The organism is Geodermatophilus sp. URMC 61 (genome assembly GCF_052931555.1).
This window is the reverse complement of sequence record NZ_JBRFHZ010000002.1, coordinates 1541412-1599082: the sequence shown is the minus strand read 5'-3', so window position 1 is coordinate 1599082 and position 57671 is coordinate 1541412. Positions and strand designations below refer to the sequence as shown.

The 57671-nt window shown below is 73.4% G+C and carries 48 protein-coding genes, 1 tRNA gene and 2 pseudogenes (1 of these 51 only partly in view); 24 read left to right on the top strand and 27 right to left on the bottom strand.

Translation table 11 applies throughout. From position 1 onward, the window contains the following. Positions 1-74 precede the first annotated feature (74 nt). From ACU610_RS07455 to dacB, 4 genes are all read right to left on the bottom strand, one after another. Positions 75-995, bottom strand: coding sequence for a phosphotransferase (locus ACU610_RS07455; protein WP_446767068.1), 921 nt, complete (start codon positions 993-995; stop codon positions 75-77). Positions 996-1816: 821 nt separating this feature from the next. Beyond that, positions 1817-2998: a serine hydrolase domain-containing protein gene (locus ACU610_RS07450; RefSeq protein WP_446767067.1), complete on the bottom strand. Its 1182-nt coding sequence runs from the start codon at positions 2996-2998 to the stop codon at positions 1817-1819. A gap of 87 nt (positions 2999-3085) precedes the next feature. Next, the gene (locus ACU610_RS07445) at positions 3086-4336 is read right to left on the bottom strand and encodes a serine hydrolase domain-containing protein (RefSeq protein ID WP_446767066.1); all 1251 of its coding nucleotides are present in this window, start codon (positions 4334-4336) and stop codon (positions 3086-3088) included. 83 nt (positions 4337-4419) lie between these two features. Beyond that, complete coding sequence (gene dacB, locus ACU610_RS07440; protein WP_446767065.1) at positions 4420-6024, bottom strand: D-alanyl-D-alanine carboxypeptidase/D-alanyl-D-alanine endopeptidase; 1605 nt, start codon at positions 6022-6024, stop codon at positions 4420-4422. 142 nt (positions 6025-6166) lie between these two features. Between dacB and ACU610_RS07435 the strand changes: the two genes are divergently transcribed. Beyond that, complete coding sequence (locus ACU610_RS07435) at positions 6167-7924, top strand: sensor histidine kinase (RefSeq protein ID WP_446767064.1); 1758 nt, start codon at positions 6167-6169, stop codon at positions 7922-7924. Beyond that, entirely contained in the window at positions 7912-8559 is a 648-nt protein-coding gene (locus ACU610_RS07430; RefSeq protein WP_446767063.1) for a response regulator transcription factor, read from the top strand. The genes ACU610_RS07435 and ACU610_RS07430 overlap by 13 nt, the downstream gene beginning before the upstream one ends. 119 nt (positions 8560-8678) lie before the next feature. Here the strand turns inward: ACU610_RS07430 and ACU610_RS07425 are convergent, their stop codons facing one another. Beyond that, a complete protein-coding gene (locus ACU610_RS07425) occupies positions 8679-10007 on the bottom strand; it encodes a class I SAM-dependent methyltransferase (RefSeq protein ID WP_446767062.1) in 1329 nt (442 codons plus the stop codon). A 300-nt stretch (positions 10008-10307) separates the two neighbouring features. Then, a complete protein-coding gene (locus ACU610_RS07420) occupies positions 10308-11105 on the bottom strand; it encodes a MerR family transcriptional regulator (RefSeq protein ID WP_446767061.1) in 798 nt (265 codons plus the stop codon). 78 nt (positions 11106-11183) lie between these two features. Between ACU610_RS07420 and ACU610_RS07415 the strand changes: the two genes are divergently transcribed. From ACU610_RS07415 to ACU610_RS07400, 4 genes are all read left to right on the top strand, one after another. Continuing rightward, positions 11184-11540 carry a nuclear transport factor 2 family protein gene (locus tag ACU610_RS07415; protein ID WP_446767060.1) on the top strand — a complete coding sequence of 119 codons (357 nt, stop codon included), beginning with the start codon at positions 11184-11186 and terminating at the stop codon, positions 11538-11540. A gap of 627 nt (positions 11541-12167) precedes the next feature. After that, a complete protein-coding gene (locus ACU610_RS07410) occupies positions 12168-12668 on the top strand; it encodes an alpha/beta fold hydrolase (protein ID WP_446767059.1) in 501 nt (166 codons plus the stop codon). Between the two features lie 88 nt (positions 12669-12756). Then, positions 12757-13665 (top strand): NAD-dependent epimerase/dehydratase family protein, encoded by a 909-nt coding sequence (locus tag ACU610_RS07405; protein WP_446767058.1) that lies wholly within the window; start codon positions 12757-12759, stop codon positions 13663-13665. A gap of 409 nt (positions 13666-14074) precedes the next feature. Further along, positions 14075-15304 carry an alpha/beta hydrolase family protein gene (locus ACU610_RS07400; RefSeq protein ID WP_446767057.1) on the top strand — a complete coding sequence of 410 codons (1230 nt, stop codon included), beginning with the start codon at positions 14075-14077 and terminating at the stop codon, positions 15302-15304. A gap of 324 nt (positions 15305-15628) precedes the next feature. Here ACU610_RS07400 and ACU610_RS07395 read toward each other — a convergent pair whose 3' ends face one another. The 3 genes from ACU610_RS07395 to ACU610_RS07385 form a co-directional block, all read right to left on the bottom strand. Then, a complete protein-coding gene (locus tag ACU610_RS07395; RefSeq protein ID WP_446767056.1) occupies positions 15629-16663 on the bottom strand; it encodes a serine hydrolase domain-containing protein in 1035 nt (344 codons plus the stop codon). A 312-nt stretch (positions 16664-16975) separates the two neighbouring features. Next, positions 16976-17392 (bottom strand): hypothetical protein, encoded by a 417-nt coding sequence (locus ACU610_RS07390; RefSeq protein WP_446767055.1) that lies wholly within the window; start codon positions 17390-17392, stop codon positions 16976-16978. 95 nt (positions 17393-17487) lie between these two features. Further along, complete coding sequence (locus ACU610_RS07385) at positions 17488-18744, bottom strand: alpha/beta fold hydrolase (RefSeq protein WP_446767054.1); 1257 nt, start codon at positions 18742-18744, stop codon at positions 17488-17490. A 221-nt stretch (positions 18745-18965) separates the two neighbouring features. On the opposite strand from ACU610_RS07385, the gene ACU610_RS07380 reads away from it, so the two are divergent. Next, complete coding sequence (locus ACU610_RS07380; RefSeq protein ID WP_446767053.1) at positions 18966-19934, top strand: GlxA family transcriptional regulator; 969 nt, start codon at positions 18966-18968, stop codon at positions 19932-19934. A gap of 527 nt (positions 19935-20461) precedes the next feature. Here the strand turns inward: ACU610_RS07380 and ACU610_RS07375 are convergent. The 5 genes and pseudogenes from ACU610_RS07375 to mmsB form a co-directional block, all read right to left on the bottom strand. Next, positions 20462-21859 (bottom strand): MFS transporter, encoded by a 1398-nt coding sequence (locus tag ACU610_RS07375; RefSeq protein ID WP_446767052.1) that lies wholly within the window; start codon positions 21857-21859, stop codon positions 20462-20464. Next, the gene (locus ACU610_RS07370; protein ID WP_446770769.1) at positions 21859-22017 is read right to left on the bottom strand and encodes a hypothetical protein; all 159 of its coding nucleotides are present in this window, start codon (positions 22015-22017) and stop codon (positions 21859-21861) included. Before ACU610_RS07370 ends, ACU610_RS07375 begins: the two co-directional genes overlap by 1 nt. Before the next feature lie 299 nt (positions 22018-22316). Further along, positions 22317-22526, bottom strand: a pseudogene (locus ACU610_RS07365) (NAD(P)-binding domain-containing protein); the annotation flags it as partial. A gap of 100 nt (positions 22527-22626) precedes the next feature. Then, positions 22627-23613, bottom strand: a complete 987-nt coding sequence (locus tag ACU610_RS07360; RefSeq protein WP_446767051.1) for a quinone oxidoreductase family protein — start codon at positions 23611-23613, stop codon at positions 22627-22629. Between the two features lie 147 nt (positions 23614-23760). Beyond that, entirely contained in the window at positions 23761-24663 is a 903-nt protein-coding gene (mmsB, locus tag ACU610_RS07355) for a 3-hydroxyisobutyrate dehydrogenase (protein ID WP_446767050.1), read from the bottom strand. 239 nt (positions 24664-24902) lie between these two features. Between mmsB and ACU610_RS07350 the strand changes: the two genes are divergently transcribed. Further along, positions 24903-25157 (top strand): LysR family transcriptional regulator, encoded by a 255-nt coding sequence (locus ACU610_RS07350; RefSeq protein ID WP_446767049.1) that lies wholly within the window; start codon positions 24903-24905, stop codon positions 25155-25157. Between the two features lie 251 nt (positions 25158-25408). Then, positions 25409-25729 carry a hypothetical protein gene (locus tag ACU610_RS07345; RefSeq protein WP_446767048.1) on the top strand — a complete coding sequence of 107 codons (321 nt, stop codon included), beginning with the start codon at positions 25409-25411 and terminating at the stop codon, positions 25727-25729. A gap of 58 nt (positions 25730-25787) precedes the next feature. On the opposite strand, the gene ACU610_RS07340 is transcribed toward ACU610_RS07345, so the two are convergent. Then, a complete protein-coding gene (locus tag ACU610_RS07340) occupies positions 25788-27323 on the bottom strand; it encodes an aldehyde dehydrogenase family protein (RefSeq protein ID WP_446767047.1) in 1536 nt (511 codons plus the stop codon). 757 nt (positions 27324-28080) lie between these two features. On the opposite strand from ACU610_RS07340, the gene ACU610_RS07335 reads away from it, so the two are divergent. Together ACU610_RS07335 and ACU610_RS07330 are read left to right on the top strand one after the other, a co-directional pair. Then, positions 28081-28494, top strand: a complete 414-nt coding sequence (locus ACU610_RS07335; RefSeq protein WP_446767046.1) for a hypothetical protein — start codon at positions 28081-28083, stop codon at positions 28492-28494. 319 nt (positions 28495-28813) lie between these two features. Beyond that, the gene (locus ACU610_RS07330) at positions 28814-30658 is read left to right on the top strand and encodes a phosphoenolpyruvate carboxykinase (GTP) (RefSeq protein WP_446767045.1); all 1845 of its coding nucleotides are present in this window, start codon (positions 28814-28816) and stop codon (positions 30656-30658) included. Positions 30659-30960: 302 nt separating this feature from the next. Here the strand turns inward: ACU610_RS07330 and ACU610_RS07325 are convergent, their stop codons facing one another. Continuing rightward, on the bottom strand, positions 30961-31530 hold the full coding sequence (locus ACU610_RS07325; protein ID WP_446767044.1) for a TetR/AcrR family transcriptional regulator: 570 nt from the start codon (positions 31528-31530) through the stop codon (positions 30961-30963). A 117-nt stretch (positions 31531-31647) separates the two neighbouring features. On the opposite strand from ACU610_RS07325, the gene ACU610_RS07320 reads away from it, so the two are divergent. The 5 genes and pseudogenes from ACU610_RS07320 to ACU610_RS07300 all read left to right on the top strand — a co-directional run bounded on the left by ACU610_RS07320 (position 31648) and on the right by ACU610_RS07300 (position 35100). Continuing rightward, positions 31648-32595: a Vgb family protein gene (locus ACU610_RS07320; RefSeq protein ID WP_446767043.1), complete on the top strand. Its 948-nt coding sequence runs from the start codon at positions 31648-31650 to the stop codon at positions 32593-32595. A gap of 320 nt (positions 32596-32915) precedes the next feature. Next, on the top strand, positions 32916-33080 hold the full coding sequence (locus tag ACU610_RS07315) for an NAD(P)-dependent oxidoreductase (RefSeq protein WP_446767042.1): 165 nt from the start codon (positions 32916-32918) through the stop codon (positions 33078-33080). Between the two features lie 15 nt (positions 33081-33095). Beyond that, positions 33096-33292: pseudogene (locus ACU610_RS07310) on the top strand (IS982 family transposase); the annotation flags it as partial. A gap of 135 nt (positions 33293-33427) precedes the next feature. Further along, complete coding sequence (locus tag ACU610_RS07305; protein ID WP_446767041.1) at positions 33428-34381, top strand: IS481 family transposase; 954 nt, start codon at positions 33428-33430, stop codon at positions 34379-34381. Between the two features lie 29 nt (positions 34382-34410). Then, the gene (locus tag ACU610_RS07300; protein WP_446770702.1) at positions 34411-35100 is read left to right on the top strand and encodes an IS701 family transposase; all 690 of its coding nucleotides are present in this window, start codon (positions 34411-34413) and stop codon (positions 35098-35100) included. A gap of 40 nt (positions 35101-35140) precedes the next feature. Here the strand turns inward: ACU610_RS07300 and ACU610_RS07295 are convergent, their stop codons facing one another. Then, on the bottom strand, positions 35141-38218 hold the full coding sequence (locus ACU610_RS07295) for an ATP-binding protein (protein WP_446767040.1): 3078 nt from the start codon (positions 38216-38218) through the stop codon (positions 35141-35143). A 124-nt stretch (positions 38219-38342) separates the two neighbouring features. On the opposite strand from ACU610_RS07295, the gene ACU610_RS07290 reads away from it, so the two are divergent. Together ACU610_RS07290 and ACU610_RS07285 are read left to right on the top strand one after the other, a co-directional pair. Further along, complete coding sequence (locus tag ACU610_RS07290; RefSeq protein ID WP_446767039.1) at positions 38343-39194, top strand: class I SAM-dependent methyltransferase; 852 nt, start codon at positions 38343-38345, stop codon at positions 39192-39194. 893 nt (positions 39195-40087) lie between these two features. Then, a complete protein-coding gene (locus ACU610_RS07285) occupies positions 40088-41386 on the top strand; it encodes a hypothetical protein (protein WP_446767038.1) in 1299 nt (432 codons plus the stop codon). A gap of 338 nt (positions 41387-41724) precedes the next feature. Here the strand turns inward: ACU610_RS07285 and ACU610_RS07280 are convergent, their stop codons facing one another. The 3 genes from ACU610_RS07280 to ACU610_RS07270 all read right to left on the bottom strand — a co-directional run bounded on the left by ACU610_RS07280 (position 41725) and on the right by ACU610_RS07270 (position 43235). Next, complete coding sequence (locus ACU610_RS07280) at positions 41725-42267, bottom strand: IS630 family transposase (protein WP_446765708.1); 543 nt, start codon at positions 42265-42267, stop codon at positions 41725-41727. Positions 42268-42314: 47 nt separating this feature from the next. Beyond that, positions 42315-42707, bottom strand: a complete 393-nt coding sequence (locus tag ACU610_RS07275; protein WP_446770701.1) for a helix-turn-helix domain-containing protein — start codon at positions 42705-42707, stop codon at positions 42315-42317. A 63-nt stretch (positions 42708-42770) separates the two neighbouring features. Continuing rightward, complete coding sequence (locus ACU610_RS07270) at positions 42771-43235, bottom strand: helix-turn-helix domain-containing protein (RefSeq protein WP_446767037.1); 465 nt, start codon at positions 43233-43235, stop codon at positions 42771-42773. 254 nt (positions 43236-43489) lie between these two features. On the opposite strand from ACU610_RS07270, the gene ACU610_RS07265 reads away from it, so the two are divergent. Next, positions 43490-44242 carry an ANTAR domain-containing protein gene (locus ACU610_RS07265; RefSeq protein WP_446767036.1) on the top strand — a complete coding sequence of 251 codons (753 nt, stop codon included), beginning with the start codon at positions 43490-43492 and terminating at the stop codon, positions 44240-44242. Between the two features lie 1463 nt (positions 44243-45705). Continuing rightward, the gene (locus tag ACU610_RS07260; protein WP_446767035.1) at positions 45706-46662 is read left to right on the top strand and encodes a tyrosine-type recombinase/integrase; all 957 of its coding nucleotides are present in this window, start codon (positions 45706-45708) and stop codon (positions 46660-46662) included. Between the two features lie 101 nt (positions 46663-46763). On the opposite strand, the gene ACU610_RS07255 is transcribed toward ACU610_RS07260, so the two are convergent. Beyond that, positions 46764-46848 (bottom strand) — tRNA-Leu (locus ACU610_RS07255). Between the two features lie 68 nt (positions 46849-46916). Next, the gene (locus ACU610_RS07250; RefSeq protein WP_446767034.1) at positions 46917-47951 is read right to left on the bottom strand and encodes a GGDEF domain-containing protein; all 1035 of its coding nucleotides are present in this window, start codon (positions 47949-47951) and stop codon (positions 46917-46919) included. Between the two features lie 83 nt (positions 47952-48034). On the opposite strand from ACU610_RS07250, the gene ACU610_RS07245 reads away from it, so the two are divergent. Further along, positions 48035-49354: a M20/M25/M40 family metallo-hydrolase gene (locus ACU610_RS07245; protein WP_446767033.1), complete on the top strand. Its 1320-nt coding sequence runs from the start codon at positions 48035-48037 to the stop codon at positions 49352-49354. 12 nt (positions 49355-49366) lie between these two features. Further along, positions 49367-50170 carry an SDR family oxidoreductase gene (locus tag ACU610_RS07240; RefSeq protein ID WP_446767032.1) on the top strand — a complete coding sequence of 268 codons (804 nt, stop codon included), beginning with the start codon at positions 49367-49369 and terminating at the stop codon, positions 50168-50170. Positions 50171-50173: 3 nt separating this feature from the next. On the opposite strand, the gene ACU610_RS07235 is transcribed toward ACU610_RS07240, so the two are convergent. Both ACU610_RS07235 and ACU610_RS07230 read right to left on the bottom strand, forming a co-directional pair. Beyond that, entirely contained in the window at positions 50174-50743 is a 570-nt protein-coding gene (locus tag ACU610_RS07235; protein ID WP_446767031.1) for a class I SAM-dependent methyltransferase, read from the bottom strand. 102 nt (positions 50744-50845) lie between these two features. Then, the gene (locus ACU610_RS07230; RefSeq protein ID WP_446767030.1) at positions 50846-51088 is read right to left on the bottom strand and encodes a DUF5703 family protein; all 243 of its coding nucleotides are present in this window, start codon (positions 51086-51088) and stop codon (positions 50846-50848) included. A gap of 188 nt (positions 51089-51276) precedes the next feature. On the opposite strand from ACU610_RS07230, the gene ACU610_RS07225 reads away from it, so the two are divergent. Continuing rightward, entirely contained in the window at positions 51277-51543 is a 267-nt protein-coding gene (locus ACU610_RS07225; RefSeq protein WP_446767029.1) for a hypothetical protein, read from the top strand. 96 nt (positions 51544-51639) lie between these two features. Here ACU610_RS07225 and ACU610_RS07220 read toward each other — a convergent pair whose 3' ends face one another. Further along, positions 51640-53220 (bottom strand): alpha/beta hydrolase, encoded by a 1581-nt coding sequence (locus tag ACU610_RS07220; protein WP_446767028.1) that lies wholly within the window; start codon positions 53218-53220, stop codon positions 51640-51642. A gap of 233 nt (positions 53221-53453) precedes the next feature. Next, entirely contained in the window at positions 53454-55061 is a 1608-nt protein-coding gene (locus ACU610_RS07215; protein WP_446767027.1) for an alpha/beta hydrolase, read from the bottom strand. Positions 55062-55260: 199 nt separating this feature from the next. On the opposite strand from ACU610_RS07215, the gene ACU610_RS07210 reads away from it, so the two are divergent. Next, entirely contained in the window at positions 55261-56016 is a 756-nt protein-coding gene (locus tag ACU610_RS07210) for a DUF2470 domain-containing protein (RefSeq protein WP_446767026.1), read from the top strand. A 46-nt stretch (positions 56017-56062) separates the two neighbouring features. On the opposite strand, the gene ACU610_RS07205 is transcribed toward ACU610_RS07210, so the two are convergent. Continuing rightward, on the bottom strand, positions 56063-57671 hold the 3' portion of the coding sequence (locus ACU610_RS07205) for an AAA family ATPase (RefSeq protein WP_446767025.1). 341 nt of this gene lie beyond the right edge of the window; the window shows 1609 of its 1950 coding nt (coding positions 342-1950); its start codon lies off the right edge, out of view — the gene reads right to left on this strand; it ends in the stop codon at positions 56063-56065.

Genomic DNA, 57671 nt, shown 5'->3' with positions numbered 1-57671 from the left:
TGCGGTCCGGGTCGCCGGTGGAGCGCTGGTCCGCGCCGGCCGGCCTGAGCGTCGGGGCAGTGCGCTGCCGATGGTCAGCCCACCGCCCGGCGCAGGCCGGCGAGGGCTTCGGTGAGCAGGGCGGGGCGTCCGACGTCGGCGGCGTAGGCGGCGAGGAAGGAGCTCAGCCGCACGCCCAGGGCACGGGCGCGCAGCTCCCGGTCGGCGTCCACCTCCCCGTACGCGGTGAGGAAGTCCTCCCGAGCCGACCCCGAGAAGCCGGTGTAGGCGAGGGCGAGGTCGACGGCGGGGTCGGCCAGACACACGTCGCCCCAGTCGATGACGCCGACCGCGCCGCCCCCGTCGTCGAGGAGGAGATGCCGCACGTGCAGGTCACCGTGCACGAGGACCGGTGGCCGGGCCGGGGCGTCCAGCCGCTCGGCCTCGGTGAGCAGTGCCTCCACGCCCGTGTCCCCGGCCCACGTGCCCTCCTCGACGAGGTGCCGCAGTTGGGCTCGGGTGTCGTCGATCCGGGCCCGCGGCCACGCACGGCCCATGGGGTCCAGCGGCAGCCCCGTCGGCACGGCCTGCCGGGTCGGGGCGGCGTGCAGCACCCGCAGGAACGCACCCACCGTCGCAGCCGCCGCCCGTCGTTGGTCATCCGGCAGACCGGTGTCGGCCAGTTCCCGTCCCGGCAGCAGGCGGGCACCCGCGAACGGCCAGGGGTCCACCGGGTCGTCGTCCTCGGCCACGAACTCCGGCTCGGGAACGAGGAGGGGGAGCCGTCTGGCGATCCTGGGGAGGACGGCGAGTTCCCGCCGGAAGCCGGGCACCGCGAGCTGCCGGCGCGGGAAGCGGAAGACCCAGGTGCCGTCCACGAGGAAGACGGTGTTGTCCCAGCCCTCCGCCAGCGGCTCCACGGGCCGGCCGCGCAGCGTGGGGAAGGCCGCCGCGATGAGCGTGGCGGCCCGCGCGGTCGTCGAGGGACGCTCGGGCGCCCACCGCGGCCGGCTCACCACACGGCCCGAGGACGGCGACGCTGATGACGCCCGCGACCGTGGGCAGCGCGACCCCGCGGATCCGCCAGGCCACCGGGCCGGTCAGCAGAGTCCCGGCGAGGGAAGCCGGGGTCGCGCAGCCCAGCCCACCGAACACGGCCGCAGCGACCAGCACCGCCGACCGCACGTGCGCCGGCGAGCGCCGCACCCCGGCCGGCAGCCTGGTGCCCGGCACGGGAGCGATCGGCAGGACGCGCAGCACGGAGGCCTCCAGCGTGCCGACCGCTCCGGCCATTCGGCCTACCGGGAGGCGACCAGCCCACGGAACCGCGCCCTCTGGGAGCGTCACGGTTCCGTGGCCGCCGCGCCCGTCGCGGCTCCTGGAGGCCCGCCGCTCCGGCCGATGTGGCGCCCGGCCCGCTGATGGCAGTTGCCGGACGGGGTGGTGCCGGTGTCCGCGGGGTGCCCAGGGGCGACTCGCTGCACACGCCCACGCCTCTGGCCTGCGTGATGTCCTCCGACCCGATCGCCGCCGCGCCGTGAGCCGGACTGCTGCCACCGCGCGGTGGGTCGCCGCTCGCAGGCCTCCGCAGGTGGGCGCGGGTCGCCGGGGCCGCCGCCGTCGAGGTGGCCCGATCGCACCCTGCGCCCAGCCTGCGCGAGGTTCCTGTCGACATGCTGCCACGGTGGTCGATGGACCCGCAGACGTGCCGCTCCGCCCGGTCGACGCGTACGTCCACGTGTTCCTGCCGCCGGAACACCTGCCGGTCCTTCACGCGCAGCGGCGCCGTGCCCACCCTGGTGCCGCGGGGTCGGAGCGGACCGCAGTGCCCTGACGGTCACCAGGTCGGCAGGCTGTCGGGGTACAGGAGCGTGACGATCCCACCCCAGAGGTCCGTCGCGGGGACGGCCTCGCCGTCGGCCGCATTGACCATCACCACCACGCTCGCCCTCTGCTCGGGCAGGTGGAAGACCATGTCGCTGTAGCCGAAGATCGAGCCGTTGTGGCCGACCCAGTTCCCGAGCTGGAGGACGCCGAGGCCGTACTGCACCCGGACGCCGGTCGAGGTGAGCGGCGTCCACTCCTGGCGCAGCCGGGCGGTCTCCGGGGCGAGGCCCGCGCCGGTCGCCAGCTGCTCGGCGTAGCGGGTCATGTCGGGCACGGTGGAGAGGACCGCGCCGGCGGTGAACGGGACCACGGGGTTGCTGAGCGTGACGTCGCGCGGCTCCTCCGCGGCGGGGTCGGCCGGTGCCAGCTGACTGTCGGTGTTCACGTAGCCGTGGGCGAACGGCTCCGGCAGGGCCGCGGTCGTGGGATACGACGTCTCCGGAAGGCCGAGGTCCTCGATCACCGAGGTGGTGTACTGCGGTGCCGAGCGGCCGGTGACCCGCTCGACGACCAGCCCGAGCAGTACGTACTCCGAGTTGGAGTAGACGGTCGCCTGGCCGGGTGGGGTGGCCTCGTCGGCGTGCGCGCGGATGATCTCGAGGACGTCGTAGGGGGACCACCCCGGCAGGAGCGGATCGGCGACGTACCGCGCCATGAACTGATCGTCTGCGACGAAGTCGTACACGCCGCCGCGCATGCCCAGGAGGTGGCGGACGGTGATCTCCTCCCCGTGGGGGATGTCGGGGACGTACTCCTCCAGGGTGTCGTCGAGGGACAGCCTCCCCTCGTCGGCGAGGCGCAGCACCGCCTGGGCGGTGAAGGTCTTGGTCACGCTGGCGATGCGGTAGTGCACGTCGGTGGTCATCGGGGTCCCCGCGGTGTCCGCGGTCCCGTAGGCCTGGAGGTAGCTCCCCCGGACCGGGTCGGAGATCCCGACGACCGCACCCGTGATGCCGTTGGTCAGCGCGGCCCGGGCCAGTTCGTCAATCCGTGCGGCGAGGTCCGGGTCGAGGGTCGGGGCCGGGGGAGGAGCGGACTCGGCCGGGAGAACGGGGGTGGCCGTGAAGCCGGTCGTCCCGGCTCCGGCGAGCAGGGCGACGGTGAGGGCGGCGGGGCGCATCCATCGGCGCATGAGGAACAACTCCTCCCGTGGAGGGAACGGTGTGGTGTCCCCGGAGCCGGGACCCGTCGTCCTGACCCGGTCCGCCAGGGGTGCCGATCAGTCGGCGTAGAGCTCGGCGATCACCGCCTTGGCGAGCTCGACGGCCGGGCCCTCGCCGCTGGGCGCGGGGGCGGTGGCGGCCCAGGTGACGACGGTGATGTCCCGGACCGGGTCGTGGCCCATGAAGGAGTTGGTCCCGGGCAGCTCACCGGAGTGGCCGTACACGGGCCCGAACCTGGCCAGGCCGAGCCCGTAGCCGGGGCTGGCCGGGTCGTCCGGGTCCAGCGGCTGGACGCTGGCCATCCGCTGCTGCTGCAGCTGCGGGCTGAGCAGGCACCCATCGACCAGTCCCTCCACGTAGTCCGCGAGGTCCGGCGCGGTGGAGATCCCGGCGCCCGCGGTCCACCCCCAGGAGGGGTTGGCGTCGGTGACGTCCATCGGCTCCAGGGTGCCGGCGCGGGCTGCGGCCTGGACCTCCGGTGGGAGCACGAGGCTGTCGATGGTCTCCACGTTCGTGCCGAAGGTGTAGGCCTGTGGGTGCGGTTGCGGGATCGAGGCGTCGCTCAGCGCCGGGAAGGAGGTCTCGCCCAGCTCCAGCGGGCCGAAGATCCGCTCCTCGAAGGCCTGCTCCACCGGGACCCCGGTGAGCTGTTCGATGATCACGCCCAGCAGCACGTAGTTGGTGTTGGAGTACAGGAACCCCTCCCCCGGGGGGAAGGCGGGCGGCTCGGCGAGGCCGATCGCGAGCAGTTCCTCCGGGTTCCACACCCGGCCGGGGTTGCTGTCCATCTGCTCGTTGAGTTCCAGGTCGGTGGTGTAGTTGGCCAGCCCGCTGCTCATGTCCAGCAGCTGGGCGATGGTGATGTCCTCCCCGTTGGGCACGTCGAGGCGGTACCGCGACACCGGGTCGTCCAGGCTGATCCTGCCCTCGTCGACCAGTTGCAGGATCACCGTGGCGGTCCAGGTCTTGGTGTTGCTGCCGACCCGGACGTGGTCGGCGAGCGTGACCGGCTCGGTGCCGTGCCAGGTCCGGGTGCCCATCGTGGTGGCCCAGTCGCCGAGTTCGGGGGACCGCACCAGGACGACGGCGCCGGTGACCGCCAGGTCCCTCATGAGCCGGTCGAGTTCGGGCTGGACCGCCGCGGCGTACGGCGGATCCTCCGACGGCGGCGCCGCGCCGGCCGGCGACGCGGTCGCCGGGGCGGGAGCCACGACCAGCAACGCGACCGCCGTCGTCGCGATCGAGGCGGCCAGCGAACCGGGTGGCCGGGAACGACGCGACCCGCACGAGCGCTCTGCAGCTGTCATGGTCGACCTCCCGATGGGTAGCCGGTCAGGGGGTGTCCGGATGTCCGCACCACGGAGCTCACCGGCCGGGTGCACCGCCGTTGTCACAGCGCCTGCTGGAAGGCCGCGGCGACGGCCGCCACGTCCTCGTTGGCGTCGTGCAGACCGGTGGGCACGTCGGGGTACGTCGCCCCGCTCATGGACAGCGAGAAGACGAACCGCTCGCCCCGCTCGCTGGTGAGGTAGCCGGCGAGGCTCTGCACCTTGTACAACACGCGCCCCGTGGTGGGGTCGACGTCGACGCTCGTCCCGGTCTTGGCCGCGACCTCGCCCGCGGCCGGACCGTCCTGACCCGTACTCGCCAGCGTCCCGCTCACCCCGAGGACGGGCTGGTCGGCCGCGAACTCCTCGCCCCAGGGTTGCGTCTGCGCCCACCTCATCCAGGCGACCATCTGGTCCGGGGTCGTCGAGGCCGGGTCGGCGCCCTGCCCGTCGAACAGCACCACGTCCTCGGCGACGACGCCGGCCCGGTCGAGCTGGTGGTGCACCGCCGCCAGCCCGTCGAGGCAGTCCGGCGAGCCGCCGTGCGCCGCGAGCAGGCACATCAGGGCGTTCGCGCCGGTGTTGTAGCTGGTCTCCAGGATCATGCGACCGAAGGCCCTCATCGGCGGGGAGGTCAGGGAAGCCACCCGGTCCTCGGCCGGGTAGGAACCCGTGGGCGGCAACCCCGCCTCGTCATTGTGTCCGACGGCGGGGGAGGTGACCGTGACCCCGGCGCGACCGAGTGCCTCGACGAACAGGGTGCGCGCCCATGACGCGGCGTCAGGGACCCGGTAGATGGCGAGCTGGGCCGTGCCGGCGGCGATGGTGCCGCTGACCGTGACCGATGCGGGATCGCCGGGATCGGGGGTGACGGTGAGCGACGTCGGCGTGCCCGCGTCGGTGGTGGTCACCGTCGAGGTCACCGTCACGGCCTCCGTCTGCGGGCGGAGGTCGAGGACGGCGGGCTGCCCGACCCCGGCCGCCTCCACCGTGATGTCGAGGATGTTGTCGTTGACGTAGATCGACGGGGCAGGTCCTTCCTGGCCCGCGAACGTGTTCCACAGCCGGGTGTCGATGACCACGTCGCCGGCGATGTCGGTGACGCCCGAGGCGGCCACCTGCCGGGCGAGGTCGTCCAGACCGGCCAACGGGTCGTCCGGGACGAGCGCCGCGTTCGGCGCGACGTCGCCGTAGACGTGGTCGATCGTGTCGGCGGTGAACGCGTGGTCCACGCGGCCGCTCACGGCGCCGCGGCCGCCCATGGCGAGGTCTCCCGACGCCACCAGCACCAGGTCGCCGGCGAGGACGCCACCGGCCGGCTCGGCCGTCGCGTACACCGGCGTGGTGAGCGTGGCGTCGGTGCCCAGCGTCGCGTACGTGGTGCCGACGGTGAAGTTCTTCGCGGTCGACGCGGTGAAGACGGACTCCCCGGCACGGCCGGCCAGGACGACCCGACCGGTCTCCGCCTCGGCGACGGAGTAGAGCCACCGGGCCGTCTCGAACTCCGGCTTGGCCATGACGGCCGCGGCAGCGGCGGGGAGTTCGCCGACCTGCGGCTGGATGCCGGGCTGCGCGCCCGGCGAGGCGGACGACTCGGTCGACGAGGTGAACGCGGTGAGCACGACGGTCGACACGAGCAACGGGAGGGCAGCCGCTCGGCGGTTCACGTGGGCGACCCTGGCGACGTCGTGACCGGCGGGCAATGGACCGGAGTGGCCCGCCCACCTGGACCTGGGTACAGGGTCTCGCGGGAGTCGTCACCGGTGCGCTGCTGCACCGAGGGCGCGTCGCCGGTGCCATGCTGCGCCGATGGCGCATCGGGGAGGTGGGCGATCGTCGCTGGCGCGGGCGCTGATGATGAGCCTCGCGCTGATCGGCGCGTTCGGTGCCGTCGTCGCCGGCGTCGAGATCGCCCTGTTCGCCGAGCAGCGCGTTGCTGCGTGGTGGCTGCTCGCGTCGTTCCCGGCCGGGGGATCGGTCTACCTGGCCGCAGGTCTGGAGGCGTGGCGGCGCCGGCCGAGCAACCGGATCGGCCCGATCATGGTCCTCGGGGCTCTGTCGTGGTTCGTGGTCGCCCTCGCCAACACCGGAACACCCGTCCTGGTGGCGGTCGGTGTCGTGCTCGCCACCACCCCGCTCGCCGTGGTGGTGTGGCTGTTGCACGCCTTCCCGTCCGGCCGCCTCCGCTCGCGCACCTCCCGCCTGACGGTGGTGGGGGGCTTCGTGGTGTCGCTCGTCCTCCAGGTCCCGGCGTACCTCTTCGATCCGGGTGCCAGCCCGGGCGGCATGCTCTCCGTCGGTCATCGGGTGGATCTCCTCCACGCCGGCACCTGGCTCCAGCGCGGCGCGGGGATGGTCGTCATGCTGATGACCGCCGGCGTGCTCGTCGACCGGCTGCGTACCGCGACGCCCGGCCAACGTGGGGTCCTGCTGCCGCTGTACGCCTACGGGATCCTGGCTGTCCTGGCGACGCCGCTCGGGCCGCTGCTGGGTCCGTCCGCCGGTCTCTCGGTCGTGCAGGTGGTCGGGTTCCAGATCGTCCTGCTGGCCGGGGTGCCCGTCGCCTTCGCGGCGGCGATGCTGCGCGGCGGGTTCGCCAGGACCGCCGAGATCCAGGAGCTCAGTGCCTGGCTGGCGTCGTCCGCCGCCACCCCGGAGCTGCTCGCCGACGCCCTCGGGCGCACCCTCGGGGACGCGTCGGTGCAGGTCGTCTACGCGTCGCGGGACGGGCGCGCCTTCGTGGACGGCGACGGCGCCACGTTCGACACGTCGGCGCTGGGTGAGCACCGCCACCTGGTCGACATCGAGCTCGGGTCGCGACGGATCGGCGCGATCGTCTACGACGCGACGGTCATCGACGACGCCGAGTTGGTCCGCGGGGCGGGTCAGGTGGCCGCCCTCGCCATCGACCACGACCGGTTGACGGCCGAGCTGCGGGCCAGCCACGCCGACCTGCAGCAGTCCCGCGCCCGCCTCGTCGAGGCAGGCGACCGGGCGCGGCAGCGCGTCGCCCAGGACCTGCACGACGGTCTGCAGGTGGAGCTCGTCCTGCTGGCGGTGGAGGCTCAACAGCTGGCTCGCATCGGCGGGGCGGCCGATCTCCCCGACGCGGCGACACGCCTCCGTGTCGGCATCGACGGTGCCGCCCGGCACCTCCGGGAGATCGTCCACGCCCTGATGCCGGCCGCCCTCGTCGAACGGGGCTTGACCGCGGCGATCGAGGACCTGGTCGATCGCATGCCGCTGCCCACTCGGCTGGCGGTGGCCGCGGTCGACGGGCGCCTACCGGCGACGGTCGAGAGGACGGCCTACTTCGTGGTCGCAGAGGCGCTGACCAATGCGGTCAAGCACGCCGCGGCCGACACGTTGACCGTGACGCTCCAGCACGCGCCCACGCGGCTCGTCATCGGCGTGACCGACGACGGCGTCGGCGGTGCCACCCAGGAGGGTGGTGTGGGGCTGCGTGGCCTCGCCGATCGTGTCGATGCCCTCGGTGGCCGGTTCACCATCGAGAGCCCGGCCGGCGGAGGCACACATCTGCTCGTGGAGCTGCCGTGCGGGTCGTGATCGGCGAGGACGAGGCGCTGCTGCGGACCGGGCTCACGCACGTGCTGCAGGCCGCCGGGTTCGAGGTCGTCGCTGCGGTCGGGGATGCACACGAGCTGGTCCGTTGCGCGGGAGAACACGTCCCCGACATCGTGGTCACCGACATCCGGATGCCGCCCGATCACAAGGACGCGGGCCTGCGGGCGGCGGTGGCGATCCGCCAGGAGCACCCCGAGATCGCCGTCCTCGTGCTGTCGCAGCACCTCCAGCGCGCCTACGCCGTCGAACTGCTGGGCGATCGCTCGTCGGGCGTCGGGTACCTCCTCAAGCAGCGGATCGCCGACATCGACACGTTCACGGATGATCTCCGCCGCATCGCTGCCGGCGGCACCGTCCTCGACCCCGAGGTCGTGAGCCTCATGGTCGCCCGCGCCCGGGGGAAGCACGACGCGCTCGACCGGCTGACCCCTCGCCAGCAGCAGGTGCTGGCCCTGATGTCCGAGGGCCGGTCCAACGCGTCGATCGCCCGAACCCTGTCGATCACCGAGCGGTCGGTCGTACAACACACGTCCCACATCTACGACGAACTCGGCCTGGCGCCCAGCGACGACGACCATCGCCGGGTACTGGCGGTGATCCGCTATCTCTCGTCATGAGCGGCACCAGCCTCCCCACCGGGCCGTCGACGCGAGCCGACCGCCGATGTCACCGGGCGAGGAGGGGTCGAGGAGACGCAGGGGTGGCCGCCCGTCGCTGCTGATCCTCGGCCACGGCCTCAGGCGGCGCCGTCGCCCGGCCCCTGGGCTCGCTCCACTGCACGACGGCTCCAGTCCGGACGGGTCAGGGGGAGGCGGTCGTGTCCGGGAGATCCTGGCTTGATAGCCAGCACCTGGTTCACGCCGACCCGGTGGCCCTCGAAGGCCAGCGCCGATCCCGCGAGGTACAGCCGCCAGACCCGGGCCCGGCCGGGGGAGGACAGTCGGACGGCCTCGTCCCATCGACGCTCCAGGTTGCTCACCCAGGCTCGGCAGGTCAGCGCGTAGTGCCGGCGGAGAGCCTCGACGTCGGCGACCTCGAAGCCGGCTTCCTCGAGGATCCGGACGTGGGTGGCCAGCGGCTGCAGTTCGCCGTCGGGGAAGACGTAGCGGGTGAGGAACGAGCCGGGATCGGGGCGGTCGGGGCCGGCTGCGGGGCCGCACGCGATGGCGTGGTTGAGCAGCCGACCGCCCGGGCGCAGCAGGACGTGCAGCCTGGCGGCGTAGAGCGGCAACTGAGCCAGGCCCACGTGCTCGGCCATCCCGACCGAGGCGATCGCGTCGAAGGGTCCGTCGACGACCTCGCGGTAGTCCTGCAGGCGGATCTCGACGAGTTCGGACAGGCCTGCCTCCGCCACGCGCCGGGTGGCCAGCTCGGCCTGGGCGGCGGAGATGGTCACCCCGGTCACCGATGTCCCGTACCGGGCTGCGGCGTGCAGCGCGAGGGAGCCCCACCCGCACCCGACGTCGAGCAGCCGCATCCCGGGCCGCAGATCCAGCTTGCGGCAGACGAGGTCGAGCTTGGCCTCCTGCGCCTGCTCCAGCGTCGCCGCCGGCTCGGGGAAATAGGCACAGCTGTAGACGAGCGAGGGTCCCAGCAGCACCCGGTAGAAGTCGTTCCCGACGTCGTAGTGGTGGCGGATGGCGCGCCGATCCCGCCCGAGCGAATGCCGGATCCCACTCAGTCGGGCCTCCTCCGGCGGTGGTGCGGGGGGCGGTCCGACGACCCCGAGGCGCAGCAGCGGGCCGGCCAACCGGGCGAGAGCCCGTCGGTCCAGGCGCAGCTCTGGGCGGGCCGGCATCCGGTCCGGGAAGCTCAGCGCCGAGTAGATGTCCCCCTCGATATCGAGGTCCCCGCTGACGTAGGCGCGAGCGAGGCCCAGCTCCCCGGGCGCGTAGACCAGCCGGCGCAGGGCCCGCCGGTGGCGCACGACGAGGGTCGGTGCACCGTCGACGACGGACGCCGAGCCGTCCCAGCACCGCACGGACAACGGGATGGGGGCCCCGAGCAGCAGCCGCCCCAGCTCGTCCACCAGTCCGGCAGCCCGGCGCGGGGAGGAAGCGGCCATGCCCGACCCTGGCACAGCGCTCCGAACCGCGGTCCTCACCGGTGACCGGGATCCCCACCGCTCGGTGGGAGTCCGCACGCATCTCCACGGCCGGCATCGGGAGGAGGACCCCACGGGCCCAGAGGTGGTGGGGGGTTCAACTCGGTGTCCGAGGCGACACGGTACATACGCACACGGCTCTCGCCTGTCGAGTGACCGCTCCGTGCTGTCAGGGGGCCATCAGCGGGGTACCGGCCAGGCGCGCAAGACGCTCGCCGCGCACCGCCAGAGGTGGGGTTCCTCCACCGCTGTCCTCCCTGCTCAGGGCTGGGCCATTCGGAAGACGGGCCAGCCGATCTGGGTGCGCCAGGCGGCCGGTTCTGCCGTGTCGCGGGGCCCGACCACGTAGGTCTCCCGGACCGGTCCGGCCACCACGAGCGCGTTCCTCACGACCCAGGCGCCCAGTTCTCCGTAGGTGACGTCGATGTCGTCGTGCTCGCCGACGTGGGTGGTGACGGCCAGCTCGACGGCCGGCAGGGTCAGCGGGTGGACCCGGCCGCTGTGCGGGGGGTGCGCCGTCGTCCGGTACACCAGCAGGTGCCCGCGGCCGGTCTCGAACAGCGCGTTGTCGTACAGGCCGCCCGGGGGGCCGGTCGGCTGCCTCACCACGGCGTCCAGCTCGGCCATGGCACCGGCGTACCAGTCGAGGACGTGGTCGTGCTCCACGTCGTCCTCGACCGCGGCAACCGTGGTCGCCGGCACCGCACGCAGCTCGACGTCGAGCGGGGCGGGCTCCGGCCGCAGCAGCCGGCGCAGCGACGCGACCGCGGCACGGGTCCGGTCGAGCTCGGACTCGAGTCGCTGCAGGTGGTCGGAGACCAGACCGGCACGGGTGCTCGGGTCGGGGGAGCGCAGGATGCGCTGGACGTCGGGCAGTGGGACGTCGAGCTCGCGCAGGCGGTGGATGACCTGGGCGGTCGGGATCTGGTCCGCGGTGTAGTACCGGTAGCCGCTGGCGGGGTCCACCGTCGCGGGCTCGAGCAGGCCCGCGTCGTGGTAGCGGCGCAGCGTGCACACGCTTAGGTGGGTCAGCCGGGAGAACTCGCCGATGGCCAGCACCGGAGCACTGTGCACCCTCTCCCCGGGGGAGGGTCCAGTGCTCGACCCTCCCGGAGTGGGAGGCCGCACCGTCGGGGCATGACCACACCGACCAGCATCCAGTCCAGCGAGCTCCCGGCCGCGATCGGGGACTTCCTCACCGCCCACGCGGCCCGAGACGTCGACGCAGCCATCCGCGCCTTCAGCTCCACGGCCGTGGTCTTCGACCAGGGACAGACCTTCCGCGGGACCGACGAGGTCCGCGAGTTCCTGCGGAACGCCGGAGCCGAGTTCACCTACACGACCGAACTCATCGGCGCGCAGCGCATCGACGACACGCACTGCGTGGCCACCAACCGTCTGGAGGGGGACTTCCCCGGCGGACTGGCCGAGCTGGACTACCGCTTCGCGATGGACGGCGATCTCATCGCGGAGCTGGTCATCGCTCCTCACTGACCCCGGTTCGCCGGGCGCCGGGTGCACGGCCCCGCAGCGAGCCGAACCGCAGCCGCTCCGCACGGCGCAAGGCTGGGAGCGAACTGCTCGAGGACCGTGGCGAGTGCGCGGTTGCCGGAGATGGCCACGAGCACGCCGTGCAGCTCGTCGTCGGCGCGGGGAGCGGCTTCGACGTCGTCGGCCTCGATGGCGGCGGCAACCGGCGGTTGGCGTCGCGCATGGCGGCCAGGTCCGCCGCGACGAGGCCGGCGACCGGTATGCGGCGAACAGCACGAGAGTGAGCCGGTCCGGCTCCTTGGTCGTGCCCTTGCAACCCGCAGCCCCGGGCTGCGGCGTCGAACCGGGCGGCTCAGCCGCCCACGACTGGAGAGGAACCGAACCATGTCCGCCAACACCGCAGCGACCCTCACGGACACGTCGAAGCCCACCGTGGTGCTCGTCCACGGGGCTTTCGCCGACTCGTCCAGCTGGAACGGAGTGATCGCCCAGCTCAGGTGACGGCTATCCGGTGCTCGGGGTGGCCAACCCGCTCCGTGCCCTGCACAGTGACGCCGAGGTCCTGCGCAGCGTCCTGGCCAGCGTGGACGGGCCGATCGTGCTCGCCGGCCACTCCTACGCGGAAGCGTGATGAGCGAGGCCGCCGACGGGAACCCGAAGGTGAAGGCGCTCGTGTACGTCGCCAGCTTCCTCCTCGAGGAGGGCGAGAGCACCGGCGAGCTGGCCGGGAAGTTCCCCGGCAACGAGCTCGGGCCGGCGCTGCGCCCTGTGCCCGTCGGTGGTCCCGACGGGCAGACGGTGCACGACCTGTACATCGAGCAGGAGAAGTTCCGGGAGGTCTTCGCCGCCGACGTGCCGGAGGAGGTCGCCGCGCTGCTGGCCGTCACGCAGCGGCCCATCGTCGCCGACGCGCTGGAGGGGAGGGCGACGAAGGCGGCCTGGAAGACCATCCCCTCCTGGAACCTCGTCACGGTCCGGGACCTCGCCGTCCCGGCCCAGTCCCAGCGGTTCATGGCCGAGCGTGCGAGGTCGCACACCGTCGAGGTCGACGCCTCCCACGCGGTGACGGTCTCCCAGCCCGGCGCCGTCGCCCGGTGGATCGACGAGGCCGCACGCGCGACGGCCAGCTGACGGGACGGCGACCGCCACCGGGCCCGCCCGACGCCGCGACATGGAGCGCAGCAAGCGTCGTCGTGTGGTCGCTGGCAGTGTGGACGGCATGGCCTCTTCCGCTCCCGTGGTCGTGGTGACCGGTGCGAACGGGTTGGTGGGCGCCGCGGTGTGCCGGGCGCTCGTCGAGCGGTCGGCGCGGGTGCGCGCCGTCGTCCGACGCGTCGGCAGCGCGCCTGCGCTCGACGGAGTCACCGAGCTCGTCGGCGACTTCGCCGACGAGGGCCTCGCCCGCACGGTTACCCAGGGCGTCGACGCGGTCGTCACGACGGTCCACCCGATGGGCGCGTCCCGAGAAGTGCAGCACCGGGTGGGCGTCGAGGGCACGCCGGTCCTCGCTCGGGCTGCCCGGGACGCCGGCGTCGCCCGGTTCGTGCACGTGTCCACGGCCGGGGTCTACGACCGCTCGGCCGGTGTCGGGGACGTGGCCGAGGACGGCGCCCTCCTGCCCGAGGGCAGCGGCGACTACCCCGACACCAAGAACGCCACCGACGCCGCGCTGGCACAGGTCGGCGGGCTCACGACCGTGCTGGTTCGCCCGCCGGCGATCATGGGCGCCGGGGACACGTCGGTCTGGAACACGCTGCGACCGCAGCGGGTCCGCCGCGGTGAGCGCCGAGCGAACCCGGCCAAGACCTGGGCCTGGGTGCACGTCGACGACCTGGCGGCCCTGATCGCGGACGTCGCCACGGGCGCCGTCGCGACCGCCGACGACCCGGCGCGAGGCCCCGTGGCCAGCGGCACGACCCCGGTCATCGTCGCGGGCGAGGCTGCGACGTGGCGGGACTACCTCGGCACGGTCACCGACGCGCTGGGCGTCGCGCCCGAGTGGACCGACGAGCCGGTCTGGACCGGGCAGCTGCTCACCGACCGCGCGCGCCGGTGGGGCTGGGCGCCGCGGGTGAGCCTCGCGCGAGCCATGGACGAGCTGCGGCAGGGCCTGACGACGCGCGCGTGACAGCAACGCCGGGTCTGCCACCGGCAACGGAGAGCGCACACCGAGCGGTGCGCCTCGACTGTGTCCGAGGGGCGACACGACCGGCGTCCTCGGCGACGATGCCAGCGGCCGGCACCAGGTTGGGCTCGCCCAGGGGCCGGACGTCGAGGTGCTGGTGGGTCGCGCCTTCCAGGAGAGCACGTCGGCCGGTCGTGGCAGGTCGACCGAGACCGTGGGTCGCGCCTCGGCGGAGCGGGACACCGCACCGCGTACACGTCAGGTCGCGCGGCGGATGGGCTGGCGTGGGAGGCGATCGTCGCGGGAGCGGACGAGCTGACGTCACCGGTGCTGCGCGGGACCGTGGTCCGGGCTCCAGCGGGTGGCACACCCGTCCGATTCGGATGTCGGGGACCAGGGAGAGGGAGGAGCAATGGGTCTGTTCTTCACCGACTCGCTGTTCGAGGATTTCGCCGTCTCTCTCGGGTTGGGTCTCGGCGGTCAACTGGGTGAGGTCGCGGCGGTCTGCGCGCAGATCGGGGAAGGCGACGACGACGCCTGGTACACCGCGTGGTCCGCGGCGGCCGACCGGCTGGCGGAGGAGGCCGACGACGCCGCCAGGGGTGGCCATCGCGTCAGTGCGCGGGAGACCTACCTGCGGGCGTCGCTGTACTACGCGGCCAGCTACCACCCGTTGTTCGGCGCCCCGGTCGATCCGCGGCTGCTGACCGCGTTCCGCAAGCAGTCGGAGGTCTTCGCCAAGGCCGCGGCCGCCGCCGACCCACCGGGTGAGCCGCTCGAGATCCCGTTCGAGGACACGGCCCTGCCCGCGTACTTCTTTCGCGCCGGCACCGGAGCCGAGCCCCGGCCGCTGCTCATCGCGACCAACGGCTACGACGCCACGCTGTTCGAGATGTACCTCGGTCAGGCGCTCCCGGCGCTCCGGCGGGGCTACCACTGCCTGCTGTTCGACGGGCCGGGGCAGGGGCGGCTCCTGTACGAGGACGGCGTCGTCATGCGCCCCGACTGGGAGAACGTGGTGGGCCCGGTGGTCGACCTGGCGCTGCGACGTCCCGAGGTCGACCCGCAGCGGATGGTCTTGACCGGCTGGAGCCTCGGCGGCCACCTGGCGCTGCGGGCTGCCGCCGGCGAGCACCGCCTCGCCGCGTGCGTCGCGGACCCGGCACTGTTCGGCATCCTGGAAGGGGCACGGGCCCGGCTGCGTGCCGCAGGTCTGCCCGAGGCCGTCATCACACGGCTGCCCGATGTCGACGAGGGCACCCTCGCGGCGCTGACCGCGGGCATGCAACGCAACCGGGCGCAGCGCTGGGTCACCGAGCAGCGCGGCTTCTGGGTCCACGGCGTGCAGTCGTACGCCGACTACCTCCGCGTCGCCGCCGACTTCACGCTCGCCGGTCGTCTCGACCGCATCGCATGCCCGACGTTGCTCTGCGCCGCCGAGGACGACCCGCTGTCGAGCACGGCGACCGCTGTCGACGACGGGATGACGGCTCCTCGGACGCTCGTGACGTTCAGCCGGGCCGAGGGGGCGGGCGACCACTGCGAGATGCGCAACCGCGCGCTGTGCGACCTGAGGGTCTTCGACTGGCTCGACCAGACCCTCTCCGCTCCCGCGCGACAGCCGGTGGACGCCGGGCGCTGAGGTCCTGGACGGTGGCCGTCCGCGCGCTCAACGCGACCGATCTGCCTCCGTGGACAGGGGGAAAACCCCCACGATCGGCGATCGTGGGGGTCCAACTCGTTGTCCGAGGGGCGACACGCTACCTACGCACACCCCTGCGTCTGGGGGACTGATCCGCCTCGCGTCGCGGAGAACTGGGCACGGCGCTGGCTGTTGCCAGCTGGAATCTCACCGGTGGCGTCCACATTGACTGGCCACCCGCTACCGGAAGGCAGGTCCTCATCCACCGGGACCGGTCGTCCTCGCCGCGATCTCGGCCTGGACGCGCACGGGGCGAGACATGCCCTAGGTGCTGAGCGCGGTGAGCAGGTCGAGGCCGACTCGGTCGACGCTGTGCAGGTCGTTGGCCAGGGCGACCACGCCCACACCGGCGGCCGGCACGAACCCGGCGAACGCGCGGAAGCCGCCGGTGCCGCCGTTGTGCCAGAGCAGGACGTGCTGGCCCCCCATCGGCACCCGCAGCCAGCCGAGCCCGATGCCGAGTCGCTTGCCGGGGCGGCGGTCCGGGTGGGTGAGTGCGATCGCCGGTCCGAGCGGGGTGTCATGCGGGCGGAGTTGGGCGTGCAGGAAGGTGAGCATGTCGGTGGCCGTGGAGCGCAGCGCCCCAGCGCCGGGCAGGGCGGCGACCCTCCAGTGGCCGGTGGTCCGGCGGCGCCGGCGGTGGCCGACGGCCTCGCGCTCAGTCTGCTCACGGTCTGGGAGGAGCACGGTGTCGGCCATCCCGAGCGGTTCGCAGATCCGCGAGCGCACCAGCTCGCCGAAGTCGCGCGTGGCAGCCGCGGCGACCAGTGCGTGGCCCAGCACGCCGGCACCGAGGTTGGAGTAGGCGATGCGGCCGGTGCCGGGCGTGCGGCGCAGCTTGGTCTGGCGTAGCGCGGTCAGCAGCGCGGCGCGGTCGATCGCCTCCCACGGATCGCCGTCACGGGCTTTCCACTGGACGCGGAGCGCGGCCAAGAACGGCATCGGGTTGTTGGGCAGCCCCGCGGTGTGGGTCGCCAGGTGCTCGACGGTGATCACCGCGCCGTCGCGAGTCGGGACGTCCACCTCCGGCAACAGGTCGCCGAGCGGCGTGTGGAGCGACAGCTCGCGGCGCGTCACGGCCTCGGCGAGCAGCAACGCGGTGAACACCTTGGTGACCGAGCCGATCTCGAACAGGCTGTTCGCGCGCGGCGCCGGGCCGTCAGGCGCGCGAACGTGCCCGATCGGCACGACACACCGTGCACCCGCGGACGTCACCGCCCCCACCACCAGGCCGACGTGCTCCTTGCCGTGCCGGGCGGCGATGCGGGGGACGGTCTCATCGAGAGCGCCGGGGTCCATCAGCGGTTCCCGCCGTTCGCCGGCTCGGGAGAGCGGCTGTCGCGACGTGGATCAGTGGGCCGGGGCAGGGGCATGGGCACGATCGGACCGTGCCGGTGACCGTGGCGCAACGGTGCAGGGCCGCGCGAGCAGGCAGGCGTGCGGCTCAGCCACGGGCCGCCCGGAGACCCCCACCGTCCTGGGCGTCGCCGGCAGCCCGCCGTCCTTCGAGTCGCCGTCGCCGCTGATCGGTCCTCACGTGGGACGACGCTGGCGCTACTGCGGTGGCCCCGTCGGCCGGCCGCAGCCACTTCCCTCATCGGGGTCCTCGCCTCAGAGCGGCAGGCCGCGGTGGGTCATCGTCATCAGCGCGATGGCAGTGGCAGCGACGAGATCGACGATGGCGCAGAACGACGGCCACCAGCGGGTGTTGGCGACGAACCCGGTCCGGTGCTGCCAGAGGTCCTTGAGGCCGTGGCCTGCCAGTCCGCCGACGATCAGCCAGGCCGGTCCGGTCACCGCGATCCCGGCGATGACGACGAAGACAGAAGCGACGCCGGTCTCGACGGCGATGACCGTCCGCCGCCCGTCCGCGACGCTGAAGCCGACGTACACCGCCGCGATGAGCGTGAGCCCCAACGAGTAGACGGTGGAGGCGGTCAGCCAGGGAAAGCCCAACGGCGACGCCGCCTGCAGGCCTCCGAACACCACGCCCCACGCCGCCGGAGCACGTACCAGGCGAGCGGGCATGGCTGCCCATGGCGGTCCGGCTGTCGGCCGATGTCCACGCGCGACCACGGCGGTCAGGTGGGCAGCGAGTCCGGACGTCCGTCGGGCGGTCCAGGTCACGGTTCCGACACCGCTGAGCTGGTTCTCGCCGCCTGCACCACGTCCTCGATGGCGGCGACGCTGAAAACGGAGTCGGAGGCATCGAGGAGCAGGGACGCGTGCGTCGCCGGCACGAGCCGGTGGCTGCTGGTGGAGGAGAGGTCGGCCAGGGCGTCCTGGGCGGCCGGCCAGCCGGGTTGGTGGTCGCCGGCGGTGGCGGTGACGACGACGAGCGGGGTGCTGCCGACGCCGGTCAAGGCCTGCGCCTGCTCGAAGACCTCCGGGTAGGCCGCCACCTCGTCCCGCGCGGCGCGCAGCTGCCGCGTGCTCCGGTCGAACGCCTGCACCTGCGCCTGGGCCGCGTGCGGGAGGTCCGGCGGGGCGCCGGAGTCCAGCAGCGGGCCGGCACCGAGGCGCTCGAGGGTGGGGAGGAGGGACGTGGTCCGCCGGATGAGCGCGTAGGCGCCGGGATAGTCGGGCAGCGAGGTGAACTGCTGGGGGCTCGAGGAGTCCAGCAGGACCAGGCCGGCGACGTCGTCGGGGTACTGGGTGGCGTAGACCATCGCGTACGGGCCGCCCACGGAGTGGCCGGCGAGCACGTACGGGCCGGGCTCGCCGGCCCGGCTCAGCAGGGTGTGCAGGTCGGCCGCCACCTGCCGGCCGTCCTTGGGGCCCGGAGCGCCGTCGCTCCATGCCTGGCCCGCCCGGTCGTAGGAGCAGACCCGCGTCGTCCCGGCGACCGCGGGCTGCACGAGACCCCAGGCGGCGGAGGTCTCACCCATTCCACCGAGCAGCACGACGGTGGGGCCGCCGGTGCCGGTGCAGGACAGGTGCAGCCGGTGGCCCCCGACGTCGTACAGCTGTCCTGGCATGGGCGGCGGGCCGCCGGCGAACGCCGTGCGCAGGGTCGCCGCACCGCCGCCGACGGAGGCGAGCAGCAGCAGGACTAGTACGGGGGAGAGCAGCCAGAAGGGGGCCCGGACGCGCAGCGACCGCACGGCACGGGCGGTGGTCCAGGCCGTGAGCGCCAGGAGGAGGGGTGGCCAGACCCAGCCGGCGGCGGTCAGCGCCCTGTCGCCTGGTGCGAGCACGAGCAGCGCCGCCCCGGCGGAACCCAGCGCGGCCGCCGGTACCGCTGCCCAGCGCTGCGGCTGGTCGGTCAGCATCGCCGCCCCGACGGCGAGCGCGGCCCACCCCAGCGCCAGGCCGAGCAGGCCTGTGCCGACGAGCACGTGCTCGGGCGCGCCGGCGAAGGCGCCGACGGGAAACGCCACGGCAGCGAGCGGGCCGATCACGACCGAGCCGGCCACCACCCAGGCCAGGCGGCGGGCCGACGCGCGACGGCCGCCTCCCCGGATGACACCGCGGTCGGAGGAGCCCGTCGTCGTGGGTGAAGCAGCTGTCGTGGCCACGGGACGACGATGGGCGAGGCGCGTCGACGGCGCCAGGACGCGGGCTTGACGAATCCGGCCACACCGACCCGTACGGTGAGGCAGTGGGTGACCTCGGCGTGGCGGTGGTGACGTTCCCGTCGGCGCAGATCCTGGACGTGACCGGCCCGCTGGAGGTCTTCTCCAGCGCCACCCGACTGGTGCCGGCGGCGGCGTACCGCACCCAGGTGGTGAGCTCCTCGGGCGGTCCGGTGCTGGCCAGCTCCGGGCTGTCGTTCGGCACCACAGCACTCACAGATGTCGTGGAGCCGGTGGACACCCTCGTGGTCGCCGGCGGCCGCGACATGGCCGAGGCATGCGCGGACGAGGACCTGCTGGCGCACGTCCGGCGGCTGGCGAGCAGCGCCCGACGGATCACCTCGGTCTGCTCGGGGGCCTTCGTCCTGGCGGCCGCCGGGTTGCTGGAGGGGCGGCGGGCCACCACACACTGGGCGGAGTGCCAGCTGCTCGCAAGCGCGCACCCGGACGTGTCGGTCGACGGCGATGCGATCTACGTGCGCGACGGCGACGTCTGGACCTCCGCCGGCGTGACGGCGGGCATCGACCTGGCGCTGGCCCTGGTCGCGGACGACCACGGCCCGCGGGCGGCGGCGGCGGTCGCCCGGCACCTGGTGGTCTACCTGCGGCGGTCCGGTGGGCAGACGCAGTTCTCTCCGCTGCTCGCCGCTCAGGCAGCGGAGAGCGAACCGGTGCGGGAGCTGCTGGCCTGGCTGCCCGATCACCTCACCGCAGACCTGTCGGTGCCCGCCCTGGCCCGCCGTGTGCACCTGTCCGAGCGGCAGTTCAGCCGGGTGTTCAAGACCGAGGTCGGGGTGACGCCGAGCGAGCACGTGGAGAGGTTGCGGCTCGAGGCGGCCTGCCAGTTGCTCGAGACCACCCGCCACGCCGTCGACCACATCGCGCGCATCTGCGGATTCGGCGCGCCCGAGACGATGAACCGCGCATTCCGTCGCCGGCTGGACACCACCCCGGGGGACCACCGGCGCCACTTCGGCCACCTCGCGGTGCAGTAGGTGGATCCTCGGGACGGTCGGACGACGCTGAGCGGCAGCGGCTGGTGCACCTCGCCGCGGCCACCCGCAGCCGCGGGTTCGTCGATGTCGGCCTCCAGCAACCCGTGCACCGCAGGGGTACCCGCCAGGATGACCGGTGGCACGGCATCTCCTCGGTGGGCCCGCTCGTCATCGGAGAAGTTGGGAACGTCCGGGAGGAGGAGCCCTGCACGACCCCGATCGTCCGCCGCCTCACGCCGTGTCGAGCCACCTCCTCCGGCAGGCTCCTGGGCATGCTCACACCCGCAGAGTTCGAGGACCGACGACTGATCATCGGGGCCTGACGAGTCCAACGACCCGACTCCGTCGAACCCGGGCACACCAGAGTCTGCGGACTCGCCGGGGCGGTCCACCTGCAGCGACCCGGCCGAGGCGGGCCGGTGGTGGTGTGTGCCGCTCGGCGAGACGTCCGTGGACGCACGGGACCCCCACCCCCGCTGGCGGTGGGGGTCCCGTCCTCGCTGCGTGGGCAGGGGTCCGGCGTCGGCTCAGGCAGCCCGCTGGGCCCTCATCCGCCGCAGGTCCTCGGCGTCGATCGCGACGAGGGAGGCGCCCTTGGTCTCCCTCATGACGAGCGCGGCCACCAGGCTCACGCCTGCGGCGAGCGCGACGTAGATCGCGATGGGCACCCAGTTGTTGTACTCGTTCAGCAGGTATGTGGCGATCAGCGGCGCCCAGGAGCCGGCCACGATGGCGGTGGCCTGGTAGCCGATCGAGACGCCGGAGTAGCGCATCCGGGTGGGGAACATCTCCGCCATGATCGCGGGCTGGCCCGCATACATCAGGCCGTGCGCGATCAGGCCGAGCATGATCGCGGCGAGGATCGCGAAGGAGTTCTGGGTGTCGAACATCGGGAAGGCGATGAACGGCCAGACCGCGGTGGCGAGCGTGCCTGCGATGTACACCGGGCGCCGCCCGATCCGGTCCCCCGCCGCACCGATGAGCGGGATGACCACCGCGTGCAGCACGTGGCCGAACAGCAGCAGGAGCAGGATCCGGTCGGTGTTGACCCCGATGAACGCCAGGTAGGTGATCGAGAACGTCACCACGATGTAGTAGACGATGTTCTCGCCGAAGCGCACGCCCATGGCGGTGAACACGCCGCGCGGGTAGCGCTTGAACACCTCGATCAGGCCGTAGCCGGCCGCCTCCTCCTTCTCGGCCTGCTCCTGGGCCGCCTTGAAGGTCGGCGAGTCCGAGACCTGGGTGCGGATGTAGTAGCCGATGACCACGATGATCACCGACAGCCAGAAGGCGACCCGCCAGCCCCAGGACAGGAACTGCTCGTCGCTGAGGGTCACGTTGAGCACCAGCAGGACGATGGTGGCGAGCAGGTTGCCCAGGGGGACGCCGGCCTGGGGCCAGGAGCCCCAGAAGCCACGGCTCTTGTTCGGGCTGTGCTCGGCCACGAGCAGGACCGCGCCGCCCCATTCGCCGCCGAGGGCGAAGCCCTGGATGAAGCGCAGGGTGACCAACAGGATCGGAGCCCAGTACCCGATCGCGGCGTATCCGGGCAGGCAGCCCATCAGGAAGGTGGCGCCGCCGATGAGGATCAGCGAGAACTGCAGCAGCGTCTTGCGGCCGATGCGGTCACCGATGTGGCCGAACACGATACCGCCCAGCGGGCGGGCGATGAAGCCGACGGCATACGTGGCGAACGCGGCGATGATGCCGTCCAGCTCGTTGCCGGTGTCGGGGAAGAACAGCTGGCCGAAGACCAGGGTGGCGGCGGTGCCGTAGAGGAAGAACTCGTACCACTCCACCACGGTGCCGGCCATGGAGGCGCCGACGACCTTGCGCAGGTACGGCAGGTCGGCGTGGTGCTCGTGCTCCATCCGGTGTTCGAAGTCGAGCGTCTCCTCGTTGAGGGGCGGGCGATCGGACATCAGTTGCGCTCCTTGCTGTCGATGCTGCCGTCGGTGACCTTCACCACGGCAGAGCAGGGCAGATTTCCGGCACCGGCACGGGCATCGCTGAGGGGCTGGTGATTCGAGGTGTACAGGTGACCGACCTCCAGGTCGGTGCCGGTCCGGTCGGCGGCCACCGCCGGCCTGTCCTCCAACGCCAGGTCAGGGGGGACGTGGTGGCGGAGTCGTTGCCGGACGATGCGTTGTCCGACCTGCTGGGAACGGGGTACCGGTCGTCCAGCGCCCACGAGCCGCCGGACGATGCAGTGGGGCCGGACGAGGCAGCGGGGATGTCCTGGAACACGTGGTCGAGGCCCAGCCGGCCCGCGCGGGTGACCCCTCGGGCCAGGCCGGTCGTGGTGGTCAGCGCCAGGACGCCGCTGCAGACCTGGGCGGCCTGCCCCGTGGTGGGTCCTCCGGTGGCGATGATGGTGCCCGCCATCGGCTGGGTGTCCTGCCCGGCCGCCTCGACGTCGGCCTCGACGCCGCCGATCATGGAGGTCAGAGTGCCCCCGGTAGCGCCTCCGGTCCAGCCGGGGACGGGCGCGTCGACGAACCGGGAGCCCGCCGGCGCCGCGGCGTCGGGCAGCCGTCGAGTCGATCCGACGTCGATGGCGGAGCTGCTGACGAGGCGGGTGCCGGGCATGGGACTGCTCCTCGAGGCTGAGGCATGAAGCATGTTGCTCCGGCTTCTCCCACCCCGCACGTCCGGCGCCTGCCTCGGAACGGGATGCACGGAGGCGGCGTCAGGCGCGGGGCTCGCTGTCCCCGGGCCGCAGCAGCAGCTTGCCGGTCGTCTGCCGCGCCTCGAGTGCCTCCTGCGCCCCCCGTGCGTCGGCGAGGGGGAAGCGCCCGCCGATCGACACCCGGAGCCTGCCGTTGGCGACCCAGTCGAAGACCTCGTCGGTGCGTGCCCGCAGCTCCCCTCGAGAAGCCGTGTAGTGCACGACCGTCGGCCGGGTGACGTACAGCGAGCCGCCGGAAGCCAGTTGGGAGATCTCCACCGGTGGTGGCGGGCCGCTGGCCGTGCCGTACACCACGAGGATCCCGCGGGGGCGCAGGCTGGCCAGGCTGCCCTGGAAGGTGGCGGCACCCACCCCGTCGTAGACCGCGGCGACGCCCTGACCACCGGTGAGCTCCCGGACCCGGTCGGGGACCTCGTCGTAGTGCAGCACCTCGTCGGCTCCGGCCTGGCGGGCGACCTCGGCCTTCTCCTCGGTCGACACCGTGCCGATCACCCGCCCGCCGCGCAGCCGCACGACCTGGGTGAGCAGCTGTCCCACTCCGCCCGCGGCCGCGTGCACCAGAACGCTGTCCCCGGGCTGCACGCGGTAGGTGTCGGTGGCCAGGTACTGCGCGGTGACGCCCTGCATGAGGACGGCGGTGGCGTCGTCGTCCTGGACGCCGTCGGGCACGGGAACGGCCATGGCGGCGTCCACGACCACGAAGTCCGCGTAGCTGCCCTGCCCACCCCGCAGCCAGCCGACCCGCTGACCGGCGGCGAGGTCCTCGACCCCGGTCCCCGCCTCGACCACGGTCCCGACGCCCTCGACCCCGGCCACGAACGGCACCGGCAGCGGGGTGCCCCCGGTGCGCTGGTAGATGTCCATGTAGTTGACCCCGGCCACCGAGACCTGGACCAGGACCTGCCCGGGACCGGGGGAGGGCCGGTCGACGTCAGTGACCTGCAGGACGTCGGCCCCTCCGGTCGAGGACACCAGCACGGCCCGCATCGTCGTCTCCTGTCGGGGCGGGGACAGCGCCCACTCGCGCGGTCCGGTGATCGTTGACGGTGGAGGTGCGTGTCCGCGGACCTGCTGATCCGGGACGCCCCGGCGGCGCGCCCGTGCTGCGAGCACCCGCCGGTGGCGTGGACGGGGTCAGCCGGCCGGCGTGTCCAGGGTCCCGTCGACCTTCTTCACCAGCACGCTGCAGTCCTTGTTCGCCTGGCCGGCGTCGATGAGCGAGGCCATGGCGTCGCGGGCCTGGGTGACGAACGGCAGCGGCGTGCCGGTGGACTCCCCGGCGTTGACGGCAAGGCCGAGGTCCTTGTGCAACAGGGCCACGGAGAAGCCGCCCTCGAAGTCGCGGTTGACCGCTGCGCTCTCGACTACGCCCTTCTCGGGGTACCAGGTGCGCAGCACCCAGGAGTCGCCGGAGGAGGTCGCGGCGATCGAGTGGAAGGTGGCCGGGTCCAGGCCCAGTCGCTTCGACAGGACGGCGCCTTCGCAGGTCACCGCCAGGATCACCCCGCACATCATGTTGTTGACGATCTTGGCGGCTTGGCCGTTGCCGGCGTCACCCGCGTGCACGACCCTGCCGCCGAGCACCTCCAGCAGCGGCCGGACCTCCTCGAGGTCCTCCGCCTTGCCGCCGACCATGATCGTGAGGGTGCCGGCCGCGGCGCCGGAGACGCCGCCGGAGACCGGCGCGTCCAGGAAACGGGCGCCCGCCTCGGTGGCGACCTGGTGCAGCTCGCGGGCCACGTCGATGTCGATCGTGGACTCGTCGACGATCAGGGTCCCCGGCCGGACGTTGGCCAGCACGCCGTCGGGGGCGGTGAGGACCTCCCGTACGTGCTCGCCGCGCGGCAGCATCGTGAAGACGATGTCGGCGTCGCGCACCGCTTCGGCGATGCTGCCGACCACCTCCACGCCCAACCCGGCGGCTGCCTGTGCGGCGGTCTCGCTGACGTCGTAACCGCGCACCGCAGTACCTGCCGCAACCAGGTTCGCGGCCATCGGGCCGCCCATGTTCCCCAGGCCGATCCAGGCCACGTTCATCCGGACTCCTCCGCTCTGTTGCACTGCCTCTGACGTCGGCCGCACGCTCGAACCACCGTCCGAGTGGCTGGCCGATCCGGTGGCGGCTCCATCGTGGGCCTGGACAACCCCTGTGACCACCCTCACTTGCCCACGACGGTCGTGCAGAAACGCACAACGACGTGGTGGCCGTTCCTCGGACGAGGTCGCCGCGCCACTGCACGGACCGGAGGCGCCGGGTGCTGGGTGCGGACGACACGGTGGTCTTGCTGGAGGTCGCCCGGTGCGGGACCCTGCTGGGCGCGGCCACCGCCCTGGGCATCGACCACTCCACCGTCTCCCGGCGCCTGACCGGGCTGGAGGAGGAACTCGGCGGTACCGTCGTCATCCGCTCGACCCAGGGCTGCCGACTCACCGACCTCGGCCGCGAGGTGGTGACGGCCGCCGAACGCATCGAGCAGGCCCTGGCGGCCGTGCGCGGCGAGCCCAGAGCCCGACGGACGCCTCGCCGTTGAGTGGTCCGGCCAGGTCAGCTCCACCGAGGCCTTCGGAGTCCACCTCGTCGCCCCGGTGCTGGCCCGACTGCGGCGGCAACACGCGCAGCTGCTGGTCGAGCTGGTGGTAGCGACCTGCCCGCTGCTGCAGACCGTCGGTGCCGACATCGAGTCGTCGTCGGCCAACCCGGGGCCAGCCGGAGCGACACGGTGCGGCTGACCGATCACCGGATCGGCATGTACGCCGCCTCGACTACCTGGAGCGCCGAGGGATGCCGCGCTCGCCCCACGACCTGGGCAACCACACGCTGGTCTTCTACATCGAGCCGCTGATGCGGATCACCGATCCTGCACATCATCCAGCGGCCCTGCCCGGATGCCACGATGGGCTTCGCCTCGACCGACGTGTTCGCGCGCGTCGAGCCCACCAGGCCGGCAGCGGGATCGGTCTGCTGCCCGCCTTCCTCGGGGATCGGGAACCGGGCCTGGTCCGGCTGTTCCCGGTCGAGGTGTCCATCCCCCTCGACTACCTGGCCTCACTTGCGCCGCGCGTGCTGCGCCGCCCGCGGCCCGCCTGGTCATGGACGAGCTGAGCCAGGAGGTCATCCTGCGCCGGTGTGAGCTGCTGGGCTGCACCGACGTCTGAGGACCTCAAGGGGTGGCGGTGCGCTTCTGGGTCGCCGCGCCGGTGTTGATCTTGACGTTGATCTGCTTGATCTGGGTGAAGGACTCCAACATGCCCTCCAGGGAGAACTCCCGGCCGATGCCCGACTGCTTGACCCCGCCGTAGGACTGCCCGACCATCTGCCCGCCGCCCTGGTTGACCTGCACCCAGCCCGACTGGATCCGGTACGCGGCGGTCAGTGCCCGGCCCAGGTCGTTGCACCACACGTAGGCGGCCAGGCCGTAGTGGCTGTCGTTCGCCATGGCCAGGACCTCCTCCTCGTCGCGCCAGGGGATGACCACCATGACCGGGCCGAAGATCTCCTCCCGGGACAGGCGCCAGGCGTTGTCGGCGCGGGAGAAGACGGTCGGCCCCAGGTAGAACCCGTCGAGGTCGCGGGGCACCTGCCCGGAACCGTCCAGGGCCACCGACACGTCGTCACGGCTCTTGCCCTCGGCGACGTAACCGGTGACCCGGTCGAACTGGTCCTGGTTGATCAGCGCGCCCATGTCGCTGGCTTCGTCCAATGGGTCACCGACCACCAGCTGCTGCAGTCGGGCGACCGTGCGGTCGAGGAACTCGTCGTAGACGTCCTCGTGCAGGAAGAGCCGGGAGCCGGCGGTGCAGCTCTGCCCCTGTCGGGTGAACCGCATCGCGGTCAGCACGCCCTCGACGGTGGCGTCGTCGCAGGAGTCCGGCCACACGATGCTCGGGCTCTTGCCGCCGAGCTCCAGGGAGACCGGCACCAGCCGCTGCCCGGCCACACCACCGACGATCCGGCCGACCTCCGTGGAGCCGGTGAACGAGACCTTGTCCACGTCCGAGTGCCCGGTGATCGCCGCACCGCAGTCCTCACCGAAGCCCGTGAGCACGTTGAGCACACCCGGGGGCAGGTGCGGAGCGCACAGCTCGGCCAACCGCAGGACGGTCAGCGGCGCATCCTCGGCCGCTTTGACCACGATCGTGTTGCCGGCCGCGAGCGCTGCAGGGATCTTCATCCCGGCGATCATCAGCGGGGAGTTCCACGGCAGGATGGCGCCGACCACGCCGATGGGCTCGCGGATGCTGTACTGCAACTGCCCCTCGCCTGCCGGCAGGACGACGCCCTTGACCTCCGTGGCGACGCCACCGAAGTAGCGGAACAGTTTCGCCAGGGTCTGGCTCTCCGGCCGGGCCTGGGTGCGCAGCGCGTTGCCGGTGTCCTGGGCGGTGAGCCGGGCCAGTTCCTCGGCGTGGGCGTACAGGTCGTCGGCGATCGCCAGCAGCGCCTCCTGCCGTGCGGTCGCCGGCAGGGCGGCCCAGCCGGGGAACGCGGCCCGGGCGGCCCGGACGGCGCGGTCCACGTCGGAGGCGTCGGCGCGCGGGACCCGGCCGAGCACCATGCCGCGGCGGGACGGCGAAGTCACCTCCGTCCAACGGCCGTCGAGGGCCTCGACCCATTCACCGCCGATGTACATGCCCCAGTCGCGACCGGTCTGGTCGCCGGTGGCTGCGTGCGAGGTGGGGGGTGCGTCGACCGACATGAGATCCCTCTCCGTTGGGGGTGACCCCTTGCATGGTCGACCGCTACCCGAGCGGCGGCTAGGCCATTCGCGCGCATCCCCCGTGCGCCACTGCACACGGTCCGGCCGAGGAGATGGGGACTGCCCCCAGTCGAGTTGACGCCCACAACCCGGGGCGGTCCACGTCTGGGGTCCATGGGAGCGGTGAGGGCTGATGCGTCAGATCGGCGTGCGGATACCGGCGGCCGGTAACGACCCGCCGGTGTCCGCCCTCCCCTGCTCGATGCATGGACGGGCCATGGAGCCCCCATGGGTCAGCCGGGTCGGGTCGGCGGCCTCAGGTGGATCTTCTACCTCAGCGGCCGGCGGTCCACCGGCCGCTGACGCCCGCACAGCAGTCCGACCGCGCAACCGGCTCACCGTACCCAGCACCATCCCGGGAGGCCCCGTGCTCCGTCTCATCGGCTCGCAACCGGCTGCTGGTCTGTCAACCGCCGGGTCTCCGGCGTGGGCCCCCTGGTCGTCTCGGCGCGTGCGGCGTTTCTGGTGGGGCTCGACACCACCGCGCTCAACGTCGCGCTGCCAGCGGTGGGCCGCGACCTGCACGCCGGCCTGGCGATCTTGACCGCGGGACTGGCCTTCCTCCCGGTCATCGTGCCGTACATGGTCGCCTCGACACTCGCCGGCGCGCTGCTCGCCGGGGTGCCACGTGCCCCGCTGGCCGTCGCCGGGCTCATCACGGCCGGCCTGGGGATGGCCTTGCTCCGCCACGGACGGCGTGAGCAGCCTGCTCGCATTCGTCCCGGGTCTCGCGCTCGCCGGTTCCGGCGCCGGCCTGTTCAATCCACCGCTCACCGGCGCAGCGCTCGCGGCGCTCCCGGCCGATCGCCTCGGCGTCGGGTCCGGGCTGCTGTCCACCCTGCGTCCGGTCGGCGTCCTGCTCGGAACCACCGTGCTCGGCCTCGTCCTGCGCGCCGAGGTCGCGCACACCTCGCCGCTCGACGGCGCTGCCCTTGCAGCCACCCAGGCGGGGGATGTGGGTCGAGCGGCCGCGCTCTCCGACACGGCCCGCGCAGGCGCCGCGGCCGCGTTCACCGACGGCTTCCACGCCGCCGGCACCGCCGCCGCGCTCGGGTTCCTCGCCGCCGCGGTCGCCGCGGTCATGGTGCGCGGCCACACCAGGCAGACCTGACGGGGCGTCCACCCACCCTCGAGTGCACCCGTCGCTCGCTCCTGAGCCGGGACGAACGGACGGATGACGACCACGCGACCGGTCGGGTCCGAGGGCGACGCGCTCCACCCGCCCGGCGGTGAGGTCACGGGCTGACGGCTCTGCCCGTCTGCCGATCGGTCGACCGGAGGGAGCGCTCCGCGGGGAGGGCTAATAAGTTCGCCTCGGGGCAATCAGTCGCAGCGCACCGGGCGGACGTGACCTGGCCCGCCATCGCGTGCGGCGGCTGGTGGCTCTACCCGACCAACGGACGGCTCTGCCGAACGGAAAGGGGTTGGTCGTGATCGGGATCGACGCCGTGCTCGACGACGCGGGGCTGGGCAACGGCCGCGTCCGGGACTTCGTCCGCCACTGGGCCGCGCACACCGGTGCAGCGCAGATCGAGGTGGTCAACGCCTCCGACGACGAGCGGCTGATCCGTGAGGCGCTGGAGGCCGGCGAACTCCTCCCGGCGGGCGACGGTCGGTACTACTCCCGCAGCCACGTCAAGGACACCGCCCGTTCCGAGGAGCGCACCGTCGTCGCCACCGGTGACCCGGCGGACAGAGGGGTCTACAACAACTGGCGGCCCGCCGACGAGATGCGCCCGCTGCTCGAGGAGCGCATGCGCGGCGCGTCGGCCGGCAAGACGATGTACGTCGTCCCCTACCTGATGGCGCCGCCCGGCTCGCCGCTCGCGCGTCACGCGACCGGCGTCGAGCTCACCGACTGCCGCACCGTCGTCCTGCACATGATCCGGATGGCGCGGGTCGGCGTGCAGCACGTCGAGGAGCTCGACGACCCGGACAGCTTCGTCCGGGGAGTGCACATCACCGGTGACCTCGAGACCCTCGGCCAGGGGACGCCGGAGGACCAGCGCTACTTCGTCACCGCCGCCGACCAGCGCACGATCCTGCACTACGGGTCCTCCTACGGCGGCAACGCGCTGCTCGGCAAGATCGCGCACGGCCTGCGCCAGGCCTCGTACGACGGGTGGCGGTCGGGCGAGTTCCTCGCCGAGCAGTTCATGCTGCTCGGGATCACCGACGAGCAGACCGGCCGCACGTACCACATCTGCGGCGGGTTCCCCAGCGCCTCGGGGAAGACGAACTTGGCGATGATGCTGGCCCCCGACGCGCTCGGCGACCGGTACCACGTCACCTTCTACGGCGACGACATCGCGTGGTTGCGGGTCGACCCCGAGGACGGGCGGATCTACGCGATCAACCCCGAGTTCGGCGTGTTCGGCGTGGCGAAGGACACCAACGAGACGACCAACCCGACCGCGGTCACCGCGATCGGTCCGGGCACCGGCACGATCTTCACCAACGTCGCCCACAACGAGGACACCGGCGAGGTCTGGTGGGAGGGCAAGACGCCGCACCCGCCGGCCGACACCGCCGGGTGGCGGGACTGGACCGGACAGCTGGTCAGCGAGCGGCCGGAGGAGGCCGGGGACTCGGCCTGGGCGCACCCGAACAGCCGGTTCACGACGACGCTGGCCAACATCCCGAACATCGCACCCGACTTCGAGAACCCGCGCGGTGTGCCGATCGACGCGATCATCTTCGGCGGCCGCACCCGCGACCGGGAGCCGCTGATCCGCGCGATTACCGACGTCGCCGAGGGCGTCTACGACGGCCTGACCCTGGGCGCCGAGGCGACCTTCGCCGCCGAGGGCACCGAGGGCGTGCTGCGCTACGACCCGATGTCGATGCGGCCCTTCCTGTCCTACCCCGAGGGCGCGTACGCCGAGCACTGGCTGGAGATCATCGGCGCCGCCCGGGAGCGGCCCGTCTTCGCGCACGTCAACTGGTTCCAGCGGGACCCGCACGACGGTCGTTTCCTGTGGCCGGGCTACCGCGAGAACCTGCGTCCGCTGCTGTGGCTCGTGCACCTCGAGGCCGGCGAGGTGAGCGGCCGGCAGACGCCGGTCGGCATCGTGCCCACGGCGGAGGAGCTGGACCTGCGCGGCATGGACCTGCCTGCCGGCGACCTCGAGCGGCTGCTCACCATCGACGTCGAGCGGTGGCGGGAGGAGATGGCCCACCGCGCCGAGCACCTGGCGCAGTTCCGCGACCTGCCGGAGGAGATCTGGGCGGCGCACCGGCGGGTCGCGGCGGCGCTCGACGCGGAGGCGGGCTGACCGTCGCGTGCACCGCGCGATCCGTGGCCCCGAGCCCGCTACACGCACGAGGCACACGAGCCGTGGCCGGTCGTTCCGCACGGTGAGCCGGAGGCGCCGACCAGTCGGCCGTTGACACCGTTCGGATGTGCCGTCGTCGATCACGCCATCAGGAGGACCCCCATGGCCGCCGGGCTCCGCCGCAACCCGACACCGGAACGGAGCGGGAGCGGCTGCCGGCGATGACGGCGTCCGGGGGGACGTCGCTGGTCACCACGCTGCGGCGCCGATGAGGGGGCGCCGTCGCCGGGTGGACGACGGGGTCAGGGCGGCGGTGGGAGGGTGGCGCCGAGGCGGCACGCCGTCGTGGCCGCTGCTGCGGCGGCGCGGGCGAAGGCATCGGCGTCCGCCTGGCCGAGCGGTCGGCGCAGCAGCACGCGCAGGTGGTAGAGGGGGCCGGTCGCTGCCACGAGCAACCGGTGGGCGTCGGTCTCCGCGGGGACCTCGCCCCGGGCGACCGCGCGGTCGACGACGACGGCGCACCGCCGGTACCGGTCGGCCCAGAACCGGCTCAGCGCCTCGGCGGCCTCCGCGGAACGGAACGAGGCGGCGATGACGGCCACGGTGGGCGACGGGTCCGCGGTGAGGGCGTCGCACACCTCCCGGTTGATCGCCACCAGGTCCTCCTCCAGGCAACCGGTGTCCGGCGGTCGCCAGTCGTCCTCGGTTCCCAGGTCGAGCAGGTCGACCAGCAGCATCGCGGTGCTGCCCCAGCGCCGGTAGACGGTCGTCCGGTGCACGCCTGACCGTGCGGCGACCGCCTCCATGCTCAGCGCGTCGAAGCCGCCCTCGGCGAGCAGGGCGGTGACGGCCGACAGGACCGCGCTTCGCACGCGAGCAGTCCGACCACCGGGTCGACGAGTTGATGCTGCTCGGGCCACTGGACGATCCTAACGCAACTCTTGTAGCGTTAGCATCGAGGTTGAGCCCACAGGAGGAGGGCGCACGCGATGTCGAGCAGAACGACGATCACGAGCAGGGCGGCGAGCACCACGTCCGTGCGGGAGCACGAGGTCGGCCCAGGCGCGTACTCGGTGGCCGTCGGCCCGGACGGGGCCGTGTGGACGACTCTCGTCGAGGCGGGGGAACTCGTGCGCCTGGAGCGGGACGGCGGTGTCGCTCGTCTCCCGCTCGGCGCGGCACGCAGCCGGCCCATGCTCCTGGCCTGCGGTCCCGATGGGGCGATGTGGTTCAGCCGAGGCGACGGGCGCATCGGGCGGGTCGACCCGGGCGGCTCGGTCACCTCGGTGCCGGTGGGCACGCCGCAGGCCGCGCCGTACGGGATCTGCGCTGGTCCCGACGGTGCGCTGTGGTACACGCGGCTGTCCGCGGACCGCATCGGCCGGCTGGCGCTCGACGGCACGGTGGAGGAGTACGCCCTGGCCCCCGGGGGGATGCCCTCGATGATCACCGCCGGGCCCGACGGGGCGCTCTGGTTCACGCTCAACCGGCAGGACGCGATCGGCCGGATCACCCGCGACGGCGCCGTCACCACGTGGCGGCTGCCGACGGAGGGAGCGGCACCGGTCGGCATCCACGGTGGCCGGGAGGCCGTGTGGTTCGCCGAGATCGGCGCCGGCCGGATCGGACGCCTCGATCCTGGTGGGGGGATCGAGGAGTTCCCGCTGCCCGACCGCGCCGCCCGGCCACACGCCGTGGCTGCCACCGACGACGGGGGGTGCTGGGCGACGCTGTGGGCCACCAGCACGGCCGTGCGGCTGGGCCGGGACGGTGGGGTCGTCGACGTCGTGGCCTTCCGGCCCGGTGCCGAACCGCACGGCCTGGCCCTGGCACCGGACGGGTCGTTGTGGGTCGCGCTGGAAACCGGCTCGCTCGCGCACGTCACCCCGTCCGTCCCCGGCGTGCGGGACGGCGGCTCGTCCCCGGGGGAGTCGTGACGCGTCGTCCTGGGCAGCGGTCCTGGCCGTCGTCACCGCCAGCGCCGCGGGATACGGCGCCGATCCCCTCCCGCCTCCACCGCCGGCTCGGTGGGGTGCCACGTCGGCCGGGCCGGCCGGGTCGTGACCGGCACCGCCGCGGCGCACGGGGGATGGCCGGACGCGCCGGTGCCCGACCGGCTGGGCGACTACCTCCGCGCACGGCCGTGGGCGTGCTGCCGGTGCAGGGCATGCCCGCCGCGCCGACCACGCCCTCCCGGTCCGGCCACCCGGCTGCTCGACCGAGGCCGCGAGCCGGATCGGAGAGGATGGAGCGGACCATGACATCGGCCCCCCTCCTGCCGAACGGCCACGTCGCCGTGCTCGGCACCGGCGCCATCGGGACGGCCGTAGCCCGCGCGCTGCTGGCGGCGCTGCGGGAGGTGGTGGTGTGGAACCGCACCCGTCACCGCACCGCGGCAGCCGTCGAGGCCGGCTCCACCTGACTCCAGCGGGGCCAGGCGCCGATCCGCCAGCTCATCGAGTCGGTTCACGACACCTCGAGAGCCAGCTCGACCTCGAGCTGCACGGCGGGTGCACCCTCGCGGGCGTCACCGCGCGAGTCGCCCAGCGACTTCTCGCCTTCACCGCCGCCATCTGGCACAACCGCCATACCGGCCAGCCGGGCACGAGATCAGCGATGGCCTACGACCACTGACTTCCGTTCGGACTTACTCGTCTAGGTGTCCTGACCAGAGACGTTGTTGACACGCGGCGCGGCGGCTTGATCACGAAGGAGACCTCCGGAAGGAGTGGCGGTGCTTGACGTCGCCGTTTCCCACCGGAGGTCTCTGTGGCCCACGCTGACGCCCGCATCACCGTGTTCGCCCGCAAGCTGATCGTCGACCGTGTCCTGGCCGGGCACCGGCCCGGCGAGGTCGCCAAGCAGCTGGGCGTGAGCCGGCAGACGGTCTCCAAGTGGGTGCGCCGCTGGCGCGCCGAGGGCGAGGCCGGGCTGGCCGACCGCTCCTCGCGGCCGCATTGCATGCCCCGGCAGACCTCGCCGGAGACGACGGCGGCGATCGTGGCCGCGCGGACTGAGCACCATGCCGGTCCGGTGCGGCTGGCCGCGATCTTGGGACTGGCGGCCTCCACCATCGGGGCGGTGCTCACCCGCACCGGGCTGCCCCGGCTGGCCGAGGTCGATCGGCTCACCGGCGAGCTGCTGCGCGGCCGGCGGCACAGCGAGCGGCGGTACGAGTGCGAGCACCCCGGTGAGCTGCTGCACGTCGACGTCAAGAAGCTCGGCCAGATCCCCGACGGCGGCGGCTGGCGGGTCCACGGTCGCCGCGAGGAGGTCCGTGGGCACGGCCTGGGCTGGGACTACGTGCACGTCGCCATCGACGACCACAGCCGGCTGGCCTACGCCGAGGTGCTGCCCGATGAGCGGGTGGCCACCTGCGCCGGCTTTCTGACCCGGGCGGCGGCCTGGTTCGCCTGCCACGGCGTCACCGTGGCCCGGGTGCTGACCGACAACGCCAAGAGCTACCGGGTCGGCAAGGCCTGGATCGCCGTCTGCGCCCGGCTGGGTATCGGGCGCCGGTTCATCAGGCCCGGACGGCCCTGGACCAACGGCAAGGCCGAGCGGTTCAACCGCACCCTGCAGACCGAGTGGGCCTACGCCACCGCATGGAGCTGCAACGACCAGCGCACCGCTGCCCTGGACAGCTGGCTGGAGCACTACAACACTGCCCGCAGCCACTCCGCCCTCGGCGGTCACCCACCGATCAGCCGACTCGCAGCGTGAACAACCTGTCTGGTCGCGACACCTAGGGGCTGCAGCAGTTCGTCTCCTCGACCTGGGCGGTCAAGCCGGTACGGGAGCGGCTGGCCCGCAGGGCGGTGACGATGATCGACCCGGATGCGTGGGTCATCGACGACACCGGGTTCGTCAAGGACGGCACCGCCTCCCCGGAGGTGGCCCGGCAGTACTCCGGCACGCTGAGCAAGGTCGGCAACTGCCAGGTCGGGGTCAGCGTCTGCGCGGTGACCGATACCGCCTCCTGCCCGCTGTCCTGGCGGTTGTTCCTGCCGGCCGGCTGGGACGACACCAAGGCGGCCGACGAGGAAGCGGCCGCCGTGATCCGGGCGCGGCGGGCCCACGCCGGCATCCCGGATGATCAGCGGCACCGGCCCAAGTGGCGGCTGGCGCTGGACATGCTCGCCGAGTTGGCCGGCTGGGACCTCACTCCGCCGGTGGTGGTGGCCGACGCCGGCTACGGCACCAACGCGCAGTTCCGCGCGCAGCTCACCGCCCACGGCTGGCCCTACGTCTGCCAGGTCACCGGCGACCTGACCGCCCACCCGCTCGAAGCGGTGCCCGTCTGGTCGGCTTCTCCGGGCTGGGCCCGCACCCCAAGCCGCGGTACCGCACCCGCCCGACAGGGCTGCGCGAGCAGGTGCTGGCCGCCGGCCAGGGAACCCGACACAAATCACGACCCGGAGGCCAGTGGAAGCTTGCCCTGACATGTCAGTCGTTCGCGGCTGGGCGAGGGGCGGGCGCGGGTCAGCAGTTGACGTCCCAGTGCTGGTCGCCGAGGTAGCGGCAGCGGACCCCGGTGACGACGTACCGGTCGAGGTGGGCGCCGGCCTCCGGCAGGACGTCGTCCACGTGGCGGACGGCGTCGCGGATGCGTGCCGTCACGGCCTTGCGGGCGCGCTCGACAGCGCGGTTCGCGAAAGTCCGTGGTCGTCCGCCGAGGCCGGTCACACGCTGGAGCTCGGCCACTAGGGACTCGTGTTCCTCGTCGACGGCGCGGAGCCGGGCGGCGTCGCCGTCCTCTCCTGCCTGCAGGCGCTCATCGGACAGTTCGGCCAACCGGCTCCGGTAGTGGTCGAGCCCGGTGCGGTCGACCACCTCACCGACGGACTCTGACTGCGCAGGGGACGCGACGAGATCCAGGACGTGGACCTCGCGGCGTGGGTGCCGGACCAGGGTGGCGATGTCCTGGAGCCCCTTGCAGTGCCCCACGGCGGTGGTGCGCCTCGCGAACGCGAGCTCCCACACCGGGCCCCGCCGGATCAGCGACGCGGTGCGTCCCGAGGGTGCGGCGCAGGCCACCATGTCCTCCCTCGCCTCGGCGAGGGCTGCCGCCCCCAGTCGCTCGTAGGCGGAGCACGCCTCCTCGAGCAGGGTCCGGGCGAGCGAGTCGTCGCCCACCGCCGCAGCGAGCCTGCCCGCGGTGTGGGCGTGGCAGCCTGCGAAGGCGACGAACGCACCGTTCGTGCCGCACCCGCCGGCGAGCGGTCGCACCTCCTTGAGCAGTTCGGTGCACAACTCGACGTCGCCCAGCGCCGCGGCCGCACACGACAGTTCGCGCACGAACACCGACCACAGGTACGAGCGGTCGGCCCGCCAGGTGCCGAGGTCGTGTACGGCGGCGACGTGGTGCCGGGCCGCATCGAGATCTCCTCCGCGAGCGCAGAATCCGGCTGCGACGGCATGGGCGTGCACGGGCGCACCCGTCCAGTGCCCCACGGCTGCCCGCGCGAAGTCCGTCAGCTCCTCCGGCACCCCACGGGCCCGGATGAGCTCCAGCCGCTGTGACATGTGCACGTTGCCGGTGTCCGGCTCGCGCAGCCGGTCTCCCAGCGCGGCGGCGTCCTCGATCCGGACGGTCGCCTCCTCGAGGTGTCCGCGCATCAGGGCCAGGCAGGCACGGCGCGTTTCGACGATGTAGAGGTGGCGTGGCTGCCCGAGGGCCGTGAGCAGCTCGAGGCAGGCTTCCAGCGCCGGCTCGAAGGCGGCGCTCCCGGCGTCCAGCAGCGCGGTGGCCTGCAGGAGCAGTGCTTCGGCTTGCCGCTCGCGGTCCCCGGACCGCTGGGTGAGGGCGACGAGCTCGGAGGTGACCTCCGCGCGCCTGGCTGACTCGCTCGGCGTCCACAGGACGTCGTGACGGGCCAGCAGGCAAGCCGGGATCACCTCGGGGTCCTCGGTGGCCCGGCCGAGCTGTAGCGCGCGCTCGCTGAGCGGTCCCGCGCGGGAACGCTGCTCGGGCACGGAGTGCTGCAGTTCGCGGGCGAGCGCCGCCGACAGCCTCGCCTCCAGGGCGGGGTCGGCGTCCCCGACCGAGGCCAGCGCGCTCTCAAGCTCGGCGACGAGGTCGTCTCGGCGGGTCGCGAAGCGCGACCCGAGCGCGGCGGCGGCCAACGCGGCGCGGGTCGTCCCGACGGCGTCGCCGGCCTGATCGGCGGCGGTCCGCGCGGCGCGGACGAGACCCCGGGCGTCGGACGGTCGGCCGCTGCGCGCCAGGACGTCGGCCTCGGTGAGGAGGACGTCGAGGAGTCGATCCTCGGGCAGGGCGAGCCCGGCGTCGGCTACCGCGCCGCGGAGCCGGCGCAGCTGCATGGCGGCCTCCGTCAGAGCGAGGGCCGAGCGGTCGACCTCGGCCGCTCGCAGCGCCCAGGACACGGCGTGGTCGAGGCCGCCGCAGCTCAGTGCGGCACGGAAGTGCCGGGTCAGCTCGGAGGCGGCCACGTCGCCGCCTCGCTCGACCCTCGACTCCAGTGCGCTGCCGATGGCGAGGTGCAGCGCGGGTCTCGAGGCGGCGTCGACGCCGTCGGCGATCGACTCCCGGAACAGGTCGTGCGCGAAGTGCAGCCGCCCGGCGTGCCACAGCAGCATCCCCGCGGGGACGGCCCCAACAGCCGCGTCCTGGACGGCGGCCGGGGTGCGCCCGGTGACGACGGCGACGACGTCAGGGAGCACGGTGGACCCGGTGAGGGCCGCGACCCGGAGGACCTCCTGTGTCTCCGCCGGCAGTGTCCGGAGCCGTCGCCCGATGACCTCCCGCACGGCAGCCGGCACCTCAGCCTCGGGCAGGCCGTCTGCCCCGGCCAGTGCCAGCTCCCGGGTGAACAGGGGGTGACCACCTGCGCGCCGGTAGATCACGGCGGTCGTCTCCTCGGGAACCGGTCGGCCGATGGTGCCCTGCACCAGCAGGGCGGCGGAGGAACGGTCGAGGCCGGTCAGGTGGACGTGCTCGGCGCGCGCGACCAGCGCGGTCAGACGTGCCTGTAGGGGCCGCGGAACCTCGTCGTGCCGGAACGCCCCGAGCACGCACAACGCGGCCGGGCGGGGGTCCTGCACCACGCGCTCCAACAAGGCGAGGGAGGAGTCGTCGAGCCACTGCAGGTCATCGAGGACGACGACCACGGGACGGACCGCCGCCAGCGCGTCCAGCCAGGCGGCGGTCGCGTCGAGCAGCAGCAGACGTCCCCGGTCGGACTGCTCGGCAGGGCCCTGCTCGCCGAGCGCGGTCGAGATCGTGGCGAGCAGTCCCCGATCGCCGGCTGCTGCCGCCCGCGCCCGGTCGATCCCCACACCCCGGACGAGTCCGTTCAGGGCTTGGGTCCACGGCCAGTAGCCAGGGGCGTTCCCGGCCTCCACGCAGGTGCCCCACGCCTGGTCCACGTCGCCGGCGCCCGCCAGCGCGGTCCGCAGCAGGGCGGTCTTGCCCATGCCGGCCGCCCCGCTGACCAGCAGGGTCCCTCGGGCGTGGTGCCTGGCTGAAGCGACGGCGCGGGTGATGTGGGCGAGCGCGTCGTCCCTTCCGATGAGTGCTTCCCGCGACGGGCGGTCCACACACCCATCCTGCCGCTCCGGGCCCCCTTGCGGCGTCTGGCGATCCGCCAGACCCGTTCTGGCGGTCCGAGGTCTCCTTCTGGCGCCTCTCGGGTGAGGTTCCCGACGACGCGAGGAGGAAGCCATGGGCTTCGACCCGTTGCAGTACAAGACCACTACCCGACAGCAGTGGGAGGACGCGGCAGAGGCATGGCACCGCTGGGGTCCCACGGTCGAGCGCTGGCTCGCAGACGCCACCGACCGGATGCTGGACGGTGCCGGCGTGGCCCCGGGCGCATCGGTGCTGGACATCGCCGCCGGTTCCGGCGGCCAGACGCTGGCCGCCGCACGGCGGGTCGGTCGCCAGGGCCGCGTGGTGGCCACCGACATCTCCCCGACCATTCTCACCTACGCCGCCAAGGAGGCGGCCAAGGCGGGGTTGGTCAACGTCGAGACGGTCGAGGCCGACGGTGAGCGACTAGGCGACCTCGCCAGGGAGGAGTTCGACGCGGCCATCTGCCGGTTGGGCCTGATCTACCTGCCGGACCAGGTGGGGGCGCTGCGAGGGATCCACGCCGCCCTCCGTCCCGGTGGCCGGGTCTCCGCCATCGTCTACTCGACGCCCGACCGCAACGGCTTTTTCTCGATCCCCGTGTCGGTCATCCGGCGCCGCGCGGGACTGCCGGCACCCGGTCCGGGGCTGCCCGGACCGTTCAGCCTGGGCGCCCCCGGGGCGCTGGAGCAGGCCCTGGGATCGGCGGGATTCCGGAACGTGGGCGTGGAGACGGTCGAGGCGCCGCTGCTGCTGCCGTCGGCGGCGGAGTGCCTGCGCTTCGAGCGCGAGTCCTTCGGCGCACTGCACCAGATGCTGGCCGCCGTGCCCGAGCAGGAGAGGGAGGACGTCTGGGCCGAGGTCGAGCAGGGGCTCCGGCAGTTCGAGGCGGGCACTGGTTTCGTCGGCCCGTGCGAGCTGCTCATCGCACGGGGAACGCACTGACCGCACCGATCCGGCGTCGGCCTGCCGACGCCGGATCGGGCCGTGTCCGTCGGCGCGGGAACCGGCCCAGTGCATGGCCGGCAGGCGGGCCCGCCAGGGCCGGGGGACAGCCGCTGGGCGATCGTCATCGGGCAGGTCTCCGAGGGGAACTCAGGCACCGCGACGTGGGCCATCGCCCACTCCCCGATCAGGGGGGCGGAGGCGGGGGGGCGAACGCAGCCTCGCCGTACGGCGTCTCCGGTGGGCTCCTGACACCGTCGGGTCGCATGTCGTTCGCGGTGGTATCGCGCGGCGACTGCGCGTCTCGCTCGACCTCTGTTCCGGCCGTGCTGGGACGCGCGCTGCGATGTCCACGGCAATCCGGGAGGAGCGCCTCAGGGCCGCAGAGGATGCCTGAGGGCCTCGCGACGGCGAGGACCCGAGCGACGCCTCGACGCCGTCGCACCGAACGCATCCCGGCCGCGGGCGGACCGGTCCGGCGAATGGGCGTACCGGCCATGCCGCTGCCTCTGCGGTCAGCTCCTCGCTGCCGTCCTCCGCCGGGCGGTGCTGCTCAGGCGCCGGTGCTCCTGACCATCGGTCAGGGCTCGCCGGACCACCGTGGGTGCGTCCTTCTCACCTTGCCGGCCGGACGGGGACGATGGATGGGCGGCCAGCGGTCCACCCATCGGAGGACGGCATCTCATGCGCCGCATCCGCCGGTCGCCGGCCAGACCGCGCCCGCCTCGGCCGGAAGTCTCGGATTGCCATCGGGATCCTCCCGGCCAGGTCGCGAGGTGCGCGTCATGAGCGTTGCGGTTCTTCCCAGCCCACCGGTCCCCACCGAGCCGGTTCCTCCTCCGACCAGGACCCAGGCTGGAGCCTCGGTCGTACGGCCCGCACGGGGCCGGCGGATGCCGGCCCACGCCGCCCTGCCGGCCCGCTGGGCGATGCTGCCGTTCCTGCGCTGGCTGGCGGTCGTGCTCGCCTGCAACGGGATCGCCGCCGCGCTCGTGCTGGTCCGCGTCAGGTCCGTCGCGTCCGTGCCGACGTACTTCGTCACTGCGGCGACCATCAACGTCGGGCTCGCCGTGCTGGTACGGCAGCAGTACTTCGTCAACGTCCTGTTCCGGGCGGCGACGTCGGTTCCTCTGCGCTGGCCGCTGCGCGTCCGCGCGGCGCTCGCGCAGGTGTACCAGTTCAGCGGCGGGGTTCACGTCGGCTGCGCGGTGGCGGCCATCGGTTGGTTCACCGCCTTCACGGCGCTGACGGCGGGCGGCGTGGTCACCGGCCCGCGGAGCGGCCTCGGGATCGCCCTGCTCGCCCTGTCCGCCGCGATCCTGGCCGTCCTCGGCGGCATGGCGGTGTGCGCGCGGCCGACCGCCCGCGAGCAGCGCCACGACCGGTACGAGCTGACCCACCGCTACGGCGGCTGGCTGTCCGTGGTGCTCTTCGCCGTGCTGACCGTGCTGACCGTGCTGATCACGGCGCGCTCCGGTGACTCCGTGGTCGCGGCGCTGGCCGCGTCCCCCGGCACGTGGATCGTGCTAGCCGTCGCCGTCTTCGTCGGGACCCCATGGCTGCAGCTGCGCCACATACCGGTGTCGGTCGTGACGCCGTCTGACCACGTGGCGCTGGTCACCCTCGATCGTGGACGGCGGGTACGGCCCGGCACGGCCAGCCGGATCGCCCGCCGGCCGCTCGGCGAGTGGCACGCCTTCGCCGACATGCCCTCCGGCGACGCCGGCGCCTCCCGGATGGCGGTCTCCCGCGGGGGTGACTGGACTGCCCGATTCATCGCCGACCGGCCTGACTCGGTGTGGGTGCGCGGCGTTCCGACGGCCGGCGTCGTCACGGTGGCTCGGCTGTTCCACCGGGTCGTGTGGGTGGCGACCGGCAGCGGGATCGCGCCCTGCCTGCCGCAGCTCCTCTGCGGCTCGACGCCCGCCCGGCTGGTGTGGGTGACCCGCAACCCGGAGCGCACCTACGGTCCTGAACTGGTGGGGGAGATCCTCACCGCCCAGCCGGACACGATCGTGTACGACACCGACGCGCTGGGCCAGCCCGACCTGGCCGAGCTGGCCTACCGGGTGTGCCGGGAGACCGGCGCCGAGGCCGTCATCTGCATCTCGAACAGGAAGGCCACCCTGCGGCTGGTGGCGCAGCTACGGCAGCGGGGCATGACGGCCGTCGGCCCCATCTGGGACTCCTGAGCGACGCCGCTCGACGAGCGGCCGAGACGGGCGCGGATGGACGTCTGCACCGCTTCGGTCACGGTGTCCGCCACCGCGAGGCCCCAGGTTTGCGACGACCCGCGCCGGGCGGCTCGCGCCAGCAGTGCGACGGGCTGAGCCGGATGCGGCGTGGGGAACCTTTCACCGCCGCCCGCCACCCGCCGCCCGCCGCCCGCCGCCCGCCGCCCGCCGCCCGCCGCCCGGTGCCCGGGGTGGCGATCTGACTGTGAGCCACCCGCCGGCCGACAGCCTCGGCCCTGGCCGGCACGGCCGCGCAGTCGTCGCGCTCAGAAGGATCGTGCGCCTGACAGCGGATTTCAGGTGGGTTGGGCGGTGGGATAGCCGGCGTGGGTAAACCAGCCGGCGGCGTCGGCGGGCGTGACTGCCTCCAGGGCGGCGGCGATCGCGGCATCCAGCGCCGCGCGGGTGCGTGCACCGACGGCCTTGAGAAGGGTCTTGACCTTGCTGAAGGCCTCCTCCACCGGGGACAGGTCCGGGGAGTAGGCGGGCAGGAACACCAGCCGGCAGCCGGCGGCCTCGACCAGCTGGTGCATCCGGTCGGGCTTGTGCGCGCCGACGTTGTCGACCACCACCACCTGCCCGGGGCGCAGCGCCGGCAGCAGGACCCGCTCGAGGAAGGTGGCGAACACCGCCGCGGTGGTGCCGCCCTCGACCGTCATCGCCGGGGTCATTCCGGCCAGCGACAGTCCGGCGAGCAGGGTGGTCACCGGTCCGCGGTTGCGCGGCACCGCACCAGGGGCCCGACGGCCACAGGCGGCGCGGGCGCGGCGGCGGGTCATCGAGGTGTGGGTGCCGCACTCATCGACGAAGACCAGCCGGGCCGGGTCCACCCGGTCCATGTCCGCCCGCCACTGGGTGCGAGCAGCCTCGTCGCGCTCGGTGGCGGTCAGGGTCTTTGCTTGAGCGGTCGGCCCGGCCGCCGCCGACGCCCCGTCGGGGTCAGCGCCTGGCCGGGATCGTCGGCCGGCAGGCTGGCGATGGCCCGCGACATCGTCGCCAGGGACACCCGAAGGCCGGCCTCGGCGGCGAACGCCGCGGCGTGCTCGGCCAGCGTGGCATCGGCCGCGGTGGCCAGCCGACCCGGTAGCCAGGCGTGCAGCCGCTGCCTCTTCTTCGGCGTCGGGCCGTGCCGCTGTGCGGTCGGGGCCAGGCTGCCGGTGGTCCGCCGGCGAGCCAGATACCGGCCGACGGTGTTGACCGACACCCCGAACACCACCGCCGCCTGCTCCTGGCTCATCCCACCATCAACCGCGGCAACCACCCGCTCGCGCAGGTCCATCGAGTACGCCCGCACTCACGGCGACTACCCCACCAAGCAATGAGCACACCGCTGTGACGCGGGTCACTTCAACCCGCCCGACCCGCCGCGGGGCGGCGCACTCGGACCTCGGTGGCATCCAGCAGATCGAGTCGTCCGCTGGCACCCAGATGGGGCGACCACGTCGGCCGGGGTGCACAGCCGGAGCCCGCTCTCAACGAGGCAGCCGCGTTCGGCCAGCAGCGGGCGCACCTCTCCAATCGCCCGGGTGATCGTCGAGCGGGAGACCCCGAAGCAGCAGGCCGGCACGTCGTGGGTGACCCCGTGACGGAGATGCACGAGGGTGGCCAGCAGCCGGTCGAGGAACACCAGCCGGTGCCGGGCACCGGCTCCGACCGCCCGCCGGCGCGGCCGATCGGCCAGCCGCGCGTCCTGGCGCGCCTGCCAGCGTGGCCCGAGCTCGACCACGAGCTCAGCGAGCACTTCCCGGGACAGCCCGGTCACCCGACGATCAGCGACCGCGGCGGCACGGGCCAGCGTCCTCGACACACCACGACCTTGCTCCATCCGTCACGAGCAAGCGGTCCGGCTAACCATGCACGAGGTCGTTAGTGACATCGCCGGGGCTCGAGTGACATCGCCAGGGCTCGAAAGGCTGCCGAGGCGAGTAGCGTCAGGGTGAGACGTCGGGATGCGCCCGGCGTCGACGGGGCGTCACACAGTCGGCGTACCGCGCACGGACCCCAGATCGAGGTCCGCGGCCGAGGCACCCACCCCGGTATCAGCAGTCCGGAGGCCGTGCCGTGGACAGTGCCGAAAACTCGCAACCGGCGAATGCCACCGAGGCGTTGGAGCGCCTGGGCCGGTTGTCCCTGCGCGACCTGTCGATGGAGGGATTGCTGCAGACCGTGGCTGACCTGACCAAGACGGTGATGCCGGGTCACACCGAGGTGTCGGTGTCGCTGCTGGTGAAGGACAACCCGAGCACGGTGGCCGCCACCGGGCAGTTGGCCACCGACCTGGACGAGTCGCAGTACGAGCGCGGACACGGCCCGTGCCTGCACGCCGCCCGCACCGGCGAGCTGACCGAGGTCGGCGACACCCGCACCGACAGCCGGTGGCCGGACTACATGCCGCGGGCGGCCGAGCACGGCGCCCTCAGCTCCCTGTCCGTCCCGCTGGTCATCGACGACGACGGGCAGGTCGCCGGCGGGCTGAACATCTACGCCCGCGAGCCGCACGCCTTCGACGAGGACAGCCGCTCGGCGGCCACGAGGTTCGCCCCCTACGCCGCGGTCGCCGCTGGCAACCTGCACGCCTACCGGAGTGCTGTGGACAGGGCCGACAACCTGCAGACCGCCCTGGAGACCCGGGGGGTCATCGACCAGGCCAAGGGGATTCTGATGGACCGCCACAAGCTCACCGCGGACCAGGCGTTCCAGGTCCTGGCGCAGATGTCGATGAAGACCAACCGCAGGCTGCGCGCGGTCGCCGACGACCTGGTCCACACCGGCGAACTACCCCAACCCGTGATCCCGCCGGCACCGAGGAGATGACCCGGCCCGGAGTGCCTACCGAGTCGCCCCGGATCCGGAGCCCTCGGAGACTGATGAGCAGCCGCAACGGCTTCCGCGGGGGCCGTCGCGGTCAGGCCCCGCCGTTCCAGAACAGGGGACGGCGGGGCCGCCCCTCTCGGTGTCCCTGGAGCCGCCTTCAGCGACACGTCGGTCTAACCGACAGTCTCCGGAGCGACGGCTCCCTGATGAGTCCGCGGGACAGGCGAATCATCCGCCGCCGGTCATGGCGGCCGGCGCACGTCCCCGAGGCTGCCGCGGCGCTTGCCACATGACCTACAGACTGCAGATGGAGGTCCCTGCAGCCGCTCACCGGCCGGGTGCTCGGGCAGCGCGAGTTCACCGTCCGTGGCGGCACGATCGGCCTGTCGCGCATCCACGAGGTCATGCATCTTTTACTCATCCAATACCCTTGAAGACAGCCCGCCTGAGCCATCAACGGCCAACGCCACATCGACAACCTCACCTGCGTTTTCAACGCGAACCAGCAGCGGCCAACCACGCCAAGATCAAATCGCAGGCTTGGCTGTGAGTCCGCCGGAGGCGAGGGCGTCCAGCATTCCACGGACCGACCGGAGGAAAACTGGAGGGAGGCTGCGGCGCTACAGACCGTCATCCAGTAGGTTACCCAGCCGCATTAGGGCGAGAAAAGTCGCCCTGCACACCTGGCGGGAAGCTGACCACTCCGGCCCGACAGCCTTCCCAGGCCGCTGCGCCACCCGTTCGGCGCGTTCTCAGCACACGCCCTGGCATCGGAGTGACACGGCCAAGTGCGACGGATGCAGCAACGCCCTCCGAACGGCGGCGCATTTGGGCGGGCGCAGGCGGACGGTCCGAGCCGCTGACCTCGACGAATAACACTTCGACGGCCCAAGGTGAACTCCTGAACGTGACGGGGTCTCGGGGGACGGGCAAGGGGCTAGTCGAGCTCGGCAATAGCCAGTCACCGGGCGCGTGCTGCGACACAACTCCGGACGCCGAGGGGGCGGTCCGACGACCTTCAGCCGTCTACCGGAGAAGAACCGGAGAAGGTGCGTGATGCTCCGCTGAAGGCTGCCCGCGGGGTGCTGCTCCCTTGCTGACGTCACGGTCCACAGGCCGCCTTCTCTTCCACAGATTGCGAATGTGGCTCCCGGAGGTCTCCCGCCGGGAGTAGGCCGGGATGGACCTGAGACACGCGACTCTGCGAGAGGTCGGTGGATGGCCAAGCATCGGCGGCGCCAGGCGGGCAAGGGCAGCATCAGCGAGTACCAGACCAAGACCGGCTCGCGCTTCCTGATCAAGTACTCCGCTCAGCGGGAGGACGGTACGAGACGCGTCGTCCTCAAGCGGGGATTCAAGACACGCAGGGACGCCGCCGCAGCGCTGCGCACGGAGATCCGCAGGTCCGAGATGGGGGAGTGGGTCGAGCCGTCGAAGCAGCGCCTCGACGCCTACCTCGCCGAGTGGGTCCAGGGCAACGGCTCAGCGCCGCCACACTCGCCTCGTACCGGAAGAACATCCGGCTGCACATCGATCCGTACCTGGGTGCGCAGCCGGTCGCCCGGCTCACCGGCGCGGCAGTGGACGCCTGGATGCGGCAACTGGAGGCGTCCGGCCGGGCTGACGGCCAAGGCGGCCTCTCCGCGCGGACGGTGCGCTACGTGTTCACCATCCTGCGGTCGGCGCTGAGCAACGCGGTCAAGCAGGGACGGCTCCCGGTGAACCCCACCGATCGCTCGACGGCCCCGAGCCCGTCGGAGGCCCGCCCACCGGAGATGCAGGCGTGGACTGCGCCGGAGCTCGCCCGCTTCCTCCGCTGGGCCGACCAGCAGGATCCCGACCTCGCTATGGGCTGGCGGTTGCTCGCGGCCACCGGGATGCGCCGAGGTGAGGCGTTGGCCCTGCGCTGGCGGGACGTGGACCTAGACCTCGGCCGCCTGGCGGTCCGCCGCAGTGTCGGCGTGGTCAAGGACAAGGGCGCCGGCGAGCGACTTGTCGAGGGCCCGATCAAGACCGGCCAGTCCCGGGTCGTCGACCTCGATGCCGGCACCGTGGCCGCGCTGCGCGCCTACCGCGCAGCTCGCGGTGCGCTGACGCTCGACCTCGTCCGGGACTCGGCACTCGTCCTCAGCAACCTCGACGGCACCCACCGGCACCCGGAGCGATTCTCGCGCCGCTTCGCCGGCCAGGTCGCCCAGGCCCGCAAGGCGCTGGAGGAGGAGCAGCTGCCGGTTATCCGGCTGCACGACCTCCGCCATACCCATGCCACCCTGCTGCTCGCTGACGGGGTGCCGGTGAAGGTCGTCTCCGAGCGCCTCGGACACGCCAACGCCACCATCACGCTCACCGTCTACCAGCACGTGCACCCCGGCATGGGCCGCCAGGCAGCCGAGCGCTTCGCCGCGCTGCTCGAGGGCTGATCTAGGTCGCGAAGTATCACGGGGGTATCACGAGGGCCTCAGAGGCCTCTACAGCACGACACCCCGGGCTCCTGACCTGCAGGATCACCGGGGTGAGGCTGTGTCCGAGGGGGGACTTGAACCCCCACGCCCGATAAAGGGCACTAGCACCTCAAGCTAGCGCGTCTGCCATTCCGCCACCCGGACGAGTGCGGGAGCAAGACTACCCGACCCCGGTCGGGGTCCGGGACACCCCCTCTCACCGCGCGGCGCGCTCAGCGCACGGCCACGCCGACGCGGCCGCGGCCGGCCCGCTTCGCTCCGTACAGGGCGCCGTCGGCGGTGGAGTAGAGGGCCCGCAGGCCGGCCGACCCGGCGGCCACGTGGGCGACGCCCAGGCTGATCGACAGCGACAGCAGGGTGCCGTCGGGCAGCTTGAACGGGGTCGAGCGGACCGCCTGCAGCAGCTCGTCGGCGCGTCGGGCGGCCACGTCGGCCGTGGAGCCGGGCAGCAGGACGGCGAGCTCGTCACCGCCGAGCCGGGACAGCACGGCGTCGTCCGCCCGCACGTGGCTGCGCAGGATGCCGGCCAGGTGCACCAGGACGTCGTCGCCGACCGGGTGGCCGTACGTGTCGTTGATCGACTTGAAGCTGTCCACGTCGACGAGGACCAGCGCGGTCCCGGAGTGGGCCGGCCGGGACAGCGAGCGCTCCAGCGCCGCGTCGAACACCCGGCGGTTGACCAGGCCGGTCAGACCGTCGACCGTCGCCTGCCGTTCGAGCGCGGCCACGAGCCGGTCCTGCACCTCGCGGGCGCGCACCAGCAGCACGGCCATCACGACCAGCACGGTCCCGAAGAAGACCAGGTCGGGTACCGCAACCGCCAGCGGCCGCAGGGTCGTCAGGGTCACCGCCAGGGCGGCCACCGCCAGCGTGGTCACGAGCACGACGGCCAGGGGCCGCAGGTGGGACGCCGCCCAGAGCACCGGGAAGGCGAGGAAGACCTGCGCGGCGGTCGAGGCGTCCTGGGTCGTCGTGTTGAGCACCCAGGCCAGCAGCACCCCGGCGACGGGCATCGCCGCGAAGGCACCCGAGCGGTCCAGCCGCTCGGCGGGCACCAACGCGCAGGTCAGCGCCGCGGCGGCGAGCAGACCCGCGCCCATCCAGGAGACGACCGTCGTCGTCCCGGCCGAGGAGTGCTGCACGACGGTGAAGGCGGTCACGACCCCGGAGCAGACGACGAGGATGAACAGCGCGCTCCGAGCGGCAGCTCGCGGGTCGCGGGTCTGCGTGATCACTCCGGTGCGCATGCCCCGGACATCGGCACGGCCGGCAGGGGAGACCAGCCCTCCCTCACCCGATGGGGCGACACCGGCGGTCCTACGCTCGCCGGGTGGCAGAGACCGACCTGAGCCGGGCCCAGGGCGAGGTGGCGGAGCTGCTCTCCGACCTCATCCGCATCGACACGACCAACACCGGGGACACCGCCACCGGCAAGGGCGAGCGGACGGCGGCGGAGTGGGTCGCCGGCAAGCTCGGCGAGGTCGGCATCCCGTCGGTCATCCACGAGTCGGAGCGGGGGAGGGCCAGCCTCGTCGCCCGCATCGAGGGCCAGGACGGCAGCCGGCCGGCGCTGCTGGTCCACGGCCACCTGGACGTCGTCCCCGCCGACCCGGCCGAGTGGAGCGTGCACCCGTTCTCCGGCGAGGTGCGCGACGGCTACGTCTGGGGCCGCGGCGCGGTGGACATGAAGGACATGGACGCGATGACCCTCGCCCTCGTGCGCGACTGGGCCCGCACCGGCGTCCGGCCGCCGCGGGACGTCGTCCTGGCCTTCGTCGCCGACGAGGAGGCCGGTGGCCGGCTCGGCGCCCGCTACCTGGTGGAGGAGCACCCGGACCTGTTCGAGGGCTGCACCGAGGCGATCAGCGAGGTCGGCGGCTTCAGCATCACCGTCCGCGACGACCTGCGGCTCTACCTGGTCCAGACGGCCGAGAAGGGCCTGGCCTGGATGCGGCTGACCGCCGGCGGGAGGCCCGGCCACGGCTCCTTCGTGCACGACGACAACGCCGTCACCCGGCTGTGCGCGGCCGTCGCCCGCCTCGGCTCCACCCGCCTGCCGACGACCCTCACCCCGCCGATGCGCCAGTTCCTCGCCGCCGTGGAGGACGCCTACGGCATCGAGATCGACCCCGACGAGCCCGAGCAGGCCCTGGCCCGGCTCGGCAGCATCAGCCGGATGATCGGCGCGGCCCTGCGCAACACGGTCAACCCGACGATGCTCGAGGCCGGCTACAAGGCCAACGTCATCCCCGGCACCGCCAGCGCCACCGTCGACGGCCGCTTCCTCTACGGGCAGGAGGAGGAGTTCGAGCGCCAGCTGGCCGGCCTCGTCGGGGAGGGCGTGCAGCGCGAGTGGCTGGTGCACGACCAGGCCGTGGAGACGACGTTCGACGGCCCGCTGGTCGGCGCGATGGTGGCCGCGCTCGAGGCCGAGGACGACGGCGCCCGGGCGGTGCCGTTCACGATGAGCGGCGGCACCGACGCCAAGAGCTTCGAGCGGCTGGGCATGCGCTGCTTCGGTTTCTCCCCGCTGCGGCTGCCCCCGGACCTGGACTTCGCCTCGCTGTTCCACGGCATCGACGAGCGGGTGCCGGTGGAGTCCCTGCGCTTCGGCGTCCGGGTCCTCGACCGGTTCCTCCGCAGCGCGTGATGTGATGCGACGGTGAGCGCGCCCGCACCCCGTCCCGGATCCGTCGCACTGATCACCGGAGGGACCGGCGGCTTCGGCCGCGCCCTCGCCGCCAAGCTGAGGGAGCGGGAGGTCACCGTCGTCCTCGCCGACCTCGACGGCGAGCGGGCGCGCACCACCGCCGCCGACCTGGGCGCGGAGTTCGAGGTGCTCGACGTCACCGACCGGGCGGCCAACGCCGCCGTCGTCGAGCGCGTCGAGGCCCGGCACGGCCGGCTCGACGCCGCCTACCTCAACGCCGGCATCTCCGCGGCCAAGTCCGACGACGAGCTCGACCTCGACGAGTTCCTGCACGTGGTGGACGTCGACCTGTTCGGCGTCGTCTACGGCGCGGTCGCTGCCCGACCGGCGATCAAGCGGGCCGGCGGCGGCGCGATCGTCGTCACGGCGTCCCTGGCCGGGCTCTCGCCGATGGCCACCGACCCCGGCTACAGCGTCGCCAAGGGCGGCGCCATCGCCTTCGTCCGGTCGATGGCCCCGCGCCTGGCCCGCGAGGGGACGACGATCACCGCGATCTGCCCGGGCTTCGCCGACACCGCGATCATCGACCGGATCCGCGACGAGTTCACCCAGGCCGGCTTCCCGGTGCTCTCCGCCGAGGAGGTGGCCGACGCGATGGTCATGGCCTGGGCGTCCGGCGAGCCCGGCGCGGCCTACGTCGTCCAGCCCGGCGTCGGCACCGTGCCCTACCGGTTCAAGGGCGTACCCAGCGCGAAGACCGCCAGTGGCGAGACCGCCGTCGTCCCGGAGGCGCTGCGCCCGCCGTCGATGCGGTGAGCGTCAGCCCGCGTCGGTGCGGCAGGCGAACAGGAACGCCGGCGGGACGTTCCACGGCGTGATCTTCTGCTGCACCGACGGGAAGCGCCGGCGCAGCTCGCGCAGGATCAGCGGTGAGTACTGGATCACCAGCAGCACCCCGCCGGGGGCCAGCGTGACGGGCAGCAGGTCCAGCACCCGGCGGCGCAGCCCCGCCTCGAACGAGGTGTAGGGCAGCGCGGAGACCAGCACGTCGGCCCGCTTGCCCCCCAGGTGGACGTCGAGGTCCTCCGCCGAGTCGCAGAGCACCTGCAGCCGGGGGTCGTCGTAGCGCTCGTCGAGCAGCTTGGCCAGGTCCGGGTCGATCTCCAGCGACACCAGGCGGGCGTTCGGGCCCAGGCGCGCGAGGATCTCGCCGGTCTGCACCCCGGTGCCCGCGCCCAGCTCGACGACGAGCTCGGCGCGGGAGAGGTCGGCCAGGTCCAGCATGTCCCGTACCGCCCAGCGGGAGGTCGGCAGGATCGCGCCCACCTGACGGGGGTTGGCCAGGAACGCGCGCAGGAAGCGGAACCGGTCGGTCAGTGTCTCTCTCATGCCGTCCTCCCAGGCCGCCCGGGCAGCGGCGAGCCACGCCAGACCCTCGCACGCCCCCGCCGGGTCAGCGACCGCAGCGGGTCGACGGGGCGCGGGCCGCGCTCAGATGTGCGGCTTGGGCAGGTAGGACAGCCGGGCCCGGCGGCGCAGGATGACCTTGCGCGTGCCGTCGGCGTGCAGCTGCAGCCGGGCGAGTTCCCAGCCGCCGGTGTCCGCCTGCAGGCTCAGCATGGTCGCCGCTGCGGACCGGGACGTACCCGGCGGGATCCGCAGCGGCGCGAACTCGTAATCCCCGGCGACCGCCTCCACCCGGCCGATTGTGCCCTCCGAACGCCCGCCGGTCACGTGCCCTCCCTCGTCGGCGCTCGTCGTCGCCCGTGCCCGGGAGGTGCCCCGCCCACCGGCGACCCCGCGAGCCCGGTCACCCGACCGTCATCTCCCGGACCGCTCCGCGACCGACTCCCGGACTGCCCGACGACCTACCGGGCGGCAGGATGGAGCCGACCCCATCCTGCGACGACACGGAGGACGACGTGACCGTTCCCGGCAACGACGTGCCCGACGCCGACCGCGCCGAGCAGGAGGCCCTGCTGGACCCGCCGGCCGTCGCCCTCGCCGGTGACGCCACCCCACCGGGAGAGGGCGTCCCCGAGGCCGACGCCCTCGAGCAGCAGCTGGCCGCCCGCCCGGGCGAGGCCGGCAGCCCGCTGCGCCCGGTCGGCGACCGCGAGGCCGACCCCGCCGACGTCCTCGAGCAGGAGGCCGAGGTCCCGGTCGACGACGACGAGGCCCCGCTGTAGCCCTCGGCCGCGCGCGTGCGCCGGGCTGTGGTCCTGGCGTGGCCGGCGCCCGCCCGCCCCCGCGGCCTGCCGCACCCCGCGGGCGGGCCGCGGGCCTCAGGGGAGCAGCAGGCCGCTGAGCGCCTGCGTGGCAGCGGCCGCGCTGGTCGGCACCGGCCGGGGGGCCTCGAAGACCGTCTCCTGGCGGCAGACGGTGCCGGGGGCGGGCAGCGCGCCACCGACCAGGTAGGCCTCGGTGGTGCTGTCGATGCAGGCGGACTCGCCGCCGTAGGCGGCGTGCCCGTCGCCCTCCATCGTCAGCAGCCGGGCCGTCCCCAGGTCGTCGGTCAGCCGCTCGGCCCAGGCGTACGGCGTCGCCGGGTCGTAGGTCGTGCCGATCACCAGCGGTGCCGGTGCGGATCCCGACGCCTCGAAGGGCCCGGTGAAGGCGTCCTCGTCGTGCACGGGCCACAGCGCGTAGTGGATCTCGGTGTACCCGCTGTTGCCCCCGAAGTGCGGGAAGGACGCCCAGGACTCGGCGCCGCGGTCCAGGTAGACCTGCAGGTCGTCCCGCGGGTACCGCATCTCGGACGCGCCGATGGCGAACTGCCGGTCGGCCGACGTGTTGTCGGCCCGGAACACCTGGTCGAGCAGCGCCCGGATGAACGAGGCGTCCCCCTGCGCGGCCTCCGAGAGCACCAGACCGAGCAGCCCCCACAGCTGCTTGGCGTAGAGCAGCCGGATGGTCACCCCCCGGATGTCGTCCGCGCTGACCGGCCGGGGGTCGCCCGGGTAGGCGTCGGCCGGGATGGGCCGGGCCTGGGCCGCGGCGAGCAGCTGGTCGTAGGCCAGGTAGGGGTCGGTGCCGCCGAAGCCTGAGCAGGCCACCTGGTCCACGGCGCAGGCCTCGGCGAAGCGGGCCAGTGCGACCTCGATACCGGCCGCCTGCTCCGCGGTCATGCTCAGCGGGTCGTTGAGGTACCCCTCGGCGTCGACGGCGGCGTCCAGCACCAGCGCGCGGTACCCCTCGGGGAAGAGACTGGCGTAGGTGGCTCCGATGAGGGTGCCGTAGGAGTAGCCGAGGTAGGTCAGCCGATCGTCGCCCACCGCCGCGCGCAGCAGGTCCAGGTCGCGGGCGACGTTCGCGGTCGAGAGGTGCTCGAGGATCTCGCCGTTGTTCGCCAGGCAGGCGTCGACGTAGCTCTGCGCCTTGGCCACGAGCACGTCCAGGTCGACGTCGAAGGGGGTCGGCGTCGGCATCACGACGGGGCCCCCGGTCTCCGGGTCGACCCGGCAGTCGATCGCCGGCGTGCTCGGCGCGACCCCGCGCGGGGCGAAGGCGACGATGTCGAAGCGGGCGTTGAGCGCGGCGAACCGGCCGGCGCCGGCCTCCTGGAGGGACGTCACGAACTCGCCGCCGGGGCCGCCGGGGTTGACGAACAGCGAGCCGATCCGGTTCGCCGCGTCGGTGGCCGGCACCCGGGCCAGGGCGATCTGGACGACCTCGCCGTCGGGCTCGTCGTGGTCCAGCGGGACGGCGGCGCTCGCGCACTGCACGCCGGCCGCCGTCCCGTCCTCCGTCGTCCCGCAGGCCGCCCAGCTCAGCTGCGGAACGGCGCCGGGCAGCGGCCCGGCCGCGGGGACGGCGGCACCGGCGACCGCGGTCCCGGCGCCGGAGACGAGGGTGGCCACGGCCACCACGACCAGCGAGCGACGACACCGGACCACGGACCCCAGCCCTCTCCGAGGATGCCGGGGCGCCACGGAGCCGGCGCCCCGTGAACGCCGGACATGGAACACCCGAGCCGTCGGCGCGGGCAACGGCTGCGGTACCTCGCCGTTTGCGGTCCCCGGCGCGTCGCGGGCGGCGCGCCGGGGACCGGTGGCGGTGCGGTCGACGGGCCCGCCGTCCGGACGGCGGGCCCGGGACCTCAGGGGAGGACCGGCGCGGCCAGCCGCTGGGTCGCCGTGGACGCCGCCGGGACCTGGCCGACGCCCACGAACGGGACCTCCTGCTGGCAGACGGTGCCCTCGGCGGGCAGTGCGCCGTCGATCAGGTAGGCGTCGGTGACCGCGTCGATGCAGGCGGAGTTGCGGCCGTAGGCGGTGTGGCCGTCGCCCTCCATGGTCAGCAGCCGGGCGTTACCCAGGTCCGCGACCAGGCTGACCGCCCCGGAGTACGGGGTGGCCGGGTCGTAGGTCGTCCCGATGACCAGCGGGGTCGCCGAGGACGCCGGCACGTCGAAGGGCCCGGCGAAGGCGTCCTCGTCGTGGGCCGGCCACAGCGCGTAGTTGATCTCGACGTACCCGCTGTTGGACCAGAAGTGGGGGAAGGACGCCCACGACTCCGCGCCGCGGTCGAGGTAGACGTCGAGGTCGCCCTGCGGGTAGCGCTGCTCGGACGCGCCGATGGTGAAGTAGAGGTCGGTCGAGGCGCCGTCGGCGTAGACGACCTGGTCGAGGAGCGCGCGGACCGTCGATCCGTCCCCGGCCGCGGCCTCGGCGAGCACCGCGCCCAGCAGGCCCCAGTTCTGCTTGGCGTAGAGCAGGGGCGAGGTGACGGCTCGAATGTCGTCGGCGGTCACCGGACGCGGGTCGGCGGTGTAGCCGGCGGCCGGGAGCGGCGTTGCGTCGGCCTGGGCGAGCAGCTGGTCGTAGGCGAGGTAGGGGTCGGTGCCGCCGAAGCCCGAGCAGGCCACCTGGTCGACGGCGCAGACCTCCGCGAAGCGGGCCAGCGCCGTCTCGAACCCGGCGGTCTGCGTGGCCAGACTGCTGAGCGGGTCGTTGATGTACTGATCGGCGTCCAGGGCGCCGTCGAGGACCATCGCCCGGTGCCGGTCGGGGAAGAGGCTGGCGTAGGTGGCGCCGAGGAAGGTCCCGTAGGAGAAGCCCAGGTACGTCAGCCGGTCGTCACCGACCGCGGCGCGCAGGGCGTCCATGTCCCGGGCGACGTTGGCCGTCGAGACGTGCTCGAGGATCTCCCCGTTGTTCGCCAGGCACGCGTCGACGTAGCCCTGCGCCTTGGCGACGTAGGCGTCGACGTCGATGTCCAGGGGGTCCGGCACCGGGACGGAGTAGATGCCCTGGGTCTCCTGGTCCACCTGGCAGTCGATCGCCGGCGTGCTGGGCGCGACCCCGCGGGGGGCGAAGGCGACGATGTCGAAGCGGGCGTTGAGGTCGGCGAACAGGCCGGCGCCGGCCTCCTGCAGGTAGGTCACGAACTCGCCGCCGGGGCCGCCGGGGTTGACGAACAGCGAGCCGATCCGGTTCGCCGGGTCGGTGGCCGGGACGCGCGCGACGGCGATCTGCACCTGCGCCCCGTCCGGCTCGTCGTAGTCCATCGGGAGGTCCGCCGTCGCGCACTCCACGCCGACCGCGGTCGCCTCGGCCGTCGTCCCGCACCCGGTCCAGGTCAGCGGCGCGACCGGGCTCGTGGGTGGCTCGCCGGCGGGGCTCTCCGCCGCGGCGACCCCCGTCCCCGTTCCGAGGACCAGGACGGTCAGTGTGCTGACGACGGCAGCGCGACAGCGTGCGCTCACGGCGGCTCCTGAGGCAGGGGGCGGCCGGTGGGCGCCCGGGATCGCCATGCAACACCGGCGACCGCGGAGGGGACAAGGTTCGTGGACGGGACCATTCCGTAACTGCCCGGCGTGTCGCGCACGCCGCGCCGTCGACCTTTCGCCGTCCGGTTGCTCAGGTTAGGCTTTCCTAACTCGTTGCCGACCCCGAGGGAGCCCCGTGACGACGAGCCCCGCAGCACCCGTCCTCCGGGCCGACGCGGCCGAGCGCGCCCGCACCGTCGCCAGCCGCACCTCGGCCGCGCTGTGCGTGCGCGGGCTCGACGCGGTCAGCCCGCTGGCGCACGCGACGACCACCACGGGCACGACCTACGTGCTGGTGCCGGCCGACGGGGAGGTCGACGCCGCGCTCGCCGGCCACGACGACCTCACGGCCGTCCTGATGGTCAGCGACCGGGCGCCGGTGCCGCTGCGGGACCCGCTGCGCGCCCAGCTGTGGCTCTCCGGCTGGCTCACGCCCGTGCACGCGGTGGCCCGGCGCGCCGCGGTGCTCGCCTTCGCGGAGATCCGGCCGGTGGGCCCGCTGCTCGACGTGGGACAGGGCGCCACGCTGCTGCGGCTGGACGTCGCCGAGGTGGTGCTGCGGGAGGGCGAGCACTGCACCGAGGTCGACCCGCGGGCCCACGCGCAGGCCCGTCCCGACCCGCTGGCCGCGGTGGAGGCGCAGATGCTGCAGCACCTGGACCGGGACCACCGCGAGGTGCTCGACCTGCTGCGCAGCCGCATCCCGGCCGGCGACCTCGGGCCGCGGGACGTCGTCCGTCCGCTGGGCCTGGACCGCTTCGGCTTCCGGCTGCGCATCGAGCGCCCGGCCGGGCAGCGCGACCTGCGGGTGCCGTTCGCGCGGCCGCTGACCTGCCCGGGCCAGCTGCAGGCCGCCACCCGTCAGCTGATCTGCGCGGCCCGCCGGGCATAGGAGGCAACGCACACGTCCCGGGCCACGCAGACGTGTGCATTGCCTCCTACGCCCCGGCGTTCTCCGCCAGCAGCTGCGCCAGCCGGGTGCGCCGCGGCCGGACGTCGACCTGGCTCACCGCGCGCGCCAGCGCGGCCCCGGAGGCGTGCACGACCGACAGGTGCCGCTGGGCGCGGGTCAGCGCGGTGTAGACCAGCGGCCGCGACAGCATGCCGCCGGCCTCCGGCGGCAGGACGACGACCACGCCCGGCCACTCCGAGCCCTGCGCGCGGTGCACGGTGATCGCCCAGCCGTGCCGCAGGTCGCTCATCGCCGACCCGGTGACCGTCACGGGCCCCGAGGCGAAGTCGACGTCGAGCGTGCCGTCGCCGGTGCCGGTGACCACGCCGACCTCGCCGTTGGCGAACCCGATGGGCTCCAGGTCGAGGTGGTTGGCGGTGGCCACCACCCGGTCGCCGACGTCGAAGCCCCACACCGTGCCCTCGCCCGGGTTGAGCTCCGCCTTGAGCGCCTTGTTGAGCTCGATCGTGCCGGCCGGGCCGCGGTGCACCGGGGTGACGACCTGCACGGAGCCCGGGTCGATCCTCAGCGCCCGCGGGATCGAGTCGGTGACCAGCTGCACCACCCGCTTGGCCGCCTCCGCGCTGCCCGATGCCGGGACGACGACCACCTCGCGGTCGGGGGAGTCCACCGGCGGCAGCTCCCCGGCCCGGACGGCGTTGGCCAGCCGGGCGATCGCGCCGCCCTCGGCCTGCCGGTAGAGGGTGGTCAGCTCGGTGACCGGCACGACGCTGGAGTCGATGAGGTCGCCCAGCACGTGCCCGGGGCCGATCGAGGGCAGCTGCGCCGGGTCGCCGACGAGCAGCAGGTGGGTGCCGTCCTGGCAGGCCTCGAGCAGCGCCGCGGTGAGCTCGACGTCGAGCATGGAGGCCTCGTCGACCACGACGACCTCGGCGTCCAACGGCCACTCCTCGTTGCGGGCGAACCCGCCCGAGGTGCCCTGCGCGCCGAGCAGCCGGTGCACGGTGACCGCCGGGTGGTCGGTGAGCTCCTCCAGCCGCTTGGCGGCCCGGCCGGTCGGCGCGGCGAGCGCGACCTCGGTGCCCCTGGACCGCAGCAGCTGCACGACCGCGGCGACCGTGCGGCTCTTGCCGGTGCCCGGCCCGCCGGTCAGCAGCGAGACGCCGGCACCGAGCACCTGCGCGACGGCCTGCTTCTGCGCCTCGTCCAGGCCCTTGGCCACCGAGCGGACGGCGGCGGGGTCGGCGATCCGCTCCGCGGTGGCCGCCAGCCGGGCCACGTTCTCCGCGACCGCCTCCTCGGCCATCCCGAAGCGGGCCAGCGACAGCGTCCGCAGCGCCGGGTCGGGCTCGGGCAGCTCGTCGGGATCGGCGTCCTCGTCGAACTCGGGTTCCGGGGGCTCGTGCTCGAGCACCTCGCCGGACTCGACGGCGGCGGTGATCGCGGCAGCCGGGTCGGCCACGCCCTCGGCGCGCAGCGCGGCGACCACCAGGTCGGCGGGCAGGACGGTGTGCCCGTCGCGGGTCGCCGTCCGCAGGGTCTGCGCGACGATCGCCCGCCCGCGGCGGCTGTCCTGCCGGTCGGCACCCGGCAGGACGGCGATGGCCAGCCGGTCGGCGTCGCTCAGGGTGACC

Bases quoted from the DNA above. Each gene is read 5' to 3' on its own strand.
- ACU610_RS07450 (WP_446767067.1), bottom strand. From the start codon at position 2,998: ATGCGCCGATGGATGCGCCCCGCCGCCCTCACCGTCGCCCTGCTCGCC.
- ACU610_RS07445 (WP_446767066.1), bottom strand. From the start codon at position 4,336: ATGACAGCTGCAGAGCGCTCGTGCGGGTCGCGTCGTTCCCGGCCACCC.
- ACU610_RS07435 (WP_446767064.1), top strand. From the start codon at position 6,167: ATGGCGCATCGGGGAGGTGGGCGATCGTCGCTGGCGCGGGCGCTGATG.
- ACU610_RS07425 (WP_446767062.1), bottom strand. From the start codon at position 10,007: ATGGCCGCTTCCTCCCCGCGCCGGGCTGCCGGACTGGTGGACGAGCTG.
- ACU610_RS07415 (WP_446767060.1), top strand. From the start codon at position 11,184: ATGACCACACCGACCAGCATCCAGTCCAGCGAGCTCCCGGCCGCGATC.
- ACU610_RS07410 (WP_446767059.1), top strand. From the start codon at position 12,168: ATGAGCGAGGCCGCCGACGGGAACCCGAAGGTGAAGGCGCTCGTGTAC.
- ACU610_RS07405 (WP_446767058.1), top strand. From the start codon at position 12,757: ATGGCCTCTTCCGCTCCCGTGGTCGTGGTGACCGGTGCGAACGGGTTG.
- ACU610_RS07400 (WP_446767057.1), top strand. From the start codon at position 14,075: ATGGGTCTGTTCTTCACCGACTCGCTGTTCGAGGATTTCGCCGTCTCT.
- ACU610_RS07395 (WP_446767056.1), bottom strand. From the start codon at position 16,663: ATGGACCCCGGCGCTCTCGATGAGACCGTCCCCCGCATCGCCGCCCGG.
- ACU610_RS07390 (WP_446767055.1), bottom strand. From the start codon at position 17,392: ATGCCCGCTCGCCTGGTACGTGCTCCGGCGGCGTGGGGCGTGGTGTTC.
- ACU610_RS07375 (WP_446767052.1), bottom strand. From the start codon at position 21,859: ATGTCCGATCGCCCGCCCCTCAACGAGGAGACGCTCGACTTCGAACAC.
- ACU610_RS07360 (WP_446767051.1), bottom strand. From the start codon at position 23,613: ATGCGGGCCGTGCTGGTGTCCTCGACCGGAGGGGCCGACGTCCTGCAG.
- mmsB (WP_446767050.1), bottom strand. From the start codon at position 24,663: ATGAACGTGGCCTGGATCGGCCTGGGGAACATGGGCGGCCCGATGGCC.
- ACU610_RS07345 (WP_446767048.1), top strand. From the start codon at position 25,409: ATGCCGCGCTCGCCCCACGACCTGGGCAACCACACGCTGGTCTTCTAC.
- ACU610_RS07340 (WP_446767047.1), bottom strand. From the start codon at position 27,323: ATGTCGGTCGACGCACCCCCCACCTCGCACGCAGCCACCGGCGACCAG.
- ACU610_RS07320 (WP_446767043.1), top strand. From the start codon at position 31,648: ATGTCGAGCAGAACGACGATCACGAGCAGGGCGGCGAGCACCACGTCC.
- ACU610_RS07315 (WP_446767042.1), top strand. From the start codon at position 32,916: ATGACATCGGCCCCCCTCCTGCCGAACGGCCACGTCGCCGTGCTCGGC.
- ACU610_RS07290 (WP_446767039.1), top strand. From the start codon at position 38,343: ATGGGCTTCGACCCGTTGCAGTACAAGACCACTACCCGACAGCAGTGG.
- ACU610_RS07285 (WP_446767038.1), top strand. From the start codon at position 40,088: ATGCCGGCCCACGCCGCCCTGCCGGCCCGCTGGGCGATGCTGCCGTTC.
- ACU610_RS07280 (WP_446765708.1), bottom strand. From the start codon at position 42,267: ATGGACCGGGTGGACCCGGCCCGGCTGGTCTTCGTCGATGAGTGCGGC.
- ACU610_RS07275 (WP_446770701.1), bottom strand. From the start codon at position 42,707: ATGGACCTGCGCGAGCGGGTGGTTGCCGCGGTTGATGGTGGGATGAGC.
- ACU610_RS07250 (WP_446767034.1), bottom strand. From the start codon at position 47,951: ATGCGCACCGGAGTGATCACGCAGACCCGCGACCCGCGAGCTGCCGCT.
- ACU610_RS07235 (WP_446767031.1), bottom strand. From the start codon at position 50,743: ATGAGAGAGACACTGACCGACCGGTTCCGCTTCCTGCGCGCGTTCCTG.